Annotated in this window: 51 protein-coding genes and 1 pseudogene (2 of these 52 cut by a window edge); 23 read left to right on the top strand and 29 right to left on the bottom strand. The window is 62.4% G+C overall.

Features of this window, described 5'->3' with window-relative positions; all coding sequences use genetic code 11:
* The 9 genes and pseudogenes from fis to AB3G88_RS03085 all read right to left on the bottom strand — a co-directional run.
* Positions 1–155: the beginning of a DNA-binding transcriptional regulator Fis gene (fis, locus tag AB3G88_RS03045; RefSeq protein WP_032890623.1), read on the bottom strand. Its footprint begins 166 nt before the window's first position; the window shows 155 of its 321 coding nt (coding positions 1–155); its start codon is at positions 153–155; its stop codon lies off the left edge, out of view.
* Positions 152–1,165 (bottom strand): tRNA dihydrouridine synthase DusB, encoded by a 1,014-nt coding sequence (gene dusB, locus AB3G88_RS03050; RefSeq protein WP_480453158.1) that lies wholly within the window; start codon positions 1,163–1,165, stop codon positions 152–154. Before dusB ends, fis begins: the two co-directional genes overlap by 4 nt.
* A gap of 185 nt (positions 1,166–1,350) precedes the next feature.
* Positions 1,351–2,583: a DUF3426 domain-containing protein gene (locus AB3G88_RS03055; protein ID WP_112193213.1), complete on the bottom strand. Its 1,233-nt coding sequence runs from the start codon at positions 2,581–2,583 to the stop codon at positions 1,351–1,353.
* A 30-nt stretch (positions 2,584–2,613) separates the two neighbouring features.
* Complete coding sequence (gene prmA / locus AB3G88_RS03060; RefSeq protein WP_099583603.1) at positions 2,614–3,492, bottom strand: 50S ribosomal protein L11 methyltransferase; 879 nt, start codon at positions 3,490–3,492, stop codon at positions 2,614–2,616.
* Positions 3,493–3,767: 275 nt separating this feature from the next.
* Positions 3,768–5,129 carry an acetyl-CoA carboxylase biotin carboxylase subunit gene (accC, locus tag AB3G88_RS03065; protein ID WP_112193217.1) on the bottom strand — a complete coding sequence of 454 codons (1,362 nt, stop codon included), beginning with the start codon at positions 5,127–5,129 and terminating at the stop codon, positions 3,768–3,770.
* A 17-nt stretch (positions 5,130–5,146) separates the two neighbouring features.
* Complete coding sequence (accB, locus tag AB3G88_RS03070) at positions 5,147–5,611, bottom strand: acetyl-CoA carboxylase biotin carboxyl carrier protein (RefSeq protein ID WP_112193219.1); 465 nt, start codon at positions 5,609–5,611, stop codon at positions 5,147–5,149.
* 24 nt (positions 5,612–5,635) lie between these two features.
* Positions 5,636–6,091 carry a type II 3-dehydroquinate dehydratase gene (aroQ, locus tag AB3G88_RS03075; RefSeq protein ID WP_099583600.1) on the bottom strand — a complete coding sequence of 152 codons (456 nt, stop codon included), beginning with the start codon at positions 6,089–6,091 and terminating at the stop codon, positions 5,636–5,638.
* Positions 6,092–6,364: 273 nt separating this feature from the next.
* Positions 6,365–6,880 (bottom strand): annotated as a pseudogene (locus tag AB3G88_RS03080) (methyl-accepting chemotaxis protein); the annotation flags it as partial.
* Between the two features lie 1,499 nt (positions 6,881–8,379).
* Positions 8,380–10,050, bottom strand: coding sequence for a response regulator (locus AB3G88_RS03085; RefSeq protein ID WP_099583598.1), 1,671 nt, complete (start codon positions 10,048–10,050; stop codon positions 8,380–8,382).
* Positions 10,051–10,349: 299 nt separating this feature from the next.
* On the opposite strand from AB3G88_RS03085, the gene AB3G88_RS03090 reads away from it, so the two are divergent.
* The 5 genes from AB3G88_RS03090 (at position 10,350) to AB3G88_RS03110 (ending at position 15,524) form a co-directional block, all read left to right on the top strand.
* Positions 10,350–11,417 carry a DUF2333 family protein gene (locus tag AB3G88_RS03090; protein WP_099583597.1) on the top strand — a complete coding sequence of 356 codons (1,068 nt, stop codon included), beginning with the start codon at positions 10,350–10,352 and terminating at the stop codon, positions 11,415–11,417.
* Positions 11,418–11,419: 2 nt separating this feature from the next.
* The gene (locus AB3G88_RS03095) at positions 11,420–11,956 is read left to right on the top strand and encodes an NUDIX hydrolase (RefSeq protein ID WP_112193225.1); all 537 of its coding nucleotides are present in this window, start codon (positions 11,420–11,422) and stop codon (positions 11,954–11,956) included.
* 179 nt (positions 11,957–12,135) lie between these two features.
* A complete protein-coding gene (locus tag AB3G88_RS03100; RefSeq protein ID WP_099583595.1) occupies positions 12,136–12,507 on the top strand; it encodes a translation initiation factor Sui1 in 372 nt (123 codons plus the stop codon).
* Positions 12,508–12,649: 142 nt separating this feature from the next.
* Positions 12,650–14,563 (top strand): arginine decarboxylase, encoded by a 1,914-nt coding sequence (gene speA, locus AB3G88_RS03105; protein ID WP_099583594.1) that lies wholly within the window; start codon positions 12,650–12,652, stop codon positions 14,561–14,563.
* 97 nt (positions 14,564–14,660) lie between these two features.
* Positions 14,661–15,524, top strand: a complete 864-nt coding sequence (locus AB3G88_RS03110; protein ID WP_099583593.1) for an alpha/beta hydrolase — start codon at positions 14,661–14,663, stop codon at positions 15,522–15,524.
* Between the two features lie 134 nt (positions 15,525–15,658).
* Here AB3G88_RS03110 and AB3G88_RS03115 read toward each other — a convergent pair whose 3' ends face one another.
* Positions 15,659–17,008 (bottom strand): MATE family efflux transporter, encoded by a 1,350-nt coding sequence (locus AB3G88_RS03115; protein ID WP_191959608.1) that lies wholly within the window; start codon positions 17,006–17,008, stop codon positions 15,659–15,661.
* Between the two features lie 299 nt (positions 17,009–17,307).
* Here AB3G88_RS03115 and AB3G88_RS03120 point away from each other — a divergent pair, with 299 nt between their 5' ends.
* On the top strand, positions 17,308–22,203 hold the full coding sequence (locus AB3G88_RS03120) for an alpha-2-macroglobulin family protein (protein ID WP_480453164.1): 4,896 nt from the start codon (positions 17,308–17,310) through the stop codon (positions 22,201–22,203).
* 41 nt (positions 22,204–22,244) lie between these two features.
* Here AB3G88_RS03120 and AB3G88_RS03125 read toward each other — a convergent pair whose 3' ends face one another.
* Positions 22,245–22,538, bottom strand: a complete 294-nt coding sequence (locus tag AB3G88_RS03125) for a hypothetical protein (protein WP_099583590.1) — start codon at positions 22,536–22,538, stop codon at positions 22,245–22,247.
* Positions 22,539–22,627: 89 nt separating this feature from the next.
* Between AB3G88_RS03125 and pbpC the strand changes: the two genes are divergently transcribed.
* From pbpC to AB3G88_RS03155, 6 genes are all read left to right on the top strand, one after another.
* A complete protein-coding gene (gene pbpC, locus AB3G88_RS03130; RefSeq protein ID WP_480453166.1) occupies positions 22,628–24,958 on the top strand; it encodes a peptidoglycan glycosyltransferase PbpC in 2,331 nt (776 codons plus the stop codon).
* Between the two features lie 331 nt (positions 24,959–25,289).
* Positions 25,290–25,598, top strand: a complete 309-nt coding sequence (locus AB3G88_RS03135) for a MazG-like family protein (protein ID WP_003188211.1) — start codon at positions 25,290–25,292, stop codon at positions 25,596–25,598.
* Positions 25,591–26,340, top strand: coding sequence for a methyltransferase (locus AB3G88_RS03140; protein WP_480453168.1), 750 nt, complete (start codon positions 25,591–25,593; stop codon positions 26,338–26,340). The genes AB3G88_RS03135 and AB3G88_RS03140 overlap by 8 nt, the downstream gene beginning before the upstream one ends.
* Before the next feature lie 24 nt (positions 26,341–26,364).
* Complete coding sequence (locus AB3G88_RS03145; RefSeq protein ID WP_099583587.1) at positions 26,365–26,967, top strand: DUF4136 domain-containing protein; 603 nt, start codon at positions 26,365–26,367, stop codon at positions 26,965–26,967.
* Positions 26,968–27,012: 45 nt separating this feature from the next.
* Positions 27,013–27,570, top strand: a complete 558-nt coding sequence (locus AB3G88_RS03150; protein ID WP_158878342.1) for a DUF4136 domain-containing protein — start codon at positions 27,013–27,015, stop codon at positions 27,568–27,570.
* Positions 27,571–27,687: 117 nt separating this feature from the next.
* Positions 27,688–29,634, top strand: a complete 1,947-nt coding sequence (locus tag AB3G88_RS03155; protein WP_480453171.1) for a pilus assembly protein TadG-related protein — start codon at positions 27,688–27,690, stop codon at positions 29,632–29,634.
* Here the strand turns inward: AB3G88_RS03155 and AB3G88_RS03160 are convergent.
* Together AB3G88_RS03160 and AB3G88_RS03165 are read right to left on the bottom strand one after the other, a co-directional pair.
* On the bottom strand, positions 29,619–32,357 hold the full coding sequence (locus AB3G88_RS03160; RefSeq protein ID WP_480453173.1) for a PAS domain-containing sensor histidine kinase: 2,739 nt from the start codon (positions 32,355–32,357) through the stop codon (positions 29,619–29,621). The two genes, AB3G88_RS03155 and AB3G88_RS03160, sit on opposite strands and share 16 nt — an antisense overlap.
* Positions 32,354–32,797 (bottom strand): TadE/TadG family type IV pilus assembly protein, encoded by a 444-nt coding sequence (locus tag AB3G88_RS03165; RefSeq protein ID WP_112193241.1) that lies wholly within the window; start codon positions 32,795–32,797, stop codon positions 32,354–32,356. Before AB3G88_RS03165 ends, AB3G88_RS03160 begins: the two co-directional genes overlap by 4 nt.
* A 72-nt stretch (positions 32,798–32,869) precedes the next feature.
* On the opposite strand from AB3G88_RS03165, the gene AB3G88_RS03170 reads away from it, so the two are divergent.
* Together AB3G88_RS03170 and AB3G88_RS03175 are read left to right on the top strand one after the other, a co-directional pair.
* Entirely contained in the window at positions 32,870–33,319 is a 450-nt protein-coding gene (locus AB3G88_RS03170; RefSeq protein WP_480453174.1) for a prepilin peptidase, read from the top strand.
* Positions 33,320–33,445: 126 nt separating this feature from the next.
* Complete coding sequence (locus AB3G88_RS03175; RefSeq protein WP_191959600.1) at positions 33,446–34,228, top strand: response regulator; 783 nt, start codon at positions 33,446–33,448, stop codon at positions 34,226–34,228.
* A gap of 11 nt (positions 34,229–34,239) precedes the next feature.
* On the opposite strand, the gene AB3G88_RS03180 is transcribed toward AB3G88_RS03175, so the two are convergent.
* Genes AB3G88_RS03180 through cpaB form a run of 8 tightly spaced genes read right to left on the bottom strand, consistent with a single transcriptional unit; the run spans position 34,240 to position 41,646 of the window.
* Complete coding sequence (locus tag AB3G88_RS03180; RefSeq protein WP_112193246.1) at positions 34,240–34,506, bottom strand: DUF3613 domain-containing protein; 267 nt, start codon at positions 34,504–34,506, stop codon at positions 34,240–34,242.
* Positions 34,507–34,516: 10 nt separating this feature from the next.
* On the bottom strand, positions 34,517–35,221 hold the full coding sequence (locus tag AB3G88_RS03185) for a tetratricopeptide repeat protein (protein ID WP_099583579.1): 705 nt from the start codon (positions 35,219–35,221) through the stop codon (positions 34,517–34,519).
* Between the two features lie 10 nt (positions 35,222–35,231).
* A complete protein-coding gene (locus AB3G88_RS03190; protein WP_480453177.1) occupies positions 35,232–36,119 on the bottom strand; it encodes a type II secretion system F family protein in 888 nt (295 codons plus the stop codon).
* A gap of 1 nt (position 36,120) precedes the next feature.
* Positions 36,121–37,002, bottom strand: a complete 882-nt coding sequence (locus AB3G88_RS03195) for a type II secretion system F family protein (protein ID WP_099583577.1) — start codon at positions 37,000–37,002, stop codon at positions 36,121–36,123.
* A 10-nt stretch (positions 37,003–37,012) separates the two neighbouring features.
* Positions 37,013–38,284 (bottom strand): TadA family conjugal transfer-associated ATPase, encoded by a 1,272-nt coding sequence (locus AB3G88_RS03200; RefSeq protein ID WP_099583576.1) that lies wholly within the window; start codon positions 38,282–38,284, stop codon positions 37,013–37,015.
* The gene (locus AB3G88_RS03205) at positions 38,281–39,474 is read right to left on the bottom strand and encodes a CpaE/TadZ family protein (RefSeq protein ID WP_099583575.1); all 1,194 of its coding nucleotides are present in this window, start codon (positions 39,472–39,474) and stop codon (positions 38,281–38,283) included. Before AB3G88_RS03205 ends, AB3G88_RS03200 begins: the two co-directional genes overlap by 4 nt.
* On the bottom strand, positions 39,471–40,688 hold the full coding sequence (locus tag AB3G88_RS03210; protein ID WP_099583574.1) for a type II and III secretion system protein family protein: 1,218 nt from the start codon (positions 40,686–40,688) through the stop codon (positions 39,471–39,473). The genes AB3G88_RS03205 and AB3G88_RS03210 overlap by 4 nt, the downstream gene beginning before the upstream one ends.
* A gap of 19 nt (positions 40,689–40,707) precedes the next feature.
* A complete protein-coding gene (gene cpaB / locus AB3G88_RS03215) occupies positions 40,708–41,646 on the bottom strand; it encodes a Flp pilus assembly protein CpaB (RefSeq protein ID WP_158878336.1) in 939 nt (312 codons plus the stop codon).
* Between the two features lie 329 nt (positions 41,647–41,975).
* Between cpaB and AB3G88_RS03220 the strand changes: the two genes are divergently transcribed.
* Positions 41,976–42,173: a Flp family type IVb pilin gene (locus AB3G88_RS03220; protein ID WP_112193254.1), complete on the top strand. Its 198-nt coding sequence runs from the start codon at positions 41,976–41,978 to the stop codon at positions 42,171–42,173.
* Between the two features lie 47 nt (positions 42,174–42,220).
* The gene (locus tag AB3G88_RS03225; protein WP_480453183.1) at positions 42,221–42,625 is read left to right on the top strand and encodes a response regulator; all 405 of its coding nucleotides are present in this window, start codon (positions 42,221–42,223) and stop codon (positions 42,623–42,625) included.
* A gap of 96 nt (positions 42,626–42,721) precedes the next feature.
* Here the strand turns inward: AB3G88_RS03225 and AB3G88_RS03230 are convergent, their stop codons facing one another.
* Positions 42,722–43,570, bottom strand: coding sequence for a MaoC family dehydratase (locus AB3G88_RS03230; RefSeq protein ID WP_480453185.1), 849 nt, complete (start codon positions 43,568–43,570; stop codon positions 42,722–42,724).
* A gap of 2 nt (positions 43,571–43,572) precedes the next feature.
* Positions 43,573–44,916: a 3-oxoacyl-ACP reductase gene (locus tag AB3G88_RS03235; RefSeq protein WP_250926324.1), complete on the bottom strand. Its 1,344-nt coding sequence runs from the start codon at positions 44,914–44,916 to the stop codon at positions 43,573–43,575.
* A 105-nt stretch (positions 44,917–45,021) separates the two neighbouring features.
* Here AB3G88_RS03235 and AB3G88_RS03240 point away from each other — a divergent pair, with 105 nt between their 5' ends.
* Both AB3G88_RS03240 and AB3G88_RS03245 read left to right on the top strand, forming a co-directional pair.
* Positions 45,022–46,299 (top strand): acetyl-CoA C-acetyltransferase, encoded by a 1,278-nt coding sequence (locus tag AB3G88_RS03240; RefSeq protein ID WP_112193262.1) that lies wholly within the window; start codon positions 45,022–45,024, stop codon positions 46,297–46,299.
* 124 nt (positions 46,300–46,423) lie between these two features.
* A complete protein-coding gene (locus tag AB3G88_RS03245) occupies positions 46,424–47,323 on the top strand; it encodes a PA4780 family RIO1-like protein kinase (protein ID WP_480453187.1) in 900 nt (299 codons plus the stop codon).
* Positions 47,324–47,694: 371 nt separating this feature from the next.
* On the opposite strand, the gene cueR is transcribed toward AB3G88_RS03245, so the two are convergent.
* The 3 genes from cueR to AB3G88_RS03260 all read right to left on the bottom strand — a co-directional run bounded on the left by cueR (position 47,695) and on the right by AB3G88_RS03260 (position 50,741).
* Entirely contained in the window at positions 47,695–48,096 is a 402-nt protein-coding gene (cueR, locus tag AB3G88_RS03250; protein WP_112193266.1) for a Cu(I)-responsive transcriptional regulator, read from the bottom strand.
* A complete protein-coding gene (locus AB3G88_RS03255) occupies positions 48,093–50,294 on the bottom strand; it encodes a heavy metal translocating P-type ATPase (protein WP_480453190.1) in 2,202 nt (733 codons plus the stop codon). The genes cueR and AB3G88_RS03255 overlap by 4 nt, the downstream gene beginning before the upstream one ends.
* A 66-nt stretch (positions 50,295–50,360) precedes the next feature.
* Positions 50,361–50,741 carry a hypothetical protein gene (locus AB3G88_RS03260; protein ID WP_480453192.1) on the bottom strand — a complete coding sequence of 127 codons (381 nt, stop codon included), beginning with the start codon at positions 50,739–50,741 and terminating at the stop codon, positions 50,361–50,363.
* A gap of 147 nt (positions 50,742–50,888) precedes the next feature.
* Between AB3G88_RS03260 and AB3G88_RS03265 the strand changes: the two genes are divergently transcribed.
* Complete coding sequence (locus AB3G88_RS03265) at positions 50,889–51,086, top strand: heavy-metal-associated domain-containing protein (protein ID WP_480453194.1); 198 nt, start codon at positions 50,889–50,891, stop codon at positions 51,084–51,086.
* A gap of 84 nt (positions 51,087–51,170) precedes the next feature.
* A complete protein-coding gene (locus AB3G88_RS03270; protein ID WP_099583562.1) occupies positions 51,171–52,364 on the top strand; it encodes a multidrug effflux MFS transporter in 1,194 nt (397 codons plus the stop codon).
* Positions 52,365–52,372: 8 nt separating this feature from the next.
* Here AB3G88_RS03270 and AB3G88_RS03275 read toward each other — a convergent pair whose 3' ends face one another.
* The gene (locus AB3G88_RS03275; protein ID WP_177411507.1) at positions 52,373–52,546 is read right to left on the bottom strand and encodes a hypothetical protein; all 174 of its coding nucleotides are present in this window, start codon (positions 52,544–52,546) and stop codon (positions 52,373–52,375) included.
* Positions 52,547–52,692: 146 nt separating this feature from the next.
* Positions 52,693–53,706, bottom strand: coding sequence for a zinc-binding alcohol dehydrogenase family protein (locus AB3G88_RS03280; RefSeq protein WP_099583561.1), 1,014 nt, complete (start codon positions 53,704–53,706; stop codon positions 52,693–52,695).
* A 116-nt stretch (positions 53,707–53,822) separates the two neighbouring features.
* Between AB3G88_RS03280 and AB3G88_RS03285 the strand changes: the two genes are divergently transcribed.
* Positions 53,823–54,749 carry a transcription regulator VimR gene (locus AB3G88_RS03285; RefSeq protein WP_480453197.1) on the top strand — a complete coding sequence of 309 codons (927 nt, stop codon included), beginning with the start codon at positions 53,823–53,825 and terminating at the stop codon, positions 54,747–54,749.
* A gap of 138 nt (positions 54,750–54,887) precedes the next feature.
* Entirely contained in the window at positions 54,888–55,574 is a 687-nt protein-coding gene (locus AB3G88_RS03290; RefSeq protein ID WP_099583559.1) for an ArsR/SmtB family transcription factor, read from the top strand.
* Between the two features lie 46 nt (positions 55,575–55,620).
* On the opposite strand, the gene AB3G88_RS03295 is transcribed toward AB3G88_RS03290, so the two are convergent.
* Entirely contained in the window at positions 55,621–56,574 is a 954-nt protein-coding gene (locus tag AB3G88_RS03295) for an adenosine deaminase (protein ID WP_480453199.1), read from the bottom strand.
* A gap of 193 nt (positions 56,575–56,767) precedes the next feature.
* Here AB3G88_RS03295 and AB3G88_RS03300 point away from each other — a divergent pair, with 193 nt between their 5' ends.
* On the top strand, positions 56,768–57,011 hold the start of the coding sequence (locus AB3G88_RS03300) for a calcium:cation antiporter (RefSeq protein ID WP_480453200.1). Its footprint extends 848 nt past the window's final position; the window shows 244 of its 1,092 coding nt (coding positions 1–244); its start codon is at positions 56,768–56,770; its stop codon lies off the right edge, out of view.

Below are 57,011 nucleotides of genomic sequence, written 5' to 3' on the forward strand. Positions count from 1 at the left end.
CCCTCAAGGTGGGCGAAATAATTATGCAGCGCCTTCTCGACACTCCCGCGAAGGGTCTGGCCTTCTTCGCTCGGCGTGTTGAGGTGCTGTTTCAAATTGACGTTGTCGCTCACGGGTGTTGTTCCACTCACTAAAGTCTCGGTCATCATCGTCATGCGGCCACCCCTTCTCCGTCCCCTGCTCTCAGGCTCTTGTCTCGTTCGGCAAAAAACTCACGAACGGCGGTGACCTGTGCTTGCGTTTCATCCAAACGATTGAATCCGGCGCGAAACTCCCTGGCGCCCGGCAGGGTTGCGAGATACCAACCCACATGCTTGCGAGCAATGCGCACGCCCATCACATCCCCATAGAAGGTGTGAAGTGCAGCCAGATGCTCAAGCAGAATACGTTCCACTTCGACCAATTCCGGCCCCGGCAAGACTTCACCGGTACGCAGGAAATACTCGATCTCACGAAAAATCCACGGGCGCCCTTGGGCGGCCCGGCCAATCAACAAGCCATCGGCACCGGTTGCGTGCAGTACGCGCCGGGCTTTTTCGGCTGAGTCGATGTCGCCATTGGCAAACACCGGCATCGACACCGCCTGCTTGATCGCGGCGATGGTGTCGTACTCGGCTTCACCGGTATACAGATCGGCGCGTGTGCGGCCATGGACCGCCAGCGCTGTAATACCTGCCTGTTCGGCGATCTTCGCCACCGTCAGGCCGTTCTTGTTGTCCCGGTCCCAGCCGGTACGGATCTTCAGGGTTACCGGCACATCCACTGCGGCGACAACGGCCTGCAGGATCTCGGCAACCAACTGCTCATCTTTCAATAGCGCGGAACCGGCGGCCTTGTTGCAGACCTTCTTGGCCGGGCAGCCCATGTTGATGTCGATGATCTGTGCGCCCAACTCCACGTTGGCTCGGGCCGCATCCGCCAGCATCTGCGCATCACCGCCGGCGATCTGTACCGAGCGGGGCTCGGGATCACCTTCGTGGATCATGCGCATCCGCGATTTGCGGGTGTTCCACAAGCTCATGTCGCTGGTGACCATTTCCGAGACTACAAGACCCGCGCCCAAACGTTTGCACAGCTGACGAAAGGGCTGGTCGGTGACACCCGCCATCGGGGCGAGGATCAAGCCGTTCTGCAATGTGTATGGGCCGATGCGTACCGCCGACATAGGACTTCCCTGTTGTGGGGCCGGATCATTAGAGTTCGAAAAAGGGTTGGCATGATACCCGCTCTCGATGACTGGATAAAGGCTGGATTGGATAAAATCTGAACAGTTATTTCTTTATCGCCGCCGGTTTGGATGCGCGGCGCCAAGTCAATAATCCACCGTCAAGCTTCGGTGAGTGGGTCGGTTCACTCGGGCGAGTGGAAGCTCAGGCTGTAATTCACGGCTTTGTTGCCCGGATCCAGGATGTCCAGGGAGATATGGATCGGGGTCTGCGATGGCATTTCGCTCACGCCGGCCAACTCGCCGCTGAGGTATTCGGCGGGTTTGAAGCGACGACTGGCAATCAGGCCGCCATTGAGGTCGGCAAAACGCAGCTCCAGCAGGGGGAAGGGCTGGGAGAACGTCGCGCGGTTGTAGATGATTGCATCCACCACCAGCGCCCCGGCGAATTCCGGGTGGCTGCGCACTACCAGGTTGCTGCTCTTGATGTGGGCGATATCGACCCGTGATGGCACCTTGCAGCCCAGTGTGGGGCACAGTTGCTGGAACCACGGGCGGTAAGCGTCCTGGCGCGCCAGGTCGTCGAACTGGTAGGCGATGTATTGGCCTGCCAACCCCGCGGCGGCGATCAGCACCAGCAGTATCCAGATTAAGCGGCGGCCCCAGCCCTGTGGGCGCTTTTGCGCGTACAGGTGCAGCGGGTCGTCTTCGAGGTCCTGGAGCAGTTCGTCGTGAACGCCGGCGTCGGGGCGCGGGCGCTTGCGACGCAACTGGGGGCGCTCCTCGGGTTCCGGCTCGTCCGCCGCCTGGGTGAGCGGGGTGAACGGTGGGTCGAGGTCTTCATCTTCGGGGGCTGCACGCAGTGGCGGCTCGTCGTCGATATCGTCGATGTGCTGCGACATGGACGGCTCGGTGCGCTGCTTTGTCGCAGGGGCGTTGCTCGGTTCCGACTCGTCTTCCGGGGCTTTGGTACGCTCTTCAGGCGGATCGCTGAACAGGCTGGCCGCCCATTTTTCTTCTTCGGCCTTGACGGTTTCGCGGCTGGCGCTGAGGGCGTCTTCCTTCTGGCGGCGCTCTGCACCCGGTTGGCGACGTTCCGCGCCCACGGGCAGCGTGTGCTGAATCTCGCGGCGCTCCAGCTTGGCCAGTTCTTCGTCCAGGTCCAGGTTGTCGAGGTCCAGCTCTTCGGCGGTCCACTGTTTCTGGCTGATGGCGCGGGGCGCCTCAGGGGGCAGCGCGATTTCCGGTTGTTCAGGCGCCGGGGCCTGGGCGCGCTGCTCCAGCAGCTGGCGAGCCGCGTTGAACACTTGCAGGCACGAGCCGCAGCGCACCACGCCACGGGCCACGCTCAATTGAGCGTGGTTGACGCGAAAGCGTGTTTGGCAATGCGGGCACTGGGTGACGAAACTGTCGGTCATGCGGCCATCCGATTCAGGCAAGCGCTCATTCTAGCGCCGACGCCCGCTGATGCGTACCCAGCCATCGCGGTTGGCGATCGGATCCAGCTCGAAATCCTGAGCATACGCGGCAGCAACGTCTTCGCCTTGCTCGGCGAGGATGCCCGACAGCGCCAGGCGCCCGCCCGGCTTGACCAGGCTCGACAGTTGCGGCGCCAGGGAAACCAGCGGCCCGGCGAGGATATTCGCCACCAGCACATCGGCCTGGACCTGCGGCAGGTCTTCAGGCAGGTAGAGTGGGAATTTATCTTCAGGAATATGGTTGCGCCCGGCGTTATCGCGCGAGGCTTCCAGGGCCTGCACGTCGATGTCGGTGCCCACGGCTTGCTTGGCGCCCAGCAACAGCGCGGCAATCGCCAGGATCCCCGAGCCGCAGCCGAAATCCAGCACGTGGCTGTCGGTCAGGTCCTGGCCGTCGAGCCATTCCAGGCACAGTGCGGTGGTGGGGTGGGTGCCGGTGCCGAACGCCAGGCCTGGGTCCAGCAGCAGGTTCACCGCATCAGGCTCTGGTGCGGCATGCCAGCTCGGTACGATCCACAGGCGCTGGCCGAAACGCATCGGCTGGAAGTTATCCATCCAGCTGCGTTCCCAGTCCTGGTCTTCGATCACTTCGCTGTGATGCTCGGGCAGCGGGCCACCGGTGAGCAGCTCCATATGGGCCAGCACGGCGGCAGCATCGGTGCCGTCTTCGAACAGGGCCAGCAGGTGGGTGTGGGACCACAGCGGAGTGGTGTTGAGTTCCGGCTCGAAAATCGGCTGGTCTTCGGCGTCCATGAAGGTCACCGAGACGGCGCCCACTTCGAGGAACGCGTCTTCGTAGGTTTCGGCTTGTTCTGGGCTGATGGCGAGACGGACTTGCAGCCAAGGCATGGCGGGCACCTTTGAAAAAATGAGTGTGCGACGGCAGGGTCGCGAAAGGGCGCAAGTTTACGCGAGAGCAGGGCATAAGACGACTGTACTGACTGAACACAAATCAAATGTGGGAGGGGGCTTGCCCCCGATTGCAGTGTGTCAGTATCAATATCTGTAACTGATCCACCGCTATCGGGGGCAAGCCCCCTCCCACATTTGTACTGCGTATGGCCTGAAAGTTGGGGCCCGGAAACAACAAAGCCGCCCGAAGGCGGCTTTGTTGGGTGGAGCACTTACTGGTCGGCCAGTTTGTGTTCCAGGTAGTGAATGTTCACACCACCTTCGCAGAAGCCTTCATCACGAACCAGGTCCCGGTGCAGTGGGATGTTGGTCTTGATGCCGTCGACCACGATTTCGTCCAGGGCGTTACGCATACGGGCCATGGCCTCGTCGCGGGTCGCGCCCCAGGTGATCAGCTTGCCGATCAGGGAATCGTAGTTGGACGGAACCTTGTAGCCGCTGTACAGGTGCGAATCCACACGTACGCCGTTGCCGCCGGGCGCGTGGAAATGCTTGACCAGGCCAGGACTCGGCATAAAGGTTTTCGGGTCTTCGGCGTTGATCCGGCACTCCAGGGAGTGGCCGTGGATCTTCACGTCGGCCTGGGTGAACGACAGCACGTTGCCAGCGGCGATGCTCAGCATCTCCTTGACGATGTCGATACCGGTGACCATCTCCGAAACCGGGTGCTCTACCTGCACGCGAGTGTTCATCTCGATGAAGTAGAAGCGGCCGTTTTCGTAGAGGAACTCGAAGGTGCCGGCGCCACGATAGTTGATATCGATGCATGCCTTGACGCAGCGAGCCAGCACTTCTTCGCGGGCTTGCTCATCGAGGCCCGGTGCCGGTGCTTCTTCCAGTACCTTCTGGTGACGACGTTGCAGCGAGCAATCGCGGTCGCCCAGGTGGATGGCGTGGCCCTGGCCGTCGGACAGTACCTGGACTTCCACGTGACGTGGGTTGGTCAGGTACTTCTCCAGGTAGACCATCGGGTTGCCGAACCAGGCGCCCGCTTCGGAGCGGGTCTGCTTGGCGGCTTCGATCAGGTCTTCTTCCTTGTGCACCACACGCATGCCGCGACCACCACCGCCACCGGCGGCCTTGATGATCACCGGGTACCCGACTTCGCGACCAATGCGCAGCGCGGTTTCCTCGTCTTCCGGCAGTGGGCCGTCGGAGCCAGGAACGGTTGGCACGCCGGCCGCGATCATGGCGTCCTTGGCCGAGACCTTGTCGCCCATCAGGCGAATGGTTTCGGCTTTCGGGCCGATGAAGGCAAACCCGGACTTTTCCACCTGTTCGGCGAAATCGGCGTTTTCCGCGAGGAAGCCGTAGCCAGGGTGGATGCCATCAGCGCCGGTCACTTCAGCAGCGGCGATGATGTTCGAGACTTTCAGGTACGAGTTCGTGGCCAGTGGCGGGCCGATGCAGATGCTTTCGTCCGCCAGTTTCACGTGCATCAATTCGGTATCGGCCGTCGAGTAAACAGCGACGGTCTTGATGCCCTCTTCCTTACAGGCGCGCAGGATCCGCAGCGCGATCTCGCCGCGGTTGGCGATCAGGACTTTTTGCAGTTTCTTCGCAGGTTTCAACATCGAAGGCGCTCCGCGGTTCAAACGATGGTGAACAGCGGCTGGTCGTACTCAACCGGCTGACCGTTTTCTACCAGGATGGATTCGATGACGCCGGCTTTTTCAGCGGTGATGTGGTTCATCATTTTCATCGCTTCAACGATGCAAATGGTGTCGCCCACTTTCACGGTCTTGCCGACTTCAACGAAGGCTGGCGAGGTCGGAGCCGGGGTGCGGTAGAAAGTACCGACCATTGGCGACTTGACCACGAAGCCGTTCAGAACAGGCGCGGCCGGGGCAGCAGGTGCAGCAGCGGCAGCGGCTGGCGCGGCGGCAGGTGCAGCAGCCGGAGCCGGTGCTTGCATCTGTGGCGCGTAGAACTGTTGAGCCGGGGTCTTGCTGTGGCGGCTGATCCGTACGGACTCTTCGCCTTCCTTGATTTCCAGCTCGTCGATGCCGGACTCTTCCAGCAGTTCGATCAATTTCTTAACTTTACGGATATCCATGAATCATCAACTCCCAAGGGTCGGTCAGGGGCGCTTGGCCGGTTGTTCAAGTTGTTCCAGGGCGGCCTCCAGGGCCAGTCGGTAACCGCTGGCGCCAAGGCCGCAGATCACACCTACCGCTACGTCGGAGAAGTAAGAGTGATGGCGGAAAGCTTCGCGTTTATGCACGTTCGATAAATGCACTTCGATGAATGGGATGCTCACCGCCAGCAGCGCGTCACGTAATGCAACACTTGTATGCGTAAAAGCGGCGGGATTGATCAGGATAAAGTCCACGCCTTCGCCGCGCGCGGCATGGATGCGATCAATCAATTCGTACTCGGCATTGCTTTGCAGGTAGAGCAGATGGTGGCCGGCAACACGAGCCCGCTGCTCCAGATCGAGGTTGATCTGATCCAGGGTCACAGCCCCGTAGACGCCCGGTTCGCGGGTGCCAAGCAGGTTCAGGTTGGGTCCGTGAAGAACCAGTAAGGTCGCCATCGGCTGTTCCTTGTTATTGATGGGAGTACGGCAGAACCCGGCGACTATGCCGCAAAGCCTTTGTGACTGTCCAGTTCTATGCAGTAGGCAGCACGATTAGCGAGGATTGCGCAAAATTTGTGACTGGGGCCTTAGATCTGGTCATCGAGATCAAGTGTGGGAGGGGGCTTGCCCCCGATAGCGGTGCATCAGCCAACACATGCAGTGGCTGACACTCTGCAATCGGGGGCAAGCCCCCTCCCACATTTGATCTTCATAGGGCGCGGGATTGGGTCATACGCGAAAGGCTTGGACTGCGGTGTTGAGCTGCCCACCCAGCACCAGCAGATGCTCTCCCTGGCTACGCCCTTGCCCGATGCGCAGCAAATTATCCTCACCCAATTGATGAATCCGCTCGCTGTTATCGCGAATCTCACTCACCGCGCCACTCTGCTGCGCGGTCACGTCGGCAATCCGCACAGCCGTGTCGGAAATGGTCTGGATCGCCCCGACGATTTCATCCAGCGCTCCATCCGCCGCCTGGGCTTGCTGGGCGGTGGCTTCGGCGTGTTCGACCTGGGCGCGCATGCCTTCCACTGACTGGTGGGCTGCGTTTTGCAGGCCGCTGATCAAGCCCTGGATCTCTGCGGTGGCGCCGGCGGTGCGTTGGGCCAGGGTGCGTACTTCGTCGGCGACCACCGCAAATCCACGTCCGGCCTCGCCGGCGCGGGCGGCTTCGATGGCGGCGTTGAGGGCCAGCAGGTTGGTCTGGTCGGCAATCGAGCGAATCACCGTGAGCACGCCGCCGATGGTGGCGGACTCTTCAGCAAGTTTCTCGATCATCTGTGCGTTTTGCTGCACTTCGCCGACCAATGCATGCAAACCGGTCAGGCTCAGACCGATCACCCGCTGGCCTTGTTCCACTGCCTGGCCCGCGCTGCGGCTGGCGCTGGCGGCCTGGCTGGCATCGCCGGTCACTTGCTGGATGGTGGCTTCGAGTTCGCCCAGGGAATCGCGGATCTGCGCGGTGTCCCCGGCCTGGCGTTCGGCGCCGTCGTGCAGGCCGCTGCTCAGTTCGGCGAGGGCGCGGCTGCTGCCGGCCACTTCTTCGGCATTGCCGCGAATGGTGCCCACCAAGTCCACCAGGTAGGCGCGCAAACGGTTGAGGGAGGCTTCGATGTCGTGCAGTTCGCGGTTGGTCTTGCCCAGTGCGATCGGTTGGCTGAAGTTGCCTTCGGCCCAGATCGACAAGGCCGGGGCCAGATTGGTCAGCACCCTTGCCAGGCGGCGTTGCAGGGTGTCGATCAGCAGCGCAATCAGCAGGATCAGGCCGATCATCACCCCTTGCATCAGGCGGACTTCGCTTTGGATAAGGCCATGTTGCGCACGCACCACAGGCTCAAGACCGGCGATGGCCTGTTGTACGGCGTTGATCTTCAGGTGGGTGCTGGCGGCCAGGTCGCTGCGTTGCTGGATCTGTTCACGGGTGCGCTTGAGTTCGGCGGGGTAACGGGTCAGCAGGCTGTTGAGTTCGCGCTTGAGGTCGACACCGGTGTCCTGGGCTTCGGTTTTTTCGCTGTTTTCCAGGCCCATCAGGGCGGAAAAGTCATCGGTACTGGATTCGGTGCTGGCTTTGACGCCGAGCAACGGCAGTTGTCCCAGCGCGTCGGCCTGGGCGCGGATATTGGCGACTTCGCGCTCCACATCATTGGCCAGTTCCGCACGCCCGCTGCTCACCAGCTTGTCGCGGGCCAGGGACAACTTGCCCAGGTGTTGGGACGCGGTCAGTAGCGGTTGAAGGTAGCGCGCACCGTCAGGGGAATTGACGCCCATGGCGTACTGGCTCAACTGGTCCAGGTTGGCGCCCAATTCGCGCTCGGCTTGCAGCAGCAAGGCCTGTGGGTCGCCGGCCAGTTTGCCGGCGGCCAGCAGGTCGGTCTTGCTGAAGGTGTCCAGGGCAGCCAGGCTGGGGCGCAGGTTCTGCGCCAGGTCAGCGGGCAGCTCATCCAGCTGTTGCAGCAGGTTTTCCAGGCTTTGACTGGCGCCGCTCAGGCGCAGGGCATCGCCGCTGGCCAGGTAATCGTCGATATTGCGCGCCGCCTGGTTCTGGAAGGTCTGGGACAGCCCCAGGTAGCGCTCCATCAGCAGATAGGGCCGTTCCAGCGCCCGTTGCGACCACCACAGCGTCGCCCCAAGTGCCAGGCACACGGCCACCAGAAGAAGGGTGTTGAGATTGGTCAGCAGCTTCAGGCGCATGCGTGGTTTCAACCGACAGCAAAAGGTAAGTGCCTGAAGTTATTGCGTTTTCATTACAGCGTTATGACGGAGTCAGTGGATTCTGGTGAAAAGGTGGCACTTTGCTTTGACGTCCGTGCGGCTTGCACGCGATTGCGCCCGGCATGCTTGGCGCGATACAGCGCCTCGTCGGCCTGGGCCGCCATCATCAGGCTGTCGGAGCCGTCGCACAGCTCCACCAGCCCGGCGCTGAACGTGCACCACAAATCCTGAGGCTGTGCCGGGTAATGGATTTCGGCAAAGCGTCCGCGGATTTCATCCAGCACCTTGCAGGCCGACTCCAGGTCGGTGTCGGGCATCACGATGGCGAATTCTTCACCGCCGTAGCGTCCGATAAAGTCGGTCTTGCGCAAGCGCTGCTTGAGGAACAGCGCCAGGCTCTTGATCACGCGGTCGCCCATGGGGTGGCCATGGCTGTCATTGACCCGCTTGAAGTGGTCGATATCAAGCATGGCAAAGCTCAACGGCTTGTTCTCGCGGCGTGCGCGGAAGCTGCAGTCTTCGAGCAATTGCAGGATATGGGTGTGGTTGTACAGCCCGGTCAGGCTGTCGCGCACCATCCGCGCCTTGAGGTGGCGGGCGCGGGCGGCGCGGTTGCGCACGGTGGTGATCAGGTGGCGCGGCTTGATCGGCTTGGTGAGGAAGTCGTCGCCGCCTTCGCTCATCGCATCCAATTGCTTGTCCAGGTCGTCCTCGGCCGACAGGTAAATGATCGGCACGCTCACATAACGGTCGTTATGGCGGATCACCTTGGCCAGTTCTGTGCCGGTGCAGGCGGGCATGTACATGTCGAGGATGATCAGGTCCGGCTGGAAGTCCGCCAGCTCGGCCATGGCCTGGATCGGCTCAATCAAGGTGCGGGTGACGATCCCGGCGCTGTTGAGCAGCCGTTCGGTGTGCAGCGCCTGGGCCCGCGAGTCGTCGATGATCAGCACTTTATAAGGCTCGTACTGGGCGACGCAGGTCAGCACTTCGATTTTTTCCAGCAGGCTGGAGGCTTCCAGTGTGCCGGTCAGAAACTCCTGGCCACCGGCGCGCACGGCAGCCAGTCGGGTCGGTGTGTCGGTTTCGTGCAGGCTGAAAAACAACAGCGGCAGCTTTTGCTCCAGGCCTTCCTGGGCTTCGGCGGCGAGCTTGAGGCCCAGGCCTGCGCCGCAGAAATCCACGTCCATCACGATTGCAGACGGCAGGCGCTCGCTCATTGAGGCGCGAAACGCCGCCACGCTGTCCAGTGACTGGGCGCTCAGGCCAAAGAATTCCAGCTGCTTGGCCAGGCGCTCGGCGCGGTCGTGATCGGCGAGCATCACGTAGATCGGCTTGCGCATCGGTGGCAGGAAGGTCTGTTCCAGCTGGTCGCCCTGACGCAGGCCGGTGCGCGACAGGCGCTGCATCAAACGGTTGAGTTCGGTGATCAACTGGCTGCTGAGACGGCCACGGTTTTCATCCACCGCTTGGAGTGATTCACCGATGTTGCGCGCCAACTGGCCGTGTTCGGGTTGTTCAAAACGCTCGGCAAAGCGCAGCAGGCGCAGGTTGGCCTCGCTGAGCTCGGAGAGGTCGGCGCCAGACCATTCGCTGCGTTGCAGGCGCTGCCAGATCTCAAGAATTTGACGTGCCTGATGAATTACCCGCTGGGCAAAGTGCTGCTTGAGACGCTCACGGCTGGGGTCTTCTGGCTCGGTCATATCCTGACTACTAGTAAGGGTGCATGCTGAGGTCGAACTGATGGCTCTATGCTAGCACCTCTTTTCAGTGGGATGAGTGTCATATGTCAATTAACTGCATGTCGGTGCGATTCAGTTAATGACCTGACGGTCGCGCAGCGTAAAAAGCGTCCATCCTTTATAGTCCAGCGCCACTCCTGCGCCAGTTTGGTGAAAACCCCCGCACCGGCGGGCACGATGGGGTAGGGTTGTGGTCGGAGTGTTTGAACGCACGCCGTCAATTGAAGTGCATGAACTCAAGTGATTGAAAGGATATCGCCATGCTGGACTGGAAAAACCGTGCAGGCAGTGCCAAAGGCCCCGCCCCTGAGCCCAAGTCGGCCAACCGCAGCTATTTTCGTACCCTGCTGATGAGCCGGGCGCTGCTTAGCGTGCTGGGTCTGTACCTGTTGGTCACCGGTGCCCTGGGTTGGTACTGGAGCGAAGAGCCGGCGCTGTTCCCGGTCCAGCAGAACGCGCAAATTGCTGCCGAGAAAGAAGGCAAGCAGATGGTGGTGGGCTACACCACCGTCGAAACCCTCAAGACCGTGGTCGGCACCTTGCTGAACAAACCCGGCGGCTATATCTCCAACGACCGTTTCCCGCCGGGCTTGTGGATGGACAACATGCCAAGCTGGGAGTACGGCGTGCTGGTGCAGGTGCGCGACCTGACCCGTGCCCTGCGTAAAGACTTCGCCCGATCCCAGTCGCAATCGGCCGAAGACGCTGACTTGGCCAAGGCCGAGCCGCGTTTCAACTTCGATAACAAGAGCTGGGTGCTGCCATCGAGCGAGTCGGAGTACCAGGAAGGCATCAACTCCCTGAGCCGCTATGAAGCGCGCCTGTCCGACCCTAACCAGCGCGGCGCGCTGTTTTATGCGCGTGCCGACAACCTGAACAACTGGCTGGGTGATGTGGCTACCCGCCTGGGTTCGTTGTCGCAACGCCTGTCGGCCAGTGTTGGCCGGGTCAAATTGAACACCGCACTCAAAACCGAAGCCCTGGCGCCAGGTGAGGTGCCGCAGGTCGACGAAGAGGTGGTGGAAACCCCATGGATGCAGATCGACAACGTGTTCTACGAAGCCCGTGGTCAGGCGTGGGCACTGTCCCATCTGCTGCGCGCCATCGAAGTCGACTTCGCCGACGTACTGGCCAAGAAAAACGCCACGGTCAGCGTGCGTCAGATCATCCGTGAGTTGGAAGCCTCGCAAGAGCCCGTGTGGAGCCCGATGATCCTCAACGGCAGCGGCTTTGGCGTACTGGCGAACCACTCGCTGGTGATGGCCAACTACATCTCGCGGGCCAACGCAGCGGTGATCGATTTGCGTCAGTTGCTTAACCAGGGTTGATGATGGACGCCACTCAACAGGAGGCCGCGCACCGTGCGGCTTCCGATGCTGAACTGATCTGCTGGGTCGACGAGCAGGACAATCTGCTCGGCACCGTCGTCAGGTCCGACCTTCGCCAGCGGGGCTTGATCGGCCGCTGCACGTTTATCTTCCTGTTCAACTCCGCCGGTGAGCTGTGTGTGCACCGGCGTACCCTGAGCAAAGCCATGTACCCTGGGTTCTGGGACACGGCGGCGGGCGGCATGGTGGCGGCCGGGGAGAGTTATGCAGACTCCGCAGCGCGTGAGCTGGAGGAAGAACTTGGCGTGGGCGGGGTGGAATTGGTGGAGCATGACCATTTCTACTTCGAGGACGGTGACAGCCGTTTGTGGTGCAGATCCTATTCCGCTGTCTGGGATGGGCCCCTGCGTTTACAGCCTGAAGAAGTCATGGAAGCGCGCTTTTTGCCCATCGAGATTGTCCTGCAGGAGGCCGAACAAAAGCCCTACTGCCCGGACGCCCAAGAGGGCCTGCGCCGCTATCTGGCCTCGCGTCGCTAAAGTTGCATAAATTGGCGCTATTTGGCCCTTAGCAAGTTGGCTTTTTGCCGTTACACTGCGCGACTTTTCACCCGAGCCGCCTTGGCGGTTCGGTAGCGCTGCCCCTGCCTGAGTGGGGCTTCGCGGTCGGTCGTGCATGAGCGCGCCGATCAGTCTTCATCCTCCCAAGAGGATTGCCGGTGGCCAAAAAAGCCGCATCCTTCGCCGCCCTTGGTGGCCTGGTATTTTCCACCGATGCAGGTCGACACTGCCCGGACTGTCGTCAGCCCGTGGATTCGTGTATCTGCAAACAGACCCTGATCCCTGAAGGCGACGGTATTGCCCGCGTGCGACGCGAGAGCAAGGGCCGTGGCGGCAAGACGGTGACGACTATCACCGGCGTGCCCCTGGCTGAAGATGCGCTCAAGGAACTGGCCACCGCGCTGAAAAAGCGTTGTGGCACCGGTGGCGCGTTGAAAGACGGCGTCATCGAGATCCAGGGCGATCACGTCGAACTGCTGTTGGCCGAGCTGATCAAGCTCGGTTACAAGGCCAAGAAGTCCGGTGGCTGACAGCCTCTTCCCAACCTGTGTCTAAACTCTGTCCTGCGAGTGAGGTCTACCTTTCTTACAGGCAAATCGTCATTTTCATTCTTTAGACTGCGCCAGCCTCCTTGAGAGGTGGCGCCTTCGCCTTCATTTATAGGGGACTTCGATGTCCGTACGACGCACACGCAAAGACGATGGCAGCCAATGGACAGTTGCGGACAGCCGCAGTGTTTACGGGATCCGCCATTGGGGGGCCGGGTATTTCGCGATCAATGACGCCGGTCGCGTTGAAGTCCGTCCGAACGGCCCGAACAGCACGCCTGTCGACCTTTACGAGCAAGTCGACCAGTTGCGCAAAAGCGGCCTGTCGCTGCCGTTGCTGGTGCGCTTCCCTGACATTCTGCAAGACCGTGTACGCCAACTGACCGGTGCCTTCGACGCCAACATCGAGCGCCTGGAATACCAGAGCAAGTACACCGCGCTGTACCCGATCAAGGTGAACCAGCAGGAAGCGGTGATCGAGAACATCATCGCCACCCAGAACGTCTCCATTGGCCTCGAAGCGGGCTCCAAGCCTGAGCTGCTGGCCGTGCTGGCCCTGGCGCCGAAGGGCGGCACCATCGTCTGCAACGGTTACAAGGACCGTGAGTTCATCCGCCTCGCGCTGATGGGCCAGAAGCTCGGCCACAACGTGTTTATCGTGATCGAGAAAGAATCCGAAGTCGGCCTGGTGATCGAAGAGGCTGCCAGCCTCAAGGTCAAGCCACAGGTCGGCCTGCGTGTGCGGTTGTCGTCCCTCGCGTCGAGCAAGTGGGCGGACACCGGTGGCGAGAAGTCCAAGTTCGGTTTGTCGGCGGCGCAACTGTTGTCCGTGGTCGAGCGCTTCCGCGCCGCAGGCCTGGACCAGGGCATCCGCTTGCTGCACTTCCACATGGGTTCGCAGATCGCCAACCTGGCCGATTACCAGCACGGGTTCAAGGAAGCCATTCGTTACTACGGCGAACTGCGCAACCTCGGCCTGCCGGTGGATCACATCGACGTCGGCGGTGGCCTGGGCGTGGACTACGACGGTACGCACTCGCGTAACGCCAGCTCCATCAACTACGACATGGACGACTACGCCGGTGTGGTCGTGGGCATGCTCAAGGAATTCTGCGACGCGCAGAGCCTGCCGCACCCGAATATCTTCTCCGAAAGCGGCCGTTCCCTGACCGCCCACCACGCCATGCTGGTGGTGCAAGTCACTGACGTCGAGAAACACAACGACGAAATCCCGACCATCGAAAACAAGGAAAGCCTGCCGGAAACCGTGCAGTGGCTGGTGGACCTGCTGGGCCCGACCGACATCGAGATGGTCACCGAAACCTACTGGCGCGCCACTCACTACATGAGCGACGTGGCCACCCAGTACGCCGATGGCAAGCTGACCCTGGCCGAAAAAGCCCTGGCTGAACAGTGCTACTTCGCCGTGTGCCGCCGCCTGCACAACTCGTTGAAAGCCCGCCAGCGCTCGCACCGCCAGGTGCTGGACGAACTCAACGACAAGCTGGCCGACAAGTACATCTGCAACTTCTCGGTGTTCCAGAGCCTGCCGGACACCTGGGCCATCGGCCAGGTATTGCCGATCCTGCCGCTGCACCGTCTCGACGAAGAGCCGCTGCGCCGCGCCGTGCTGCAAGACCTGACCTGCGACTCCGACGGCAAGATCAAGCAGTACGTCGACGAGCAGAGCATCGAGACCAGCCTGCCGGTGCACGGTTTGAACGAAGGTGAAGACTACCTGTTGGGGATCTTCCTGGTCGGCGCCTACCAGGAAATCCTCGGCGACATGCACAACCTGTTCGGTGACACCGACTCGGTGAACATCTACCAGCGCGAAGACGGCTCGGTGTACAGCGCCGGCATCGAGACCCACGACACCATCGAAGACATGCTGCGCTACGTGCACTTGTCGCCGGAGGAGTTGATGACGCATTACCGTGACAAGTGCGCGAGCGCGAAGATCTCTGCGTCGGAACGCACCCAGTTCCTGGACGCCTTGCGCCTGGGGCTGACGCGGTCTTCGTACCTGTCCTCGTAAGCTGAGCTGACACAAGTCCAACTGTGGGAGGGGCGGTGCGATGGCCCCTCCCACAGTGGGAACGCTGCCATTCCTGAGGTTGTGTGGGGGCTGAACGATGTCGAGCAAATGGCTGCAAGTGTTCACCCTGGCAATGGCTGCTTTCATGGCGGCCTGCTCGCCGATCAAAGTGCTCAATGCACTGACACCCTGCGACACCTTCACCAAAACTTCCGCCATCGCCTACGGCGACAATCCCCGCCAGAAGCTTGATATCTACCGCCCGCTTCCTGCCATTTCAAACGCCCCCGTGGTGGTGTTTTTCTACGGCGGCAGCTGGAACAACGGCAGCAAGGACGACTACGCTTTCGTCGGCGAAGCCCTGGCTTCACGTGGCGTGGTGGTGGTGATCGCAGACTACCGGCTCTACCCGCAAGTGCGTTACCCCGCCTTTCTCCAGGACGGCGCAAAAGCGGTGGCCTGGACTTATCACCATGGCGCTGAATACGGCGCCGATCCCAAGCAGCTTTACGTGATGGGCCATAGCTCCGGCGCTTATAACGCCTCGATGCTGGCGCTGGATGGGCGTTGGCTCAATGCAGTGGGCTTGGCACCTTCGATCTTCAAAGGCTGGATCGGCCTGGCCGGGCCTTATGACTTCTTGCCGATTGAAAACCCAGACGTGAAGCCCGTGTTCTTCTTTCCAGACTCGCCGCCGGAATCGCAGCCGATCAACCACGTCAGCCGTGACGCGCCGCCAAGCCTGTTGATTGCCTCGACCGATGACACGCTCGTCAACCCCACCCGCAACACGGGAGGGTTAGCGAAAAAACTGCGGGAAGCGGGTGCGCCGGTCGAGGTGTTGTATTTCACCCGAACCGGCCATGCGACATTGGTGGCGTCTATCGCCAAGCCTTTGCGCTGGTTGGCGCCGGTGCTGGATAGGGTGACTGGGTTTATCGAGTCCACCTCCGGCCAATAAACCTAGCTGCTTTTGGCTTGGTCAATGGAATTCAGTGCATTGAGCGTACGGACAGTTGCCAAGGTTATATCTGGATGACCTGGTTAATTGTACCCGTGCCGTTAGTGGGTATTGTTGTGATGTTCTGGCAGGGGTCAGTCAGCACCGGTACCGAACCAGTGGCCACGCTGCTTGAGCCGCCAAGCGATGACCCCCAGGGTCAGGCTGCGCAGTGCCATGAACAGCAGGAAAGTGATCCAAAGGCCGTGATTGCCCAAGCCCTGCAGCGCCCAGGCGAAGGGCAGTGCCAGCAACACCGTCAGCAGCATGCCATTGCGCATCTCCCGCGCTCGCGTTGCGCCGATAAACAGCCCATCCAACAGATAGCTCCAAACCGCAATCAACGGCAGCAGGGCCAGGTAGGGCAGGTAGATATCAGCGGTGTCGCGCACGCTGGGGATGTCGGTTTGCATGGCGATAAACAGGTGTCCGGCCAGGCTGAACAGCAGCGCAAAACCGACGCTGGCAATCAGCGACCAGCCACCTGCGACCACCAATGAACGGCGCAGGGACTGGCGATCACGGGCGCCGATGGCGTGGCCGCACAGGGCTTCCACCGCGTGGGCTAAACCGTCCAGGGCGTGGGCGGTCAACAGTAGCCCGTTGAGCAATAGCGCGTTGGCCGCCACGGTGGCATCGCCCAGGCGCGCGCCTTGTACCGTGATCATGAAAAACACCGATTGCAGCGCCAGGCTGCGGATAAAAATGTCGCGGTTCACCGCCAGCAATGGGCGCCAGCTTTGCCACACTTTCAGCGCGGCCCAGGCGATATGGCCGGGGTAGGCGCGCAGGGCTTTTTGCGTGAGCGCCAGACCTAGCAGGGCGCCGGTCCATTCGGCGATCACGGAGGCGCGGGCGGAGCCGACCACGCCCCACTCCAAACCGAGCACGAACCACAGGTTGAGCGCGATATTCACCAGGTTGGTGGTCAACAGAATCGCCAGCGGCGCGCGGGCGTTTTGCGTGCCGAGGAACCAGCCAACCAGCGCATAAGTGGCCAGGGCGGCAGGCAGGCCGAACAGGCGGGCGTGGAAAAAGTCACGAGTCAGTTGATCGAGCTCGGGTGACGGCTGCATCCACTCCAGCGCCAGGTGGCTCAAGGGAATGCCTACCGTGCCCAGCAACATCGCCAGCCCCAGCGCCAGCAACAGACCTTGCAGCAGGATTTGTCGCAGCGCCGCACCATCGTTGCGGCCAGCGGCCTGGGCGGCGAAACCGGTGGACCCCATGCGCAGGAAACCCATGGCCCAGGCAAGAAAGGTATACAGGCTGGCCCCGACGGCCACGGCACCCAACTGATGAGCATGGGGCAGATGGCCGATGACCATGCTGTCGACCAAGGCCACCAGCGGCACGGAGATATTGGACAGGATCATCGGCGCGGCCAGGGCCCAGACGCGGCGATGTGTGGGCCGGTGGCGCCAGTCGGTGAGTAAGGTGGGCATGGAGGCTCCTCTGGGGAGCAGCAGTGTAACTGGCCCTCCGTCGCACCGCAGGACCAATGTGGGAGGGGGCTTGCCCCCGATAGCTGTGTGTCTGTCAACTCATGCATCAACTGACCCACCGTCATCGGGGGCAAGCCCCCTCCCACATTTTATTCTTTATAGGCTGTGGGAATTGGCTTGGCTTGAAGCAGATCCAGAACCAACCCACCCTCCGTCGGTCAATGTGACCAGCGCCACATCGGCTTTGCCGGCGCTGATATATAGTTCACCCCTCGGTTCCCTCTCACTACGAGTGCCCCATGCTTAACAAAGGATTGTTCCTGGCTTGCGCGCTGGCCCTGCTGAGCGCCTGCGATTCTTCCGATAAACCTGCTGCGCCGTCCGCGCCCCCAGTGGCGGCTGCGCCGAAACCGGCCAAGGCAGCGGTGGATGTGCCAGCGCTGAAGCAGCGTTATGCCGGGCGTGAGTTGAGCGTGGTGGACGTGTCCGAGGTGCAGTTGGACGGGGCCAGCACCTTGTCGGTGAGTTTCTCCATTCCCCTGGACCCCGACCAGAAGTTCGCCGATAGGCTCCACCTGGTGGACAGCAAATCGGGCAAGGTCGACGGCGCCTGGGAACTGTCCGATAACCTGATGGAGCTGCGCCTGCGCCACCTTGAGCCCCAGCGCAAACTGGTGCTGACAGTCGACGCCGGGGTGAAAGCGGTCAACGACAACACGCTCGCCGCCGAGTACATCGCCCGCCTGGAAACCCGTGACCTGCAAGCCACCGTCGGCTTCGCCAGCCGTGGCACCTTGCTGCCGACGCGCCTCGCCGAGGGCCTGCCGGTGATCGCGCTGAACGTTGACAAGATCGACGTCGAATTCTTCCGCATCAAGCCCGAATCCCTGCCGTCGTTCCTGGCGCAGTGGGGGCGCAATACCAGCCTGCAAAGCTATGAATCCCGTGAACTGCTGCCGCTGGCCGATCTGGTCTACGGCGGCCGTTTTGATCTCAATCCGGCGCGCAATACCCGTGAAACCCTGCTGCTGCCCATTGCCGGCCTCAAGCAATTGCAGCAGCCGGGCGTATACCTGGCAGTGATGCGCGCTTCGGGCACCTACAACTATTCGCAACCGGCCACGCTGTTTACCCTGAGTGATATCGGCCTGTCGGTGCATCGCTACGCCAATCGCCTGGATGTGTTTACCCAGGCACTGGAAGGCGGCAAAGCGCTGGATGGCGTCGACCTGGAAGTGCTGGATGCCGATGGTCGCGTGCTGGGCCAGGGCAAGACCGAGAAGGGTGGCCACGCCGAGTTGCCGTTGCCGAAAAAGGCCCAGGTTTTGCTTGCCAAGCAAGGCGAACAGACCAGCCTGCTGCGCCTCGACAGCGCTGCGCTGGACCTGGCGGAGTTCGACATCGGCGGCCAACCCGCGCACCCGTTGCAGTTCTTTGTATTCGGCCCGCGCGACCTGTATCGCCCCGGCGAAACCGTGCTCCTCAACGCCCTGCTGCGCGACAAGGACGGCAACGCCGTCAAGCCGCAGCCGGTGAGTGTCGAGGTGCGCCGCCCGGATGAACAAGTCAGCCGCAAATTTGTCTGGGATGCCGACGCATCCGGCCTCTATCAATACCAACTGCAACTGGCCGCAGAGGCGCCGACCGGGCGTTGGCAGCTGGTGTTCGACCTCGGCGACGGCAAACCGCAGTTGTATGAGTTCCTCGTCGAAGACTTCCTGCCCGAGCGCCTGGCGCTGGAACTCAAGGGCAGCGACACAGCATTGAGCCCGGCGGATAACCCCGTCATCCAGGTCAACGGCCGTTACCTGTACGGCGCGCCAGCTTCCGGCAATCGGGTCAGCGGGCAAGTCTATGTGCGGCCGCTGCGCGAAGCGGTCAAGGCGCTGCCGGGCTATCAGTTCGGTTCCGTCACCGAAGAAGAACTGAGCCAGGATTTTGAACTGGACGAAAGTGTCCTTGATGCCAAGGGCCAGGAAAAACTGACCCTGGAAAGCAAATGGGCCGAGGCCAAATCACCGCTGCAACTGATCGTGCAGGCCAGCCTGCAAGAGTCGGGCGGCCGGCCGATCACCCGTCGCCTGGTGCAACCCATCTGGCCGGCCGAGCAATTGCCGGGCCTGCGCGGGCTGTTTGACGGCACCGAAACCAACGGCGATGGCCCGGCGGAATTCGAAGTGCTGCTGGCCAACCAGGACGGGCAGAAACTCGCCGCGCAAAACCTCAAGGTGCGCCTGGTGCGCGAGCGCCGCGACTATTACTGGAACTACTCCGATAACGACGGCTGGAGTTACCACTACAACGAGAAATTCCTCAACCTTGATGAGCAGACGCTGAACATCAAGGCCGGCGACACCGCCAAGGTCAGTTTCCAGGTGGAGTGGGGCCCGTACCGTGTCGAGGTTGAAGACCCGCAGACCGGTCTGGTCAGCAGCCTGCGTTTCTGGGCCGGTTACCAGGCCCAGGACAACACCGAAGGCGGCGCCGTGCGGCCCGATCAGGTCAAGCTGGCGCTGGATAAACCGGCGTATGGCGACGGTGACACCGCCAATGTCACCGTGACGCCGCCCGCTGCCGGTAAAGGCTACCTGCTGGTGGAATCCGCCGAAGGGCCGCTGTGGTGGCAGGAAATCGAGGTGCCGGCCGAGGGCAAAAGCTTCGCCGTGAAACTCGACCCTAAATGGTCGCGCCATGACCTGTATGTGAGTGCCCTGGTGATTCGTCCCGGCGAACGCAAGGCCAATATCACCCCCAAACGCGCCGTGGGCCTGCTGCACCTGCCGTTGGATCGCACCCAGTGCAAGCTCGGCGTGACCCTCACCGCCCCGGAAAAAATGCGCCCCAAACAACCACTGACAGTGAAAGTCACCGCCAAAAACGCCGACGGCAGCGTGCCCAAACAGGTGCATGTGCTGGTGGCGGCGGTGGACGTGGGCATCCTCAACATCACCGAGTACCCGACGCCCGACCCGTACGCCAGCCTGTTCGGCCGCAAGGCGTATGGCGTGGACCAGTTCGACATCTACGGCCAGTTGATCGAAGCCGGGCAGGGCCGTCTGGCCAGCCTGGCCTTCGGTGGCGACGCGGCATTGGCCAAGGGTGGCAAGCGCCCGGACACCAGCGTGACCATCGTCGCCCTGCAAAGCGCGCCTGTGACCTTGAACGACAAGGGCGAGGGCGAAGTCAGCGTCAACATCCCCGACTTCAATGGCGAACTGCGCCTGATGGCCCAGGCCTGGAGCGATGACCGCTATGGCATGGCCGAAGCCAAGACGGTGATTGCCGCGCCGCTGATCGCCGAGCTGTCGGCGCCGCGCTTCCTCGCCGGCGGTGACCAGACGACACTGGCCCTGGACCTGTCCAATCTGTCGGGCAAGGCGCAGAAACTCGATGTGCAACTGAGCGCCGAGGGGCAGTTGGAATTGGTCAACACTGCCGCGCAAACCGTTGAGCTCAAACAAGGCCAGCGCACCACCCTGCGTATCCCGGTGAAAGCCTGGGGCGGGTTGGGCCAGGGCAAGGTGAAGGTGACAGTCAACGGGCTGGACCTGCCGGGTGAAAACCTGCCACCGTTCAGCCGCGAGTGGACCTTGGGCGTGCGTCCGGCTTATCCGGCGCTGCTCAAGCATTACCGCGCAGTGCTTAAGAATGAACCCTGGAGCTTGCCCGCCGGCAGCCTGGAGCAATTCGATGCCTCCGGGCGTGAGGCGCTGTTGAGCCTGTCGAGCCGGCCGCCGCTGAACCTCGGCGCGCAGATCTCGGCGCTCAAGGCGTACCCGTATGGGTGCCTGGAGCAAACCGCCAGCGGCCTGTACCCGTCGCTGTACGCTGACGATGCGTTGCTCAAGCGTCTGAGCATCAAGGGCGAGCCGGATGCCGAGCGCAAGCGCAAGATCGAGTTGGGCATCGAACGCCTGCTGGGCATGCAGCGCTACAACGGCAGCTTTGGTTTGTGGGGCGCCGACGGCGAAGAAGAATATTGGCTGACGGCCTACGTCACCGACTTCCTGCTGCGCGCCCGCGACCAGGGTTTTGCCGTGCCGCCTGAAGCCTTGAAAAAGGCCAGCGAGCGCCTGCTGCGGTATGTGCAGGAGCGCAACCTGATCGAAGTCGACTACAGCGACAACGCCGAACACACGCGCTTTGCCGTGCAAGCCTACGCCGGCATGGTGCTGGCGCGCAGTCAGCAGGCGCCACTGGGCGCGCTGCGCAGCATTTTCGAGCGACGCAGCGATGCGCGTTCCGGGTTGCCGCTGGTGCAGTTGGCCATCGCCTTGCACAAGATGGGCGACCAGCCGCGTGCGGACCAGGCGTTGCAGGCAGGCTTGGCAGCGCAACGCAGCGCCAAGGAATGGCTGGCCGACTACGGCAGCCCGCTGCGGGACCAGGCGATGATCCTGGCGTTGCTGGAAGAGAATGACTTGGCCAAGGGCAAGCGCGAAGAGCGTTTGTTTACCCTGTCGGACCAATTGGCGGCCAGCCCGTACCTGTCGACCCAGGAGCGCAATTCGCTGTTCCTGGCCGGGCGCCTGGGGTTCGCCCAGCCCGAGTCGGCCTGGAAGGTCCTGCTCAACGGCAGCGGCGGTGAGCATGAGCTGAACAATCAACAGTCGACGCTGGACCTGGAAGGCAAGCTGCTTTCAGGCGATCTGAGCCTGAGCAATCAGGGCGACACGCCGGTGTACCAGCAACTGACGATCTCGGGTTACCCGCAAGTGCCGCCGGCACCGGGTGGCGACAACCTGAGCATCCGCCGTGAATACCTGGGTATGAACGGCCAGCCGCTGAACCTGCGCAGCCTTAATAGCGGCGACCTGGTGCTGGTGCATCTGGCGGTCAGCGCCAAGCAGCGCGTACCGGATGCGTTGGTGGTCGACCTCCTGCCCGCTGGCCTGGAGCTGGAAAACCAGAACCTGGCGCAAAGTGCCGCCAGCCTGGAAAACGCCAGCAGCCAAGTGAAGGAATGGCGCGAGTCGATGCAGAACGCGGCGCTCAAGCATCAGGAGTTCCGCGATGACCGCTATGTGGCGGCGATCAACCTGGACGGCGATGGCACCACGCACCTGCTGTACCTGGCGCGTGCGGTGACGCCGGGCACCTACCGTGTGCCGCCGCCGCAGGTGGAGTCGATGTATCGGCCGAACTGGCAGGCCGTGGGGGAGACCCCGGCGGACCTGGTCATCAAGGGCCGCTGAAGAACCCTTGTGGGAGCGGGCTTGCTCGCTCCCGCAGGGGATTAGTGCACGACCCAGCTGAGCAGCCACAGCCCCAGCAGCAACCAGATAATCCCCATGATGATCGACGCCCGCATAAATGCGCGGACTGCCGAGTAGAGCAACATAAGGCCGACGATCAGGGTGATGATGCTGATAATCGACGTGTCCATGCCCAGCGTACGGGACAACCCTTCGACAAAGTTTGCGCCGGCATGGGTCAGCACACCGAACAAACCGCTGAGGCCGTCGACGATAAACCGGATGATGGAGCCGAGCGCCTGGCCCAACCACTCGAAAAAGCTTTCTACCTGCATGTGCGTGTCCTGATAAGAGGTGGGCGTGTCTGTGCCTTTGGTTGTTAATGCGACAGGCTAGTTCCCTACCAGCATAGAGGTTTGCCCGTTTGAAATTGCGTTTAGTTGCCCGCTGGACCCTGGCGACCCTCCTGTTGGTGATTGCCCTGCTGTGGCTGGCCGACCGTATCTGGCCGCTGCCCCTGCCCAAGGATGACCTGGCGCGGGTGGTGCTGGCCGAGGATGGCACGCCGTTGTGGCGGTTTGCCGATGCTAATGGGGTGTGGCGCTACCCGGTGCAAACCAGCGAAGTCTCGCCGTATTACCTGGACGCCGTGCTCACCTACGAAGACCGCTGGTTCTACCAGCATCCAGGCGTAAACCCGCTGGCGTTGGCGCGCGCGACCTGGCAGAACCTGACCGGCGCTCGGGTGGTGTCGGGTGGCAGCACCTTGTCGATGCAGGTCGCCCGTTTGCTCGACCCGCATTCACGCACCTTTCACGGTAAATTGCGCCAGCTGTGGCGCACCGCGCAGTTGGAATGGCACCTGTCCAAGGAACAAATCCTCAACCTCTACCTGAATCGCGCCCCGTTTGGCGGCACGTTGCAGGGCGTGGCCGCGGCCAGTTGGGCCTATCTGGGCAAATCCCCGGCGCAATTGACCCATGCCGAAGCGGCCTTGCTTGCCGTATTGCCCCAGGCGCCTAGCCGCTTGCGTCCGGACCGCCATCCGCAGCGTGCCCAGCAGGCTCGGGACAAGGTCTTGCGGCGCCTCGCCGAGTTTAAGGTATGGCCGCAATCGGCGGTCGACGAAGCCCTTGAAGAACCGCTGCTACTTGCCCCACGCCTGGAACCGAGCCTGGCCCCCTTGCTCGCCCGCCGCCTGAACCGCCCCGACAGCCCGCCGCTGATCCGCACCACCGTTGACGCCACCCTGCAACGCCGTCTCGAAGACCTGTTGCTGGGCTGGCGCGCACGGTTGCCGGAGCACACCTCGGCCGCGATCCTGGTGGTGGAAGAGGAATCCATGGCCGTGCGCGCGTATCTGGGCTCGGTGGACATCAACGACGCCAGGCGCTTTGGCCATGTGGACATGATCAGCGCGTTGCGCTCGCCAGGCTCGACCTTGAAGCCCTTCCTGTATGGCCTGGCTCTGGATGAGGGGCTGATTCACTCCGAGTCGCTGCTGCAGGACGTGCCCCGGCGGTATGGTGATTATCGGCCGGGCAATTTCTCCATGGGGTTTACCGGCGCGGTGCCGGCGAGTACTGCGTTGTCCAGTTCCCTGAACCTGCCGGCGGTGCAGTTGCTGGAAGCTTACGGGCCCAAGCGATTTGCCGCCGAGATGCGCATCGGCGGCGTGCCCCTGGCATTGCCTGCGTTGGCCGAGCCGAACCTGGCGCTGATCCTCGGCGGCGCGGGCAGCCGTCTGGAAGATTTGGTGGGTGGTTACAGTGCCTTCGCCCGGGCCGGTAAAAGCGCTTCCATCCGATTGCAGCCTGACGACACGTTGAGAGAACGACCAATGCTGTCGCCGGGTTCTGCCTGGATTGTGCGGCGCATCCTCAGTGGGCAAGCGCGGCCGGATCGCGACCCGCGTGCCGAGCTGGTGCAGCGCCCGGTGCTTGCCTGGAAAACCGGCACCAGCTACGGCTTTCGCGATGCCTGGGCGATTGGCGTGGGGCCGCGCTACCTGATCGGCGTGTGGATCGGCCGACCGGACGGCACGCCCGTGCCGGGCCAGTTCGGCTTGGCGTCGGCGGCGCCTCTGATGTTGCAGGTGCATGACGTGTTGACCAACCGCGACAGCCAGCGCGGCATCAGCGCGCCGGTTTTACCGGTGCCAGCCACTGTCGGCGTGGCGGCGATCTGTTGGCCCCTGGGCCAGCCGATGAGCCGCAGCGATCCGAATTGTCGGCGCCAACGCTTCGCCTGGACCCTGGACAACACCACGCCGCCGACCTTGCAGGCGTTGGACCAACCACTGAGTGTGGGCTTGATGGAAAGTATCTGGGTCAACGCCAAGGGCCTGCGGGTTGACGCCCATTGCCCCGGTGCCGTCGCCCGCCATATCGCCCTCTGGCCCGCCCCGCTGGAACCGTGGCTGCCAAGGGCCGAACGCCGCGAAGCACGCATCCCGGCCGCCGATCCGGATTGCCCGCCACCGGCGCTGGCCGCGTCTTCGCCGCTGTCCATTGTCGGCGTGCGTGAAGGCGACCAACTGCGCCTGCCCGCCGCCAGCCAACAAACCCTGCGCCTGAAAATCTCGGCCCTGGGCGGCAGTGGTCGGCGCTGGTGGTTCCTCAATGGCGCGCCGTTGGGGGACAGTGCCAATCAGGACTTTATCAATGCCAGTTTCGAGCGGTTGGGGCGCTATCAGCTCAGTGTCCTCGATGAGGCCGGTCAAACTGCACGGCTTGAATTCAGCGTGGTGGATTAGGGCCTCATCGGGGCATAGGTATCGACACAACTTCCAGTGGATGCTGAATCTATGGCAAATGGGCTGTTGTGGTGAGCGGGCTTGTCCCGCGCTGGGCTGCGAAGCAGCCCCAATAACAAACACCGCGTAGCATCAGCAAGAACCCGATCACCTGGTTTTAGGGCGGCTTCGCCACCCAGCGCGGGCAAGCCCGCTCACCACAGTGTTATGTGTAAGCCTTTGAGAGTTGTGTAGATACCCATGCTCATCGGGGGCAAGCGCCCTCCCACACAAGTGATTCACTTGCCTTGAAGGCTCATCCCCCGGAAGCTATACCCTTCAGGAGCCCCCTATGAACCTCGAACACCTCACCGAACGCCTGCACCGCATCCGCGATACCAACGACTGGAAGCAGTTCCACAGCCCGAAAAACCTGGCCATGGCCGCCAGCGTGGAAATGGCCGAGCTGGTGGAAATCTTTCAATGGCTGACCGAAGACCAATCCCGCCAGTTGCCCGCCGACAAACTCGCCCACGCCGGGCAGGAAGTCGGCGATATCGTGCTCTACCTGCTGCTGCTGTGCAGTGAGCTGGGCCTGGACATGAACGAAGTGGTGCGCGCCAAACTGGCTGACAGCGAACGGCGGTTTGCCCATGAGTGACCGTCATTTCGACCAGTTGGCCACGCGCTTTGCCGAGAAAATCTACGGTGGTGCCAAAGGCGCGATTCGCCTGGCGGTGCTCCAGGCCGACTTGATTGAAGCCCTGCCGGCACGCCCCTTGCGCGTGCTGGATATCGGCGCGGGGCTGGGGCATATGTCGCTGTGGCTGGCCGAGCGCGGCCACCAGGTGACCCTGGCAGAACCCGCCGGGCCGATGCTTGAAGGTGCGCGCCAGCGCTTCGCCGAGGCCGGGCAGACGGCGACCTTTATCCATGCGCCCTGGCAAGACCTGCTCGGCCAGCTCACCGAACCTTACGACCTGGTGCTGTGCCACGCGGTGCTGGAATGGCTGGCCGAACCCCATGCAATCCTGCCGGTGCTGCACCAACTGACGGTGCCGGGTGGCTGGCTGTCCCTGGCGTTCTACAACCGTGATGCGCTGATTTATCGCAACCTGCTCAAAGGCCACTTCCGCAAAATGCGCAAGAACGACATGGCCGGCGAAAAGCAGAGCCTGACCCCGCAACAGCCCCTCGACCCGCGCGAATTGGCGGCGCAACTCGACGGGCTATGGCAGGTCGAAAGCCAAAGTGGCGTGCGCGTTTTCCACGACTATATGCCGGTGGAATTCCAGGCCCGCGTGAACTTACAGGACCTTGTTGAGATGGAACTCGCTCACCGTCGTCACCCAAGCTTTGCCGGACTTGGGCGTTATTTGCACTGGATCTGCCGTCCGGTTTAAGCGGCCCAGTCTGCGGAGGTCGAAATGCGTCGTCTCTGTTTGATCCTGTTATCCCTCGGGCTGGGCGCGTGTTCCAGCCCCAACCCTTATGTGGCGGCGTCTGCGCCTCTGCCGCCGGCGCCGGCCCAGGCGGCCACCACCTTTGATGCCAGTGCGTATCCTGCGCCGGTGCGCGACTACGGCGCCTACCGTAATTGGGCGTGGCGCAACGGCCAACTGCCGGCGGGCTCGGCCTGGGCGGATTCGGCGCAAATTGCCGAAGCCGTCAGCGGCGCGCTCGACCAACGCGGCCTGCGGCCCTTGCACGACAACCGCGCGCCCGACGTGCTGGTCAGTGCGGACGTGCGCCTGGAGAAGCGTCTCAAGCAAGTCCAGGATGACTACGGTTACGGCTACGGCGGCTACAACCGCTACGGCAATGGCTACGGGATGTACAACTCGGCGCCGATCGTGCGCACTTACGAGGTGACGGTAGCCGTGGTGCGGGTCAACCTGTTTGACGCCCGCAGCGGTCAGCCGGTGTGGAGCACCAGCGCCGAAACTGCCAGCCAGGGCAGCCTCGGCGAGCGCGCCGATGCCTTGCGCCAGGCCGTGCAAAAGGCCATGAGCGCCTACCCGCCCCGTTAACCGCTATTCTCATTTCAAGCGCTGTTCGCTTTTTGGAGAAAAACCATGTTTCGTCGCATCGCTACGCTCGCTTTTGTCGTGCTGCTGGGCGGTTGCCAGACCAGCCAGGTCAACCACGACTATGACGCCAGCCGAGACTTCGGCGCCTACCGCAACTGGGCCTGGAAAGACCCGGCCCTGCAATACCGCCCTGATGATCCACGGATCAAGAGCGACCTCACTGAACAGCGCATCCGCCAAGCTGTGGGCGAGCAACTCGACCAACGCGGCCTGCGCCCCGCCGCAGCCGGTACCAAGGCCGACCTCACCGTACAGGCCTACCTCATCGTCGAAGACCGCCAGCAGCAAGTCACCACCAACTACGGCGGCGCCTGGGGCGGCCCGTGGAACGGCTACTGGGGCGCGCCGATGTACAACGAAACGCGCAACATCACCTACAAAGTCGCGACCCTCCAGATCGACTTGCTCGATGGCAAGGACGGCAAACTGGTGTGGCGCGGCAGCGATGAACAGCTGATGAGCAGCACGCCCAACCCACAGGACCGTGATAACGCGATCCGCACGACGGTGACGCGCATCCTTTCCAGCTACCCGCCGCACTGACCTGGCCCGCCACTGGATCAACCCGAACAGCAATTTATGGCCACTGGCCAACGCACCTCCCAAGCCTTGTCTACACTCCACAGCACCTACGGAGAGTAAGCGCTAAGGAGTGCCTTGATGTCTCCCCGACCTGGTTTCAGACAGCGTGGTGCGATTGGCTTGATGGCAGCCGGGACCCTGGCCGTGGCTATGGTCTTCATGCTGCTGGCAGTGGACAGCGGTCGCCTGTACCTGGAAAAGCGCAAATTGCAGTCCATCGCCGACAGCGCCGCCCTGGAAGCGGCGGGGCGTAGCGGCGTGTGCACGCCAACCTCCACCGCCAATGACTTCGCCATACAGAACGCCACCCGCAATGGCTTCACCGTGGTCGCCGGCGACACCACCCGTGGCCTGGCCGTGACCTGCGGCTCACTGGCAACCAACGCCAGCAATATCCGCGTCTACACCGCCGATGCCAGCAAGAACGACGCAATCCGCGTGGTGGCGACTAACAGCGTGATGACCAGCATCGCCGGCGGTATCTGGAACATGTTCAGCGGCACGCCGATATCCACGCAAACGGTGCTGACCGCCACCGCCGTGGCCGCGTTTGCACCGCCGGTCGCACAACTGACGATTCGCAGCAGCCTGGCAACGGTCGATTCCACCAAATCCCCGCTGCTCAACCTGGCGCTCGGCAATCTGCTCGGCGGCAGCCTGTCGATCACGGCAGCCGGCTGGAACGGGCTGTTGCAGACCAACGTCAACCTGCTCGGCTTCCTTGACCAACTGGCGGTGCAATTGAACGTGACCGCTGGCGACTACGATGCATTGCTCAACACCGCCGTGTCCGCCAGCCAACTGATCGATGCCACCGTGAAGGTACTGCAAAAAAATGGCGCGGTGGCCACGGCGGTGATCAACGATGTGATCTCAGTGAAGGCCATCGCCCCCACTACCCAACTGTTGAAAGTAGGCGACTTGTTGAAAGTCGCCACCGGGACGCCCGCCGCCGCGCTGAACACCAATGTGCAGCTGTTTCAACTGTTGGAAGCGGTGGCGCAGTTGTCCAGCAGCAAAAGTGCGGTGAGCGCGGCGACCCAGGTGAGTATTCCGCTGGTGGGCAATGTGTCGATCCAGACCAAGGTGATTGAGGCGCCGCAACTGTCGGCGATAGGCAACCCCGCGCTGGCCAAGGCCGGGCTGTTGAAAAGCCCGCCAACCGACCAGATTTTCGTGCGCACCGCGCAAGTGCGAACCCTGGTGGTGGTGCAGGCGCCGATCCTCAAAGTGGTCTCAGGTGTCTCGTCCATCTTGGCGGGCTTGACGACCCCGGTATCGAAGGTGGTCGGCGGCCTGCTCAACCTGAACCTGCCCGCTGTGGTGGGCGGTATCTTGTGTGTCGTCGGCTGCAATGTGGCGGATGTGGACATCACCGAAACGTTGTCGATTTACATCGAAGCGGCCAGCGCCGAGAGCCACGTCACCGACTACAGTTGCGCCACGCCGGCGACCAAGTCGCTGACCGTGCAGGCCACCACGTCCCTTGCCACCTTGGGTGTCGGTTATGTGGACCCGGTGTCGGCGTTTTCGTCGTCGGCGGCGGTGACTGTGCAACCGATCCGGCTGATCGATTTTGGCCAGAAATACTGCCTGCTGACCTTGATCTGCGGGCCGCGTACTGCTGGTGTCGGCGGCGGCTTGAACCTGCGCGCCCTGACCACGGTGGCGGCGCAGACCAACCCCATGGTGTTTCTGCCGGTGGCGGAGATGAACGCTACACCCACCTATAAAAACGCGCCCGGCACCGCCAACATCGTCAACAGCCTCGGCACCACCTTGAGCGGCTTGCAGGTTACTTACGTGCCGCCCACCGGCAGTTCGCCGAACAACCCCACCGCCACAGTGACGACGGCACTGGCGTCAATCGTCAGCAGCGTGGTTGGACTGATCCAAACCGTGCTTGCGCCGATCCTCGATCCCATCGTCAACACGCTGCTGGCGGCGCTGGGCATTAATCTGGGCAACGCCGAAGTCGGCGCCAACCTCACTTGCCACATGGGCCGCGCCTATCTGGTGATCTGAAGAATGGGCAACTCCACGCAAAACCGCGCACCGTCGGCGCCATTGCTGACGCTCAGGCGTCCTCCCATGTTCTCGACAATCCCGTAGCTCACCGACAGCCCCAGCCCGGTGCCCACGCCAATCGGCTTGGTGGTGAAGAACGGCTCGAAAATCCGCTCCATCAGACGCGGGTCAATACCACCGGCGTTGTCTTCTACCCAGATGCGCACATGACGACTGTCATGCTCGCTGTGCAGCGCAATCCATGGCTGCAGCTGCGGATTTTTCTCACGCTGGCCGAGCAGCGCATCGCGGGCGTTGACCACCAGGTTGATCAGCACTTGTTCGAGCTGATCGACGTAGCCGTTGACCTGCACGACAAAGTCCGCCGGTATCACCCGTAGATCGAGGCCTTTGCCCTTCACCCCTTCGCTGAGCAACGACAACGCGCCTTCGACCGCCTGTGCAGGATCAAACGGTTGCTGCTCGATTTCCGAGCGGCGGCCGAACACGCGCATATGGTCAACCACCCGCGCCGCACGCTGCACCTGGGCGTCGATGCGCTGGAGTTTTTCGGTGAGGTAGTCGACCGGCGCGTCGCCGCTGCTCAGGCGTTTGAGCACGTTGACGATGGCCATGCGCATGACGTTCAACGGTTGGTTGATCTCGTGGGCCAGCCCGGTGGCCATTTCGCCGAGGGTGGCCATTTTCGCGCTTTGGGTCAGTTGTTGCTGGGAACGGCGTACTTCGGTGTTATCGCGGCCCACGGCCTGGACTTCCACCAGTGTGCCGTGCGCGTCGAAGACTCCACGGTCAGACCACACCCACCAGGCGTGCTCGCGGCCGGGCAGTTCCAGGCTGATTTCGGCGGTGCTCACCGGGAACTCCGGCGTCAGTTGGCGGATGCGTTGCACAAAGGCCTGGCGCTGTTCGTCCGACAGCCAATGGCCCAGGTTCACCCCCGGCAGTTGCGCCGGCGGGCATTCCAGGTAGTTGGCCAGCGGCGTGTTGCCGAAGGTCAGGGTCAGGTCCGGAAGGTAGCGGCAGATCATCGCCGGTGAGTCTTCTACCAGGATGCGGTAGCGCTCTTCGCTTTGCTTGACGTGCTCGGCGGCCAGGGTCGCTTCGGTCACGTCCAGCCATAGGCCGACGGCTTCCACCGGCAGACCGAGGTCATCGCGCAGCAACTTGGCTTCGTCGAGCAGCCAGTGATAGTGGTCCCGTTTGTCGCGTACGCGGTAGCGGCTGCGCACGGTGCCTTCGCGCAGCAGTTGGCGGGTGCGTTCGAAATAGACATCGCGGTCGTCGGGGTGGATCAACGACAGCAGGTTGTCGTGATTGCAGTCGTCGAGGGTCCAGCCCAGCAGCGGCAGCAGGCTGTCGCTGAAGAACGCCGGGTGCAGCGCGCCGCTGACATAACGCTGTACATAGATGACGGCCGGAGCGCTGGCGATCAGGTTGTCCAGGCGTGCGTGGGCGGCGGCGGCTTGCAGTTGCTGGTTCTTGATATCGCTGATGTCGAGCATCACGCCGATCCAGCGCTGGCTGTCGCCCAGCCCCAGCACCTGGCCCTGCACGCGGTACCACAGCGGGTGGCCGTCGGCGTCGCTGCGTTGCAGGCGCACGCTGGCGAGCAGCGGTTTGCCCAGGACTTGCAGATCGTGCAGGCGGCTGTCGAACTCCTGGCGGTCGGCGGGGTGGATCAATTCGAGCCAGGCTGCCTGTGGCTGGCGCCTGGCGCCGTCTTCCTGGCCCAGGCTGCGTAACAACTGCGGGGCGAGCTGGATTTCGCGGGAGGCCGGCAGCAACTCCCACCAGCCGGTGCCGAGCAGGCCTTGCAAGGCTTCTACGCGCTCCAGCTGTTGATGGTAGCGCTGCTCGCGCAAACGGCTCAGCAGCGGCGCGGCGAGGGCGGCGCACAGGTGCAGCCATTCGGTGTTGCTGATCTGCGCCTGCCCATCATAAAAGCCGCACAGCAGCCACGCGGCAACGCCCTGACCATCGCGGTAGGGCACCAGAAAACCGTCGGCATCACCGAACACGCTGTGCAGCCGGGGGTTGTCGCTGCGGCCATTGGGCAGGCTCAAGGGGACGTTGCCATTGACGCTGTCGAGGCTGGTGCCCAGGGGCTGGTCGGTCTGCCACAAGGTCGGTGCGTCGTGGCCGGCGTATTGGCTGTAGATCCGCCAACCCTGGGTTTCATCATCCAGCAGCGCCAACGCGACACAGGGAATGTGCCAGTGCTGCGACAGGCTGCGCAGTTGTTCGTTTAGCACTTCCGGCAAGCGGCTCAGGCTGCACACGCGCAGCTGCTCGCTCATGCGGCTGGCGAGCTGATGGTTCTCCTCGCGATCGCCGGCCTGTTGGTGCTCGGCGAGCAAGTCGCTGACGTCCATCAGGTGCAGGTTCCAGCCGTCGCCGTCGGGCTCGATCCAGCCGCGCAGATGCAGGACTTTGCCGGCGCTTGCCTGGAAATCCAGGTCCAGGCTCTGGTATTGCCAGTCTGCGGGGTTGCCCTCGACGCTGAGGACACTGGCCGCGCACAGCAGCTCACGCAGCAGTGGCTTGTGCTCGCTGGCGGCGGGTGCGGCGAGTTGCGAGCGCAGGGTGCCGCCGATGTGCAGGACATGGCCCAGCTGATCCAGGTGCACGTGCAGCCCGGTTGCGGGCATGGCCGTTATTTCGCGGGCCAGGGCGTCGGTGCGGCCCAACAGGCGCCCGAAGAGGTTGTCCCCCGCCGTCAAAGTTGCAGACTCGAACGCGCGTAGAGGCTGGCCGGCAGACTGGGGACGGTGCCCACGCCGGGTATCACCAGCGCCGGGAACACGGAGTACAGATTAGTGGTGGGGTAGCTGATCGCCACGGTCAGGGTGGTGCCGACGTAGGTTGAACTGATGTAGCTGCTCTGAAAGTTGAAACTGGCGGGGATCCAGCTCAATTGGCTGACGACCGTGTCTTTGGCGCGTTGGGTGACCTGTGTGCCATACGCGGTGCCGGCAGCCACTGGGTCGACCGCCATAGCCTGGCGCACCGCTTCGGCTGCCGCCTGATTGAAAGATTGCATCAACAGCAGCGGCAGGCTGTAACTGATCAATCCATAGAACACCGCAAAAAAGATCCCGAAAACCAAGGCGAACTCAATCGCCGCGGCACCTTTTTGCGTTCTAGGGAGGCTGGTTTTCATGACTGCGTCTACCCTGACGGCTACTACTTGATATCAGCATAGAATCATTCAGCAAAAAGGGATGTTTTTTACGTGATCCATGCCGCGGTGTTGCTGCTTTGGCTGAGTGTCTGTGCCGTGCAGGATTTTCGTCAGCGGCATATCGCCAACGGGCTGACCCTTGGCGCGGCGCTGCTGGCCCTGCTGTATGTGGTGTGGACGGGCTGCACCTGGCTGGGTGCGCCAGCAGGCGAGGGCGCGTGGGCGCTGGTGTTGGCCTTGCTGCTGACCTTGCCGGGGTACGCGCTGGGCCGCTTCGGCGCGGGGGACGTAAAGCTGCTCGCGGCGCTGGGATTGGCCACCACGGTGAATCATTTGCTGTGGTCGCTGATTCTTGCGGCGGCGCTGCTCGCGGCCTCGTCGCTTGTGCATCAAGGGCTTGGCGCGCGCCATGAAACAGCGACGAGGCGCACGTCAAGAAAGCAGCCTTTCGCACCGTTTGTATTGACAGGTTTTGCCCTGTATTGGTTTTGGATCCACTAGTCGCACAAGGCCTCTATCGCTATGTACATAGTCGGAAAGTAGGGCTAGGTTTATTGAGCAGATGATTCACATTCTGCGTCGAAAGGGATAGGTCAATCATTTGGCTTGCCAGGCATGGAGTAACGTGTGAACAAGCTCACTTCGGCTGTAAAAGTGCTCGTGGTCGACGATCAACCACTGATCGTCGAGGAGCTTTGTGAATTTATCGAAAATAGCGGCTATCGCTGCGTCCCTTGCGAATCCAGCCGCCATGCCTTGCAGCGCTTCACCGAAGACACGGAGATTGGCCTGGTGTTGTGCGACCTGCACATGCCGGACATGGATGGGATCGAACTGGTCCAGGCCATGCAGAACATCGCGGGCAAGCATCGTGCGTTCGAGGCGATCATGCTCACCGGGCGTGCCGATAAACAGGACGTGATCAAGGCCCTGCGCGCCGGCATCTCGGACTACTACCAGAAGCCGATCGACCTCGAAGAACTGCTCGAAGGCCTGCAGCGCCAGGAAGCCGCATTGGAGGAGCGTCAGAAGGAATTGCACCTGGGGCAACTGAACCTGAAGCTGCAATACCTTTCCGAATCCATCAACGATCTGTATCAGGATCTCGACAAGGTGCGTCGCAGCCCGAGCGTGGCGGACGCGGCCGAGTCGGTCGGCGAAGAGCCTGCGCCGGTGGAAATCCCGGCCATGTTCAATCAGCTCTCACCGCGTCAGCTCGACGTTGCCCGTCTGGTGGGCAAGGGGCAGACCAACTACCAGATCGCCTGCGAACTCGGCATCACCGAAAACACCGTCAAGCTGTATGTGTCGCAGGTGTTGCGCCTGACCCATATGCACAACCGCACCCAACTGGCGCTGGCGCTGTCGCCGAGTAACTCGGTCATGCGTCAGCGGGTCACGGCGCACTGACGCTCATCACTTCATTTACTGTCGCCACCGCCGGACGAGCTGGATTTCGACTCAAAGTATTCCGGGATCGGATGCTTGTTGCTGTCCAGCCAGCGTTGCAGGGCCTGTTCGCGTTCCGCCGGCGTGGTGGTTTGCGGGGTGGGCGACGCGGCGAGACCATTGACCTGCAGCGCCAGCCAATTTTCCGTTTCAGCCTGCTGTGGGGACGAAGGCCCCGGCTCGATGGCTGCCGCGGCCAGCGGCAGCAGGCTCAGGCACATCAGTAAATGGGCTTTCATACTCGACTCCTTACTTGATCGTCACGGGCAGGGCATCGGCGACTGCCGCGACTTTGCGTGCAGGGCTGCGCTTGAGTTTGGCCGCGCGCGCCTGGGCTTCGGTGACTTGCGCGGGGCTCAGGCCCAGTTGGCTGACCACTTTGGCCGCTTGTCCCCAGTCGTCCTGATAAATCAGCAACGTCACCAGGTTGACGGCGGCCAGCGGGTCGCTCTGCTTGAGCTCGATGGCCGTCAAGAATTCAAAGCGCGCTTCTTCCAGGCGCGATTGGTTGAGGTAGACCACACCCAGGTCATTGCGGATCTTCTCGTCGGTGGGCGCCAGCCGCGCAGCATTTTGCAGATGGACCAGCGCCTGGGCGTTGTCGCCCCGCGCCACCGCCAATTGCCCCAGCCCGTGTTCACCCTCGGCGGCCATGCAGGTGCCGATCAGGCTGCGGTACAACGGCTCGGCCTCGCTGCGTCCCAGCAAGCGATAGGCGCGGGCCTTGCGCTGGCGCACCTGGGGCAGCGTATCGGGCAGGCTTTGCAGGTTGGCCAGGCTGGCGTGGAGCTTGTCTTCGTTGGCCATGTCGTCGGCCAGGTTCAGCGCCAGGTCCTGTTCCGAACTGGGCTTGGCGCAACTGCCGGGCGACGTGAATGAGGCCCAGGGCGTCTGCCCGTTGCTGGCGCAACCGCCGAGCAGCAGCAGGGCCATGGCGGCAATCAGTGGTTTCATCGGGTGCTCCTTAAAAATGGACCAGGGCTCGGGCGATGCCGATAAAGGCCGGGCCGCCGAGGACAATCAACAATGCCGGAAACAGAAACACCATCATCACCACCGACATCTTCGCCGACATCTTCGAGATGAATTCCTGCAGATTGGTCAGGCGCCGGTCGTCGAGCAATTGCTTGAGCGCCAGCAGGGACTTCATTGCGCCGCCGCCCTGGGTGATCAACTGCTGGAGGATGACGCAGGTGTCGGTGAACTCGTCGACTTCCAGCAAGTGCGCGGTCTTGCCCAGCTCCTCGCCCAGTTCCAGGCCGGAATCGACCCGCGCCAGGATCAGGCGCAATTCGTGGGTAAGGTCGGGCAGCAAGCGTTGCGCCTCGCTGCCCAGTACGCGCAACGATTGTTCAATCGCCATGCCCGACTCGAACAGGATGCGCAGCAGCGGGATAAACGTGGAGATTTCCCTGGCGATGCGCTGCTGGCGGTATCTGGCGGCGGTGGCCAGCACGCGCTTGGGCAGCAGGTAGCCGACGCCCAGGGCCAGCAGCGGGGCGATCCACATTGGTTCCACCTCGGGGAACAGCAGTTCCTGGCCAAGCAGGGTCAAGGCCATCAGTACAAATGGCACGCCGATCTGCAGTGCGGCAAACAGCGAGCGTTGGCTGGATTTGCGCCAGCCTACGCGGTTGAGCAGGGTCTGCGTTTCGCTGTCCAGGCTCACCGAGCCCTGGGCCAACGAGCTTGCGCCCAGTAGCCGGATGAGCGAGCCGAGCCTGGCTTCGCTGGTGATGCGCCCCTGTAGGCGTTCCGTCACCCGGCGCTCGCGGCGCCGATGCTCCAGCAACTGACCGCCCACCAGGACCAGCGCCGCGAGAAACAACAGGGCACCCACCAGAAGCACCATCTCAGACACTCCTCAACATGCGCCACATGGCGAACGTGCCCGTCAGGTCCATCGCGGTGGCAGCCAGCAACATGTGGCGCCCGGTGTCGTCATTCCACATGGTCATCAGGTAGCCGGGGTTGACCAGGATGAAGTAAGCCACCATCAAGATCGGCAGCCCGCCCAGCACATAGGCGGTCATGCGGGTTTCGCCGGTCATGGCCTTGAGTTGACGCGAGGCCTGTTCGCGCTCGCGGATCATCCTGATCAGGTTTTCCAGCAGTTCGCTGGCATTGCCGCCGTAGCGGTGGTTGACCTTGAGGCCCAGGGCGAACAGGCGAAACTCGTCCTGTTCGTAGAACTCGGCGAAGTCGCTGACCGAGTCGGGCAGGCTGACGCCCATGCGCACGTTACGCTGTACGCGGCCCATGGCCTCCTTGAGTGGGTTTTCGACACCTTCGATGCCGCCCAACACCGCGTCGGCCAGGGTTCTGCCGGATTTGAGGCTGCGCACGCTGTGGTCGAGCAACTGCGGGAGTTGCTCGACCATACGCTGGACGCGGCGCTGGTAACGCCAACCGATGTAAAGGCGCAGCACCAACGGCGGGCCGACGATCATCGTGAACAGGCCCCAGCCGTCGCCCAGCAGGTAGCCGAAGAGGGCGCCGATCACCCACGCACTCAACCACAGGCCCAGGCGGTCGGTGGGCTTACCCAGCCCTGCACGCAGGAACATGCGCTCAAGACCGCTCCAGGACGTGCTCGCTTCGGCGGTCTCGGGCTGCCCGTCGCCCAGGCGTTCCAGCACGCGGTCGGTCTGGGCCTTGCGCAGGCTGTTGTCGAACAGCCACAGCGACAGGCCGATCAGCAGCAGGCAAATAAGCAGCAGCAAGGGTCCGGTCATTCAGCGCCCCCTATAGCGGCAAGGCCGATTCGCGGCGCAGTTTGTCGCCTGCGGGGTGGATGGCTTCGCGCAGGAAACCGAAGCCGGTGCGCCGGTCCAGGCGGAACAGGGTATTGGTGACATACACGTCATCGCGCACGCCGACCACTTCCACCACTTCGCTCACACAGCGGCGGCCATCGGGCATGCGCGTGAGTTGGATGATGACGTCCAGTGCGGCGCAGATCATCTGGCGCAGGGTTTTTTCCGCGACCACACGACCGGTCAACCCCACCAGGGTTTCCAGGCGCAGCAACGCATCCTGCGCATTGTTGGCGTGCACGGTGCTCATGGAACCGTCGTGACCGGTGTTCATCGCGGTCATCACATCGAGCACTTCGACGCCGCGAATTTCGCCGAGGATGATGCGGTCCGGGCGCATCCGCAGGGCGTTGCGGATCAGGTCGCTGGACCGCACTTCGCCATGGCCTTCGGCATTCGGCGGGCGGGTTTCGAGGCGCACGACGTGGGGGTGCCCCAGTTGCAGTTCGGCAACGTCTTCGATGGTCACCAGCCGTTCACGGGGGTTGATCAACTGACTGAGGATATTGAGCAGTGTGGTCTTGCCGGTGCCCGTGCCGCCGCTGATCAGAATATTGCAGCGCTTGCCGACGGCCTCCTGGAAGAACTCGAAGATGCTCTGGTCGATGGTCTGCATGGCTACCAGGTCGCTGCTCTTGAGCATGTCCTTGCGAAATTTGCGGATCGACAGACACGGCCCGTCCAGGGCTATCGGCGGGATGATCGCATTGACCCGGCTGCCATCGGGCAGACGCGCATCTACCATCGGCGACGACTCGTCGAGGCGTCGGCCCAGTGGCGCAAGGATGCGCTGCATCACGCGCTCGACGTGATGGTCGTCGATAAAACGCAGGTCACTCTGGTGCAGCAGGCCTTCGCGTTCGATAAATACCCGATGCGGCCCGTTGACCAGAATCTCGGTCACCGACGGGTCGCGCAGCAGCACTTCCAACGGGCCGAAACCTGTGAGTTCGTCGACGATCTCTTCGGCCAGCCGCTCCATTTCATAGCGCGAGATTGCCAGGCGCATGCGCGTGATGTATTCGGAGACTTTGTCGATGACAAATTGCGCGAGGGATTGGCGCGTGCCTTCGAGCAGGTTCCTGCCCGATTCTTCAATGGCGTCGATGATGTAGCGATGCAGCACCAGCTTCAGGCCGTCGTTATCGCTTTTGCCATTGGCGTTGCGGGCGGGCCCGCCGAAGAGTTTTTCGCCGCTCATCGTCCAGCCCCCAGGATGCGTTCAAACCAGCGCATTGACGGTTTTTCCAGGCCTTCGGAGCGTTTCGCCAGACGCTCGCCCAAGGCGCGCACGGCTTGGGTCAAGGGTTCGCGGGGCGCCAGGACAAACAGGGTCTGGCCCTGGTTTTTCACGTTCAGGCGCAGTTCGGCGCTCAAGGGCAGGACGGCGATGCACTGCAGGCCGAAGCTTTTTTCCAGCGCTTCGGTGTCGGGCGCGCATGACTTGATGTAGCGATCGATCACCAGCTTGGCGTGATCGAGCTTCATGCCTTTGTCGCGCCAGCGGTTGAGGACTGCCAGGTTGCGGCGACAGTCCAGGACGTTCTGGTCGGTGCACCACAGCAGCTTGTCGCAGTGGCTGACAAAGGTGCGCAGCGCTTCGCTGTCCGGTTGCCCGGTGATGTTGACGACGATGTGCTGGAAATGCTGGCGCAGTGCACTGAGCAACATGAACAGTTCGGCCGCGCTGGTGAGCTTGAGCGGTTCGTCGCCGGTGGCGTACGCGAGGATACGCAGGCCGTCCTTGGCCGTGGTGAATGCGCTGTTGATCAACGTGGTATCAAGGCGGCGCAAATGGCGCAGCGCATCGCCGAAATTGAAGGTGCTTTCCAGGCCCAGCAGCGCCAGGCTGTCGCTGCGCGGCAGGCCGAGGTCCAGCACCAGCGTCTGTTGCCCGCTTTTCTGCACCACCATGGCCAGGTGCGTCGCCAGCATCGCGCCGTCGGCATTGCTCTGGGTGCCATACAGCACGGTCAGCCCGCCCAGTTGCGCATTCGACGTGACGGGCGGCAGGCGCTTGCTCAGGCGCCGCACCAGGCCGGCGACTTCGCTGGAGCGTGAGCCATAGGCAACAAAATCCCGCGCGCCAGCGCGCATGGCGTTCAGCACCAACTGGTTGTCCATGCCGTCGCCAAGGGCGACCACCGCGAGCATCGGCTTGGCCTCCAGCGCACCTTCGATCAGTGCGCTCTGGGCCACCACGTTTTCCCGGTCGAGGCCCACGAACACCAGGTTGGCGAAGGTCACGTCCACCAGGGCGAGCAATTCATCCAGCGAGCCACTGCCGGCACTGACCACCTGGCCCAGTGGCGCAAGGGCGCCCTGCAGCCATTCAAGGTCGGTGTCGTTGCGGGTGATTGCCAGAAACGTCTGGCTCAGGCTATCGCTCATTGGGACAGTCCGCTGCGACGGTCGAAGTTGCCGTTTTCGAGGAAAAACATGCGGTACCAGTTCGGGTCGTAGCTGCGCAGTTTTTCGCCGGGCAAAGAGGGCAAGCGAGCGTTGGCCGCCAGCGGTTGGACAAGGTGCGGCGTGACGATCATCAGCAGTTCTTTTTCTTCACGGTTGATGTTGGAGTCGCGAAAAAACGCACCGAGGATCGGGATGTCACCCAGGCCTGGAAACTTGCTGATGGTCGAACGGTTATTGCTGCTGATCAGGCCGCTGATCACGAAGCTTTCGCCATCGGCCAGGGACACGCTGGTGTCGGTGCGGCGCACGGTCAGGGCCGGCACCTGGATGCCCTGGATCACCACCGCGTTGCTGTAGTCCAGTTCGCTGACTTCCGGCGCCACCTTGAGGGTGATGCGGTTGCGGTCGATCACGGTGGGGGTCAGGGTGAGGCGGATGCCGAACTCCTTGTACTCGATGGAAATGGTGTCACTGCCTGCGCTGGGCACCGGCACCGGGACTTCGCCGCCCGCGAGGAAGGTCGCGCTCTGGCCGCTCATGGCCACCAGGCTCGGGCGCGCGAGGGTGTAGGCAAAACCGCTGCGTTCCAGGGCGTTGATCATGGCTTTGACGCGGCCGCCGCCAAAGCCGACGTTGAAACTGTCGGTGCTCACCGGCAGTTTGAACACGCCTTCGGAGGGCGACAGCAAGTTCGGGCTGCCGAGGAAAAAGTTGGTGCCCATGCCGAGAAACTTGGTGCTGGCTTCCTTGAGCTTGGTGCGGCTGACTTCGACAAAGCGGATATCGGTCTGTACCTGGCTGGGCAGCGACGGGTCCTCCGACGGCGACAGCGACAGGCTGGTCAGCGCCGACGTAGCCTTGCCCTTGACGAACACCATGCTCTGGCGCGGCGCGCTGGCGCAGGCGGTCCACACCAGCAGGCTGGTGGCGCCCGCGCCGACACCGGTGAGCAGAAAATTGCGGTCACCGTGGACCCGCACATCGGCGATCTTCGGGTCGCCAATCGCCAGGCGCGTAATCGCCACCGGCGACTGCAGTTCCTGTTGCAGCCCTTCGCCCACCTCGACCACGGCAGGCAACTGGCCCAGGGCGCTGCAGTTGCCCGGCGCCGCCACTGCGAGGCCGACCGACAGGCTCGACAGCATCAGGGCGCAGGCGATGTGCGTGAACAGCGGGGCATAGCGATGGCTCATTCAAGGCATCCTTGCTCAATCACGGGTTTTGCGGCGCCGCTTGGGCGCCGCGAATCACTTCAATGCCACGTCGTACGCTTGGCCCTCCGCTGGTGACGGCGACGGCGACGCGTTTGGGCGGCGCGCTCATGGCCAGTTGGGTGAATTGGTAGAGGTCGCGGTTGGCGCTTTGCAGTTTTTGCGCCGCATCGCTGTCGCCGGCCCAATAGCGGCTGAGCAGTTGCTCGTCGGCGCTGCGTACGGCCAGGCGCAACGTACCGGCTTGCGTGGCGAGCATCAGGCGGCTCAATAGAGGCTCCGGCACGGCGAGCACGACGCTGCGTGCAGCGGCCCGGCGTTGCGCGGCCTGGATACGTTCTTCGGCCGTGACCGGCGGCGGCATGGCGGGTTGGCCATCGTTGGTCAGACCCAATTGGTCGCCGACGCTGAGCAAGCGCATCGCCGGGACCACGATCTGCGCCGACGGCTCGGCGTTACCCGGCTCCTGGCGCAGAAACAGCAGCACGTCCACGTAATCGCCGGGGCTCAGTTGGCCACCGGCACCCACCACCTCATCGACCGCAACCGCCAGTGCGCGCTCGTCGGGGCGAATCATGCGGGCCAGCGGGCCGCCCGTACTGAAGCTTTCCTGATTAAGCCAAGTGCCGGCGCTCAGGGGGCGCTGGGGGGTGCGGCCGATCGCCTGGTCAAGTTGGGTCAGGCTGCCGGCAGGCACCGTGCGCAGCTTTTCCACGGCCAGGTCGGTTTCGGTCAGCGCCACGAAAGGCGGCACATCGCGCACCAGCACCACGACCGGGAGGCGGGTCTGGTCTTCGGCGGCAGCGGCGGGTTTTTCAGCAGAAATGACAGGTTCGGCGACGGGGGCGGGTTGGCGGCTCAGCACCAGCCCCCAATACCCCGCGATCAACGCCCCGACCAACAGCACGCCAGCCAGGATCATGCTGATACGACTGTTCATGACGGCTCTCCCTTTCCGGTTGCACTACAGTCCCGCCAATCCAAACGAGTTAATTCGCAACCTGGCTGTGATGAACATCTAACGATTTGGCTATTTGAAGGTAGCTCAGCTAGGACGAAATGCCATTACCTGACAAAAAATTTACCGGAACTAAAGATCCGCCTCCTTGAACGCTTGGTTTTATGACGCCAACTTTGCGACTAATACTTTGTGATTAACTCGTTATTACAGTTGTGAGCCCAAGGTTTGTTGACAATGCTCTAGTGGCACGCCGCGTAGATCGTGCTAGAGCCGTACCGGCAATCCGTGGCGCTTTAGGGAGAAGTCATATGTTCCTTGACCTGATAGTGAAGCTTTACGTGCAGACGCAACTGTTCTTCAAACGCAGCGAGGGTGCCTCAGGTATTGAATACGCCATTATTGTGGCGCTGGTTGCCCTGGTCATTGTCGGTGCAGGGACCGGATTGGGCACCAAGATAAGTACCATCTTCACCAACATGTCGACCAAAATGCCAACAGGGACTTGATGCCAGGATGTGCCAGTCATTCGATCTTTTCCCTTGCAGGTACGGCCATGAGCGCATCTTCTTCACGCCAGCAAATCTTATTGGTGGACGATGAAAAGGAAGCCCTGAGCGAGCTCGCCGAATCTCTCGAAAACGAGGGATTCGTCTGCTTTACCGCCACCTCCGTCACCTTTGCCTTGCAAGAATTGACACTTCACCCGGATATTGCCCTGGTCATCACCGACCTGCGCATGCCCGAAGAAAGCGGGATCTCCTTGATCAAGCGCCTGCGCGAACACACCTCACGCTCGCACCTGCCGGTGATTGTGATGTCGGGTCATGCCGAGATGGATGATGTCAGCGACATGTTGCGCCTGCAGGTGCTCGACCTGTTTCGCAAGCCCATCTATCTGGTGCGGTTGATCGATACGCTCAATAGCCTGTTTCCGCTCATCAAGCCTTCATCCTCGTGAGCACTGTGCACCTCGTCAGAGTTGATAACTGAAGCTCAAGGAGTACCGCGGCTTGCGGTTGAGGCTGTCGAGAGCCTCGTCCGAGATCGGCGGTTTTTATGCGATTGGCCGCCATTTACCCAGCATATGTTCAATGTCTGCGGCGCCTTTCAGCAGTAATTCACCGCTGGAACCGGAGGCGCTGCTGTGCAATATCACTTCGCTGGGCAGGCGCACCGGCTTCTTGAACACTACGTCGATTTCCACATTGGCAGCGGGCAGGTGCTCACCGAGGGCCGCAAGTGTGCGCGCCTTGTTCCAGAGTCCATGGGCGATGGCCTGGGGGAAGCCAAACAATTTGGCAGTCGGCGCACTCAGGTGGATCGGGTTGTAGTCGCCGGAGACCCTCGCGTAACGACGGCCGATATCGGTGGGGGCTTTCCAGCGGGTCAGTTCGCTGATCTGCGCAGGAGTGGGCTGGGTGTCATCGGCTGCTACGCCTTCGAGTTTTACGCCTCGGCAGAGCATCCAGCTCTCGGCTTCCCACAGCACGCCGAGAGCATCTTCGACAGTGGTCACCACCTCAAAGGTTGCGCCCTTGGCGTGAGGTTGCAGGTTTTGCGTGTGCACAGCGATGCACAGCTCGTTTACGCCGCCCAGCGGTCGATGGATGCGAATGCGATTGCTCAGGTGGATCAACCCCAGCAACGGGAAGGGAAATGCCTTGTCCGTGAGCAGCTGCATCTGCAATCCAAACGCCAGGATGTGCGGATAGGTCGCCGGCAGGATCGGGCTGTCGGCAAAGCCGCAGACCTTGCGATACGCCGCCACGTCCCCGGGGTTGACGCTGACCCGACAGCGCAGGCCCTGCTCAGGCAGCGTGCTGCCGGTAATTTTGCGCTTGAGCGCCGCCCGCCAATACAACGGCGGCAGAAACGGAGTATTGCCTAAGGTCTGCCATTCCATATTTACGCTCCCAATAGACTTTGCCCGCACACCCGCAATGCTTGCCCGCTGACCGCGCCGGAGCCCGGCTGGCCGAGCCAGGCCACGGCTTCGGCGACGTCCTGGGGCAAACCGCCTTGCCCCAGGGAACTCATGCGGCGCCCGGCTTCACGCAGGGCGAACGGGATATGCGCGGTCATCTGGGTTTCGATAAACCCTGGCGCCACGGCGTTGATGCTGATCCCGCGCTCCTTGAGCAACGGCGCCCATGCCTGCACCAGTCCGATCAAACCCGCCTTGCTCGCGGCGTAGTTGGTTTGCCCACGGTTGCCGGCGATGCCACTGATAGAGGCCAACACCACCACGCGGGCGTTGTCGTGCAGGCGGCCGCTGTCGAGCAGCGCCTGGGTCAGCACTTGTGGCGCATTGAGGTTGACCGCCAGCACCGCGTCCCAATATTCCGGGGTCATGTTGGCCAGGGTTTTGTCACGGGTGATGCCCGCGTTGTGCACCAGGATGTCGAGGCCATCGGGCAAGTGTTCGATCAACTGGCCGGCGGCGTCTTCGGCGCAGATATCCAGCACCACGGTGCGCGCACCCAGGCGCGCGGCGAGGGCTTCGAGGTCGGATTTGGCTTGCGGCACATCCAGCAGGATGACTTCGGCACCGTCGCGGGCCAGGGTTTCGGCGATGGACGCGCCGATGCCGCGCGCCGCGCCAGTGACCAGCGCTTTGCGTCCGGCCAGTGGGCGGGTCCAATCCTCGACGGGGGTGGCGCAAGCCTGCAGGCGGATCACCTGGCCAGAGATGTAGGCGCTTTTCGGCGAGAGGAAGAAACGCAGCGCGCCTTCCAACTGGTCCTCGGCACCCTCGCCGACGTACAGCAGTTGCAACACGCCGCCGTTGCGCAGTTCCTTGGCCAGTGAACGGCTGAAGCCTTCCAGGGCGCGTTGGGCGCTGGCGGCAAACGGTTCGCTGAGATTTTCCGGAGCGCGGCCGAGGATCACCAGGTGAGCGCTGTTGGCGAGGTTTTTCATCAGCGGCTGGAAGAACTCGCGCAGTTGCTTGAGCTGGTCGGTGTGTTGCAACTCGCTGGCATCGAACACCACGGCTTTGAGCTTGGGGCCGTGTCCGGGAATCCAGGTGGATGACTCGGCGCCGTAGGTGTAAGTCGCGTCAGTGAGTTTGTGGGCAAATGCCTGCACCTTGCTCGCCAGGGCACCACCGCCCAGCAGCAGTGCACCGTCTACAGGGCGCAGGCGTCCGGCTTGCCAGCGTTCCAGGCGTACCGGTGACGGCAGGCCAAGGGCGGCGACCAGACGATGGCCGAGGCTTGAGTTGGCGAAGTCGATATAACGGTCAGACATGGAACGCTCTCCGAAGGCTGGGGTTCAAAGGGTTGACCATCCCAGGGTAGCAGTCGTTCGACTAGGCTCAGTGATCAAGCCCATAACAGACAGAGGGAGCTTTCCATGACTCAATTGCGCCGTGTAGCGATCATTGGTGGTAACCGCATTCCGTTCGCCCGTTCCAATGGCCCGTACGCTACCGCGAGCAACCAGGCGATGCTGACCGCCGCGCTGGAAGGCTTGATCGAACGCTACAACCTGCACGGCCTGCGCATGGGCGAAGTGGCCGCGGGTGCGGTGCTCAAGCATTCGCGGGACTTCAACCTGACCCGCGAATGCGTGCTGGGCTCACGCCTGTCGCCGCAAACCCCGGCCTATGACATCCAACAGGCCTGCGGCACCGGGCTGGAGGCGGCATTGCTGGTGGCCAACAAGATTGCCCTGGGCCAGATCGAATGCGGCATCGCCGGCGGGGTCGACACGACGTCCGACGCGCCGATTGGGGTGAATGAAGGGCTGCGCAAGCTCCTGCTGCAAGCCAACCGCAGCAAATCCATGGCGGATAAATTAAAAGTCCTGTTACAACTTCGTCCCCATCACCTTAAGCCCGAACTGCCGCGCAATGGCGAGCCCCGCACCGGTTTGTCCATGGGCCAGCACTGTGAGTTGATGGCGCAGACCTGGCAGATCCCCCGCGCCGAGCAGGACCAGCTTGCACTGCAGAGCCATCAGAAAATGGCGGCCGCCTATGCCGAAGGCTGGCACAACGATCTGCTCACCCCGTTTCTGGGCCTGACCCGCGACAACAACCTGCGCCCCGACCTGACGCCGGAAAAACTCGCCGCCCTCAAGCCGGCCTTCGAACGCAGCGAAAAGGGCACGCTCACCGCCGGCAACTCCACGCCGCTCACCGATGGTGCATCCCTGGTGCTGCTGGGCAGTGAGGCGTGGGCGAAAGAGCGGGGCTTGCCGATCCTGGCGTACCTGCGCGACGGCGAAGCGGCGGCGGTGGATTTCGTCAACGGCGCCGAAGGCCTGTTGATGGCGCCGGTGTATGCGGTGCCGCGTCTGCTGGCGAGGAATGGTCTGACGTTGCAGGACTTCGATTACTACGAGATTCATGAAGCTTTCGCAGCTCAGGTGTTGTGTACGCTCAAGGCCTGGGAAGATGCGGACTACTGCAAGACCCGCCTCGGGCTGGACGCACCGCTGGGTGCCATCGACCGCAGCCGGCTCAATGTGAAGGGCAGTTCCCTGGCCGCCGGCCACCCGTTTGCCGCCACCGGTGGGCGCATCGTTGCCAACCTGGCTAAATTGTTGGATGCAGCAGGCAAGGGCCGTGGGCTGATTTCGATCTGCGCCGCGGGCGGCCAAGGCGTGACGGCGATCATTGAGCGTTGAAACTGGCATATTGGATGCATTCTTAAGCAATCAACGGTCGGTAGCCCCTCCCACCGGCGAGCCGATTGCCGTATAACGAGTGCCATACGCGTATTTGGTAATAAAGGACCCACAATAAAAGCTGATGAAGACTCCTAAACGCATTGAACCCCTGATCGAAGACGGTCTGGTCGACGAAGTGCTGCGCCCTCTCATGAGTGGTAAAGAAGCAGCTGTTTATGTGGTGCGCTGCGGCAACGAATTGCGTTGCGCCAAGGTTTACAAGGAGGCGAATAAACGAAGCTTTCGTCAGGCCTCCGAATACCAGGAAGGCCGTAAGGTCCGTAACAGCCGTCAGGCCCGGGCCATGGCCAAGGGCTCCAAGTTCGGTAAGAAAGAAACCGAGGAAGCCTGGCAGAACGCCGAAGTGGCGGCGTTGTTCCGCCTGGCCGGCGCGGGCGTTCGCGTGCCCAAGCCCTACGACTTCCTTGAAGGCGTGCTGTTGATGGAACTGGTGGCCGACGAATACGGCGATGCGGCGCCGCGTCTGAACGACGTGACACTGGAGCCGGATCAGGCGCGCGAATACCACGCCTTCCTGATTTCCCAGATCGTGCTGATGCTGTGTACCGGCCTGGTGCACGGTGACCTTTCCGAGTTCAACGTACTGCTGACGCCTACCGGCCCGGTGATCATCGACCTGCCCCAGGCGGTCGATGCGGCGGGCAACAACCATGCGTTCAACATGCTGGAGCGCGACGTGGGCAACATGGCTTCCTACTTCGGACGCTTTGCCCCGGAGTTGAAGAAGACCAAGTACGCCAAGGAAATGTGGGCGCTGTACGAAGCCGGCACCTTGCACCCGGCCAGCGTCTTGACCGGTGAGTTCGACGAGCCGGAAGAGTTGGCGGATGTGGGCGGCGTGATCCGCGAGATTGAAGCGGCGCGGCTGGATGAAGAGCGCAAGCAGGCGATTCGAGCGGCAGACGATGCGCCATCTAGCAAAGTGCCGGACGAGCCACCGCCGCCGCCCTGGATGCAGTGATCTCAGGGTAGATGAGGTTAAAAATGTGGGAGGAGGCCTGCCTCCGATAGCAATAGGTATCTACACAACTTCCCGTGGATACTGAATCTATGGCAACTGGGCTGTTGTGGTGAGCGGGCTTGTCCCGCGCTGGGCTGCGAAGCAGCCCCATCAAAGCCACCGCGTTTTTTCAGAAAAACCAAGTTGCCTGGTTTTGGGGCTGCTGCGCAGCCCAGCGCGGGACAAGCCCGCTCACCACAGAGTTATGTATAAGCCTTTGAGAGTTGTGTAGATAGCTATGCTCCGATAGCAGTGGGTCAGTCTCAGTATCTTTAACTGAGCCACCGCCATCGGGAGCAAGCTCCCTCCCACAATGATTTTTGCACAGCCTGTCAGCCGCAGCAGTTTCCCGCTGCCAACTCTTTGAGTATCGGACAGTCCGGTCGATGATCGCCCTGGCAGTGCTCCATCAGGTCCTGCAAGGTATCGCGCAGTTGCTCCAGCTCGCGAATCTTGTGGTTCAACTCGTCAATGTGCTGGCGGGCCAGGGCCTTCACGTCGGCGCTGGCCCGTTGCCGGTCCTGCCACAGGGTCAGCAGCTTGCCGACCTCTTCCAATGAAAACCCCAGATCCCGCGAGCGTTTGATAAACGCCAACGTGTGCAAATCCTGCGGGCCGTACACACGGTAGCCGCTGTCCGTGCGGTGGGCGGCTTTGAGCAGGCCGATGGATTCGTAGTAGCGAATCATCTTCGCGCTCAGCCCGCTTTGGCGAGCGGCTTGGCCGATGTTCATGGGCGTTGATCCTCCAGGTCCTTGGGTTTCCAGGTTTTCAACAGCAGAGCATTGCTCACCACGCTGACGCTGGACAAGGCCATGGCCGCGCCCGCCAGCACCGGGTTGAGCAGGCCGAATGCGGCCAGGGGGATACCGATCAAGTTATACACAAAGGCCCAGAACAGGTTCTGGCGGATTTTTGCATAGGTCTTGCGGCTGATCTCCAGGGCGGCCGGCACCAAGCGCGGGTCGCCGCGCATCAGGGTGATCCCGGCGGCGTGCATGGCCACGTCGGTGCCGCCGCCCATGGCGATGCCGATATCGGCGGCAGCCAGGGCTGGGGCGTCGTTGATGCCGTCACCGACCATCGCCACTACGCCGGTTTTTTTAAGCGCGGCGACGGTGGCGGCCTTATCGGCGGGCAGTACTTCGGCGTGCACATCGTCGATGCCCAACGCTTGCGCGACCACGCGGGCGCTGCCGCGATTGTCGCCGGTCAGTAAATGGCTGCTGATGTGCCGGGCCTTGAGTTGCTCAACGGCTGCCAACGCACCGGGCTTGAGGGTGTCGCCAAAGGCGAACAGCCCGAGCACGCGCGGTTGCGGGCCCTGTTCGATCAGCCAGGACAAGGTGCGGCCTTCGGCTTCCCAGTCGTTGGCGGAGCCTGCCAGGTCCCCCGCGCTCAAGCCGCTTTCCTCCAGCAGGCGGCGATTGCCCAGAGCCAATGGCCGGCCGTCGAGGGTGCCTGCAATACCGCGTCCGGTCAGGGATTGGCTGGCGCTCACATCCGCCACCTTCAGCCCTTGTTCGTTACAGGCATCCAGCACGGCCTTGGCCAGCGGATGTTCGCTGCCACGTTGCAGCGCGCCGGCCTGTTGCAGCAGCACGGCTTGATTGCCATCCACCGCGACCAGGTGCGCGATCTTTGGCGTGCCGGAGGTAAGGGTGCCGGTCTTGTCGAAGACCACGGCGCTCACCTCATGGGCGCGTTCCAGGGCTTCGGCGTCTTTGATCAGGATGCCATAGCGGGCGGCAACACCCGTGCCGGCCATGATTGCAGTCGGCGTGGCCAGCCCGAGGGCGCAGGGGCAGGCGATCACCAGCACCGCCACGGCGTTGATAATCGCCGTTTCCAGCGACGCACCGTACAGCCACCAACCCACCAGCGTGAGCAACGCCAGTACCAGTACGGCGGGGACGAAGACCTGGCTGACTTTATCCACCAGTTTCTGAATCGGCGCCTTGGCGGCCTGGGCGTCTTCCACCAGGCGGATGATGCGTGCCAACACACTTTCAGCGCCAAGGGCGGTGGTGCGCACCAGCAGGCGACCTTCACCATTGATGGCGCCGCCGGTGACGTTATCGCCGGGTTGTTTGGGTACCGGCAGGCTTTCGCCGCTGATCAGCGCCTCGTCGGCATGGCTTTGGCCTTCGATCACTTCACCGTCCACCGGGAAACGCTCGCCGGGTTTGACCAGCACCTGGTCATTGAGCTGCAGCGCGCTGATCGCGACATCCTCTTCGCGCCCATCCTGTACACGCAGGGCGCGTTCAGGGCGCAAGGCCTCCAGGGCTCGGATGGCACTCGCGGTCTGGCGTTTGGCGCGGCTTTCCAGGTATTTGCCCAGCAGCACCAGGGCGATCACCACCGCCGATGCTTCAAAGTACAGGTGCGGCGCCATTCCAGCCTGGGCGGTGAGCCATTCGTAAATACTCAGGCCATAACCGGCGCTGGTGCCGATGGCCACCAGCAAGTCCATATTGCCGGCACCGGCGCGCACAGCTTTCCAGGCGGCTATATAGAAGCGCGCACCAAAGATGAATTGCACGGGGGTGGCGAGGGCGAATTGCACCCAGGCCGGGAGCATCCAGTGCAGGCCGAAGGGCTCTACCAGCATCGGCAGCACCAACGGCAGGGCCAGCGCAATCGCCAGCAGCAGCGACCAACGCTCGCGGTGCCGGCGCTGGGCTTGATCGGTCTCGGTGGCTATTTCGCTTTGGGGCAGGCTCGCGCTGTAACCGGCCTTGTCGACGGCAGCGATCAGCACGGCGGGGTCCATCTGGCCCTGCACTTGAACGTGGGCACGCTCATTGGCCAGGTTGACGCTGACGCTTTGCACCCCCGGCACCTTGCCCAGCGCACGCTCGACACGCCCGGCGCAACTGGCGCAGGTCATGCCGCTGATGGGCAGATCAAAGGTGGTGGATCCATTCATGGGGCAGTCCTCCAGGAGAAGTTGCCCCTAGGATCAACCTTGACCTGTGGGTAAGGTCAAGCGCCTTCAGTAGTCCAATGCAGCGGCTTTGAGGTACATGCCGTCCGGGCCTTGGGCAATCCGCAGCTTGCGTACATCACCGGCCTTGAGCGTGATGTTCCGCGCGGGCGGGGCGAGCAGGCCTGGCAGGCAGCCCGGCGCCTGGCCCGGCAGCAGTTTCAGGCGCAGTGACACATCGCCAGCGGGCAGGTTGAAGGAGGTGGCCTGTTCCTGGAACAGCCGGCCGGCCAGTTGGTCATTCAGGTAGAGGCCGATCTCGCAGTTGGTCAGCACTTCCAGGCGCTCCCGGGAAATGATCAGCACCGCATAGTCTTGATCGGCACTGGCCATGGGCGCAGCGGCAGACAAACTCATCAAGCCGGCAAGGGCAAAAAACGACCAGCGCATGGCGAATGCTCCGTGGTATGAATCAAAGATGGCTCAAGCTTGGCCGACAGTGCCGCCGAATACCAGCCCGGCCGATTTTTTCAGAACTTGACCTTGCCATCGTGGCAAGGTCGAGACTGGTTTCAACCTCATCAAAGGAGTCATGTCATGCAAGTATTCAGCGTTGAAGGAATGACCTGCGGCCATTGCGTCAAGGCCGTGACCCAGGCGGTGCAGAGCCAGGACCCGGCGGCCAGTGTGAAGGTCGATCTGGCGGCAAAGGAAGTGGGCGTGGAAAGCCGCCTGTCTGCCGAAAAGGTGATCAGCCTGATCACCGAGGAAGGCTACAGCGCCACGCTCGCCTGATTTTAATAGTTAGCGAGCTATCGTTATGTTCAAGGCACCCAGGCCCGGCTAGACTGTCGGGCTGCCGACTCTCTTGGGTGCCTGATGAACCTTCGCATAATCCTGATCCTGGGTGCCTTGAGCGCCTTCGCGCCGCTGGCGATCGACTTTTACCTGCCGGGCTTTCCGGCAATGGCCACGGCCTTCGCCACCGATGAAAAACACATCCAGCTGACCCTGGCGGTGTACTTCGCCGGCCTGGCCATTGGCCAATTGATCTACGGCCCGCTGGCGGATCGTTTCGGCCGACGCGGGCCGCTGCTCAGCGGCGTGACCCTGTTCACCCTGGCCTCTTTCGCCTGCGCCTACGCGCCCTCCCTGGATTGGCTGATCGGCGCCCGCTTCGTGCAGGCCCTGGGCGGGTGCGCCGGCATGGTGATTTCCCGCGCGGTGGTCAGCGACAAATGCGACGCCGTGGGTTCGGCCAAAGTGTTTTCCCAATTGATGCTGGTGACCGGCCTGGCGCCCATCCTCGCGCCGCTGGCCGGCGGGGTGATGGTCGGGTTGTGGGGCTGGCAGTCGATCTTCCTGGCGTTGACGATCTTCAGTGTGATGGCCGCCGTTGCTGTGGCATTCGGCCTGCCCGAGACCTTCCCGGCCCATCAGCCGCGCCAGCCGTTGTCGGGCTCGTTGCGCCGCTACTTTGGGTTGCTGTCCGACCGGGTTTACCTCGGCTACGCCCTCACCGGCGCGCTGTCGATTGCCGGGATGTTTGCCTACATCGCCGGTTCACCGTTCGTGTTTATCAAGCTGTATGGCGTGCCCGCCGAGCATTACGGCTGGGTGTTTGGCTCCAACGCCGCAGGCTTCATCCTGGTGGCGCAGCTCAACGCACGCCTGCTGGCCAAGCGTGGCCCGGCGTTTTTGCTGTCGCGTTCGGTGTGGGTGTATCTGCTGGCAGGCCTGACGCTGCTGGGCATCACCGCGTTGCGCACTGATGCGCTGTGGCCATTGCTGGTGCCACTGTTTATCTGCATCGCCAGCCTGGGCTGCATTTTGCCCAATACCTCAGCCTGTGCGATGAGCGGGCAGGGCGCACGGGCCGGCAGTGCGTCGGCATTGCTTGGCTGCATCCAGTTTGGTGTGGCGGCGGGGGCGGCGTCGTTGGTGGGGGTGTTGCACGATGGCACGGCCATGCCGATGGCGATGGTCATCAGCCTGTGCGGTGTATTGGCGGTGACGGTGGCCGTGTCGACCCAGCGCCTGCAACGGGCGAGAGCCGCGCAAGCGCAGGTCTGACGAGCGGGTCAGCCAGCGGCGGAATGTTGCTGGCTGATTGGAAAGCGGTGGGGCGCCTGGATGCGCGCTTGCAGGGTATCGGCAAAGGCGCGTGCCTCGGCTTCAGTGTGAAAAGTAATCGCCTTCTGGTCCAGACGAACTTCCCACTGGGATTTTGCTAACGCTTTTATCAGGATCTTCATTGCTGACTTCCTCACGTAAAAGAATCGTGGCAAAGGCGGCCAATATAAACCCGAATACGCTCACAAATATGACAAAGATCAACTCTCTGACTAGCGGTGTCGTCCATTACTTACACGAATAAGGGACGACACTGACAGCCGTTATTTCAGAAGCCTTCCAGCACTATCTTGCCCTTGGCCTTGCCGCTTTCCAGCAGGGCGTGGGCGCGGCGCAGGTTCGCTGCATTGATCACACCGAAGTGCTCGCCCACCGTGGTTTCCAGGGTGCCGGCGTCGATCAGCTCGGCCACCCGATTGAGCAGGTTGTGTTGCTCAATCATGTCTGGCGTCTCGAACATCGAGCGCGTGTACATGAACTCCCAATGCAGCGACAGGCTCTTGCGCTTGAGCTTGCTCACGTCCAATGCCTTGGGGTCGTCGATCAGTGCCAGTTTGCCCTGGGGCTGTAGGGCTTCTACCAGTTGATCCAGGTGATGGTCGGTCTGGGTCAGGCTGGCAACGTGGGTCACCTGCGGGTGGCCGGCGTGTTTCAGCGCTTCGCTCAGCGGTTGGCTGTGGTCGATCACCAGATCGGCGCCGAGCGCCTTGGCCCATGCCTGTGTTTCCGGGCGCGAGGCGGTACCGATCACTTTCAATGCGGTGAGCTGGCTGGCCAGTTGGGTCAGGATCGAACCGACGCCACCGGCAGCGCCGACGATGAGCAGGCTCTGGCCTTCGTCGTCTTTACCCTCACGCACTTGCAGGCGCTCGAATAGCAGTTCCCAAGCGGTGATGGCGGTCAGCGGCAGCGCGGCGGCTTCGGCAAAGCCCAGGCTCTTGGGCATATGGCCGACGATACGCTCGTCCACGGTGTGCAGTTCACTGTTGCCGCCTGGGCGTACCAGGGAGCCGGCGTAGAACACCTTGTCGCCGACCTTGAACAGGCTCACGTCACTGCCGACCGCCTTGACCACACCGGCGACGTCCCATCCGAGCACCTTGGCGGCGCCGTTTTCCGGGGCGACGTTCTGGCGCACCTTGGTATCCACCGGGTTCACCGAGATGGCTTTGACTTCCACCAGCAGGTCGCGAGGGCCGGCGACGGGCTCCGGCAATTCGATGTCTTGCAGGGATTTTTCATCGGTGATGGGCAGTGATGCGTAGTAGGCAATGGCTTTCATGGGGGCTCCAAAACAGCAGGTGAACGGGATGGGCAAATAATTGGTTATTTCCCAAGAACATAAAAGCCGCTAAAACAGCACTCTGTTTCAATAGAATTTTGATAATCGGGGGGAGCATGCTGCGCTTTGATGATTTGCAGTTGTTTGTGCGCGCGGCCGACCTGGGCAGTTTGTCGGCGGCGGCGCGGGTGATGGACCTGTCGCCCGCCGTGGCCAGCGCGGCACTCAAGCGTATCGAGCAACAGTTGGGCACACGTTTGCTGGCGCGCTCCACCCGCAGCCTGCGCCTGACGGCCGAAGGTGAAGGCTTTCTGGAGTATGCCCGCGCCGCGTTGAGTTCTCTGGATGAAGGGCGGCGCCTGTTGGCCAGCGGCCAGGACCATGTCAGCGGTGTGCTGCAACTGTCGGCCCCCTCGGATTTTGGCCGCAACCAACTGCTGCCGTGGTTGGACGAATTCCAGCGTGAGTACCCGCAGCTCACCGTGCGCCTGTTGTTGGGTGACCGGATTGCCGACCTGTTTCGCCAGCCGGTGGACATTGCCCTGCGCTATGGCGAACCCGAGGATTCCAGCCTGGTTGCACTGCCCGTCGCGCCGCACAACGTTCGTGTGCTGTGCGCGGCGCCCAGTTATCTCGCACGCCACGGTGAGCCGCGACATCTGGAGCAATTGGCCCAGCACAATTGCCTGCTGTATATGCTCGGCAGTCGCGTGCATGACCACTGGACCTTTCACGACGGCAAGCGCGACGTCAGCCTGACGGTCAGTGGCGACCGCTTCAGCGACGATGCCGACGTGGTGCGCCGCTGGGCCGTCGCCGGTGTAGGCATTGCCTATAAATCCTGGCTGGATGTGAGCACCGACGTGCTGGCCGGGCGCCTGCGCCTGATCCTGCCGGAGCTGCGCGGCGAGCGCACACCGCTCAATCTGTTGTGCGCGCATCGCGCGCAGTTGAGCAAACCCATCAACCTGTTGCGAGAAATGCTCGTGTCTCGCTGTGCGAGATTGACCGCTCAATTGCCGGAGCGATTAGGCGCTAAGTAAATAGCCTCCATCACACAAGGAAATTTCACTCAGATGCTGTCCCTATTCGCGCTGTAAGACGCTAAGGAACTGCCGGTTTACGCCCCTATACTTTGGCGCCAACCGCAGTACAAAAATAAGTCGACAGGGAGTGAATCGATGGAAGAGGCACCATGCATCAGTCAGATCGCCAGCTTGCTCGCTGAGCCAAAACGCACCGCCATGCTCTGGTCCCTGATGGACGGCTCGGCCAAGTCCTCTGAGGAACTGGCTACGCTTGCCGGGCTGTCGCCGGCCTCGGCCAATGCGCATCTGGCACGGCTGACTGGGAGTGGTTTGCTACGGATCGAAGCCCGGCGCGGTAAACGGCTGTTCCGCGTGGCGGCTGTCGACGTGAGCGTCGCCATCGATGCCTTGGCCAGTACCACCCTGGCCAGCGCAATACGCAGTTCGCCGGATGCTCCACCCTTGGCGTTGGTGGCGCCACCATTGTTGCGTCATGTTCGGCTGTGCCGGGGTCACCTCGGCGGTGAGCTGGCGGCGGGGCTGTATGAACGGATGTTGGTGGCGGGGTGGATCGAGCGTCGCGAGCAACGCATTGAAGTCACGGTCAAGGGTGTGCAGCAATTGGCGGGCCTGGGTATTTTTACTCAAGCCCTGGCATCACCGCTGGTGTGCGACTGTTTCGATTGGAGCCAGCAGCAACCGCACCTGGGTGGCGCGTTGGGCGCGGGGCTGTTGCAGTTGTTCCTGCAATCGAACTGGATCAGCCTGGTCAACGAGGCCCGGGCCGTGGTGGTCAACGACGTCGGGGTGGCGGAAATCGCCCGATTGGCTGCGCTGTAGGAGCAAACGCCCTCGTCACAGGCGCTCACTCCCACATTTGCTTACGTCACGGCTTTACGAGTCGCGCATCCAGGCTGTTCTGCGCCAGACGTTTGGCCTGGTCCTGGGTCATGTCCAGAGAGGTGTACAGCGCGTGGAAGTTCTCGGTGACATAACCACCAAAGTACGCCGGGTCATCGGAGTTCACGGTCACCTTCACACCACGTTCCAGCATGTCGAGGATATTGTGCTGGGCCATGTCGTCGAACACGCAAAGCTTGGTGTTGGACAGCGGGCACACGGTCAGCGGGATCTGCTCGTCGATAATGCGCTGCATCAGGCGCTCGTCTTCGATGGCGCGCACACCGTGGTCGATTCGCTGGATTTTCAGCAGGTCGATGGCTTCCCAGATGTACTCCGGTGGGCCTTCTTCGCCGGCGTGGGCAACGGTGAGGAAGCCTTCATGACGGGCCCGGTCGAACACCCGCTGGAACTTGCTCGGCGGGTGGCCCATCTCGGAGCTGTCCAGGCCCACGGCCACGAACGCGTCACGGAACGGCAGCGCCCGGTCGAGGGTTTTCTGCGCTTCGTCTTCGCTCAGGTGGCGCAGGAAGCTGAGGATCAAGCCGCTGGTGATGCCCAGTTGCTGCTCGCCATCTTTGAGTGCAGCAGCGATGCCGTTGAGCACGACTTCGAACGGTACGCCACGGTCGGTGTGGGTTTGCGGGTCGAAGAAGGGTTCGGTGTGGATCACGTTCTGTTCTTTGCAGCGCAGCAGGTAGGCCCAGGTCAGGTCGTAGAAGTCCTGGGAGGTGCGCAGCACATCGGCGCCCTTGTAATACAGGTCGAGAAACTCTTGCAGGTTGTTGAAGGCGTAGGCCTTGCGCAGGGTTTCGACGTCGTTCCATGGCAGCGCAATCTTGTTGCGCTCGGCCAGGGCGAACAGCAGCTCAGGCTCCAGCGAGCCTTCCAGGTGCAGGTGCAGTTCAGCCTTGGGCAGGGCGTTGAGCCAATCGTACATGTCTAAATTCTCATCAGGTGCAATGGGCGCATTCTACAGGTCATGGCTGAAATAATCGGTAAAACCTGACCGGCAGGAGAGTATTCGTTTAATTCACGCAATAGGGTTCTGAACTAAGGTGTAACGAAACGTTAGCAGCGTGGCGCAGTCTGTACCCCATCAATGACTGATTTGCTGTACGAAAAGGCCCCGAATGCTCTCCTCTCTCAAGCAAGAAAAATTCATGCTGTTGGCGCTGATTGCCGCCATCGCCGCCTACCCGCTGGAGCACTGGATGCTGCACAGCGGGCAAATGGTCGCGCTGCTGGCAGGCGTGGCGCTGATCGGTTTTATCGTGGTGGCGTCCATGCGTGTGGCCCATCACGCCGAGCAATTGGCGGAAAAAGTCGGCGACCCTTACGGCACGATGATCCTGACCCTGGCCGCCGTGCTGGTGG

Source organism: Pseudomonas arvensis, assembly GCF_056688935.1.

Bases quoted from the DNA above. Each gene is read 5' to 3' on its own strand.
- dusB (WP_480453158.1), bottom strand. From the start codon at position 1,165: ATGTCGGCGGTACGCATCGGCCCATACACATTGCAGAACGGCTTGATC.
- AB3G88_RS03055 (WP_112193213.1), bottom strand. From the start codon at position 2,583: ATGACCGACAGTTTCGTCACCCAGTGCCCGCATTGCCAAACACGCTTT.
- prmA (WP_099583603.1), bottom strand. From the start codon at position 3,492: ATGCCTTGGCTGCAAGTCCGTCTCGCCATCAGCCCAGAACAAGCCGAA.
- accC (WP_112193217.1), bottom strand. From the start codon at position 5,129: ATGTTGAAACCTGCGAAGAAACTGCAAAAAGTCCTGATCGCCAACCGC.
- accB (WP_112193219.1), bottom strand. From the start codon at position 5,611: ATGGATATCCGTAAAGTTAAGAAATTGATCGAACTGCTGGAAGAGTCC.
- aroQ (WP_099583600.1), bottom strand. From the start codon at position 6,091: ATGGCGACCTTACTGGTTCTTCACGGACCCAACCTGAACCTGCTTGGC.
- AB3G88_RS03085 (WP_099583598.1), bottom strand. From the start codon at position 10,050: ATGACCGAGCCAGAAGACCCCAGCCGTGAGCGTCTCAAGCAGCACTTT.
- AB3G88_RS03090 (WP_099583597.1), top strand. From the start codon at position 10,350: ATGCTGGACTGGAAAAACCGTGCAGGCAGTGCCAAAGGCCCCGCCCCT.
- AB3G88_RS03095 (WP_112193225.1), top strand. From the start codon at position 11,420: ATGGACGCCACTCAACAGGAGGCCGCGCACCGTGCGGCTTCCGATGCT.
- speA (WP_099583594.1), top strand. From the start codon at position 12,650: ATGTCCGTACGACGCACACGCAAAGACGATGGCAGCCAATGGACAGTT.
- AB3G88_RS03110 (WP_099583593.1), top strand. From the start codon at position 14,661: ATGTCGAGCAAATGGCTGCAAGTGTTCACCCTGGCAATGGCTGCTTTC.
- AB3G88_RS03115 (WP_191959608.1), bottom strand. From the start codon at position 17,008: ATGCCCACCTTACTCACCGACTGGCGCCACCGGCCCACACATCGCCGC.
- AB3G88_RS03120 (WP_480453164.1), top strand. From the start codon at position 17,308: ATGCTTAACAAAGGATTGTTCCTGGCTTGCGCGCTGGCCCTGCTGAGC.
- AB3G88_RS03125 (WP_099583590.1), bottom strand. From the start codon at position 22,538: ATGCAGGTAGAAAGCTTTTTCGAGTGGTTGGGCCAGGCGCTCGGCTCC.
- AB3G88_RS03135 (WP_003188211.1), top strand. From the start codon at position 25,290: ATGAACCTCGAACACCTCACCGAACGCCTGCACCGCATCCGCGATACC.
- AB3G88_RS03140 (WP_480453168.1), top strand. From the start codon at position 25,591: ATGAGTGACCGTCATTTCGACCAGTTGGCCACGCGCTTTGCCGAGAAA.
- AB3G88_RS03145 (WP_099583587.1), top strand. From the start codon at position 26,365: ATGCGTCGTCTCTGTTTGATCCTGTTATCCCTCGGGCTGGGCGCGTGT.
- AB3G88_RS03150 (WP_158878342.1), top strand. From the start codon at position 27,013: ATGTTTCGTCGCATCGCTACGCTCGCTTTTGTCGTGCTGCTGGGCGGT.
- AB3G88_RS03155 (WP_480453171.1), top strand. From the start codon at position 27,688: ATGTCTCCCCGACCTGGTTTCAGACAGCGTGGTGCGATTGGCTTGATG.
- AB3G88_RS03165 (WP_112193241.1), bottom strand. From the start codon at position 32,797: ATGAAAACCAGCCTCCCTAGAACGCAAAAAGGTGCCGCGGCGATTGAG.
- AB3G88_RS03180 (WP_112193246.1), bottom strand. From the start codon at position 34,506: ATGAAAGCCCATTTACTGATGTGCCTGAGCCTGCTGCCGCTGGCCGCG.
- AB3G88_RS03185 (WP_099583579.1), bottom strand. From the start codon at position 35,221: ATGAAACCACTGATTGCCGCCATGGCCCTGCTGCTGCTCGGCGGTTGC.
- AB3G88_RS03190 (WP_480453177.1), bottom strand. From the start codon at position 36,119: ATGGTGCTTCTGGTGGGTGCCCTGTTGTTTCTCGCGGCGCTGGTCCTG.
- AB3G88_RS03195 (WP_099583577.1), bottom strand. From the start codon at position 37,002: ATGACCGGACCCTTGCTGCTGCTTATTTGCCTGCTGCTGATCGGCCTG.
- AB3G88_RS03200 (WP_099583576.1), bottom strand. From the start codon at position 38,284: ATGAGCGGCGAAAAACTCTTCGGCGGGCCCGCCCGCAACGCCAATGGC.
- AB3G88_RS03205 (WP_099583575.1), bottom strand. From the start codon at position 39,474: ATGAGCGATAGCCTGAGCCAGACGTTTCTGGCAATCACCCGCAACGAC.
- AB3G88_RS03210 (WP_099583574.1), bottom strand. From the start codon at position 40,688: ATGAGCCATCGCTATGCCCCGCTGTTCACGCACATCGCCTGCGCCCTG.
- cpaB (WP_158878336.1), bottom strand. From the start codon at position 41,646: ATGAACAGTCGTATCAGCATGATCCTGGCTGGCGTGCTGTTGGTCGGG.
- AB3G88_RS03220 (WP_112193254.1), top strand. From the start codon at position 41,976: ATGTTCCTTGACCTGATAGTGAAGCTTTACGTGCAGACGCAACTGTTC.
- AB3G88_RS03225 (WP_480453183.1), top strand. From the start codon at position 42,221: ATGAGCGCATCTTCTTCACGCCAGCAAATCTTATTGGTGGACGATGAA.
- AB3G88_RS03230 (WP_480453185.1), bottom strand. From the start codon at position 43,570: ATGGAATGGCAGACCTTAGGCAATACTCCGTTTCTGCCGCCGTTGTAT.
- AB3G88_RS03235 (WP_250926324.1), bottom strand. From the start codon at position 44,916: ATGTCTGACCGTTATATCGACTTCGCCAACTCAAGCCTCGGCCATCGT.
- AB3G88_RS03240 (WP_112193262.1), top strand. From the start codon at position 45,022: ATGACTCAATTGCGCCGTGTAGCGATCATTGGTGGTAACCGCATTCCG.
- AB3G88_RS03245 (WP_480453187.1), top strand. From the start codon at position 46,424: ATGAAGACTCCTAAACGCATTGAACCCCTGATCGAAGACGGTCTGGTC.
- cueR (WP_112193266.1), bottom strand. From the start codon at position 48,096: ATGAACATCGGCCAAGCCGCTCGCCAAAGCGGGCTGAGCGCGAAGATG.
- AB3G88_RS03255 (WP_480453190.1), bottom strand. From the start codon at position 50,294: ATGAATGGATCCACCACCTTTGATCTGCCCATCAGCGGCATGACCTGC.
- AB3G88_RS03260 (WP_480453192.1), bottom strand. From the start codon at position 50,741: ATGCGCTGGTCGTTTTTTGCCCTTGCCGGCTTGATGAGTTTGTCTGCC.
- AB3G88_RS03265 (WP_480453194.1), top strand. From the start codon at position 50,889: ATGCAAGTATTCAGCGTTGAAGGAATGACCTGCGGCCATTGCGTCAAG.
- AB3G88_RS03270 (WP_099583562.1), top strand. From the start codon at position 51,171: ATGAACCTTCGCATAATCCTGATCCTGGGTGCCTTGAGCGCCTTCGCG.
- AB3G88_RS03275 (WP_177411507.1), bottom strand. From the start codon at position 52,546: ATGAAGATCCTGATAAAAGCGTTAGCAAAATCCCAGTGGGAAGTTCGT.
- AB3G88_RS03280 (WP_099583561.1), bottom strand. From the start codon at position 53,706: ATGAAAGCCATTGCCTACTACGCATCACTGCCCATCACCGATGAAAAA.
- AB3G88_RS03285 (WP_480453197.1), top strand. From the start codon at position 53,823: ATGCTGCGCTTTGATGATTTGCAGTTGTTTGTGCGCGCGGCCGACCTG.
- AB3G88_RS03290 (WP_099583559.1), top strand. From the start codon at position 54,888: ATGGAAGAGGCACCATGCATCAGTCAGATCGCCAGCTTGCTCGCTGAG.
- AB3G88_RS03295 (WP_480453199.1), bottom strand. From the start codon at position 56,574: ATGTACGATTGGCTCAACGCCCTGCCCAAGGCTGAACTGCACCTGCAC.